Genomic DNA, 56,112 nt, shown 5'->3' with positions numbered 1-56,112 from the left:
GCTCGCGAAGCGCAAATAGGCCACCTCATCGAGCTCACGGAGCGGGCCCAGGATCGCCAGCCCCACGTCGTGCGTCCGATCTCGGCGCTGCCGGTGGCCCGTACCGAGTCCTCGACCCGCTGCGCCAACAGCGCCAACGCGTCGTCATCCACCGGCCGGCCCTGGCACGCCCGCCGGACCCCGTTGATGATCTTGTTCCGGCTGAACGGCTCGCTCGCGCCACTGCGCTTCACCACCGCCAGCACAGCCTCTTCGACCGTCGTGAACCGCCGACCGCACTCCTGGCACGAACGCCGGCGACGGATCGCCGCGCCCTCGTCGGCCTCCCGCGAGTCGACCACTCGCGACTCCGGATGCCGACAGTACGGACACCGCACGGCTACCTCCCCCACTCCTCTACCTACCCCGCTTCAGCGCCGCCCAACCCCGTCCTGTGGAGCAATGTGTGGACAGGTTGTGCAGAAGCTGTGCACGAGGTGTATGTAACCCTCCACTAGCTGTGGATGACTTACACGCATGTAACTACTAGATGTTGGGTTTGAAGGCTATGCCGAGACCGCCGCAACCGCAAGCAAGTGGTGACACGCGCAACACACCGGACATTCCAGACATCCACTTTTCCCGCCGCTCCCCCCCAGTCGCCCCGCCGCCCGCATGCCCCACAATCAGCGCTCCACATCCCCCGACCCGACCGCCCGCGACGCCGATGTACCGCTACATTTTGTTGATCTTGGTTAGTTGGCCCGCACGAATCGGACAAATCGACAAAATGTCCACTTCGTACGGGCTAACTAACCAAGATCAACATCGAGCGTCCCGGCAGGCGGGACTGGGACGCCTCGGTAGGCACATCAGCCCCACCGGCAACGGGTCCAGCGTCGAGCGCGGCACAAAACCTCACACTCGACGTCGACCGCAGGACAAAGTCCCGCATTCGACGAAAATCCAGCCGAGGGTGACGTTGTAGGCGGTGGAATGCCCTGGTTTGTCACCTCTACAACGTCACCCTCGCGAAGGGCCAACCATCCCAACGGAACAAACGGGGCACTGAACCAGCCCAACCCACCGCGCCCGTACGAAACGACACCCAACTCACCAAGTGAGCAGCGCGGGATCTACCTCTCCTCAGAGGCAACCGCCGCCCGTGACCTTCGAGCCAAACCAGCCAAAAACTAAGCAGAACGAGGCGGTAGGACCAGGCGATACCCAGCCCACACCGTCAACCCGGACAGCCCGTTGAGCCGCTGGATATCGCGAATCACCGACGACGGGTCGCGGCTCGGGTCATATCGCACGGCGATCGACCACAGGGACTGGCCGGGCTGGACCACAACGCTCGCCGGTGCGCTGGACGGGTTCTCCTGGGCGGCCATCGCGCGGGCCGACCAGAAGGCGGCGCCGGCGGCCAGCAGCACCAGGGCGATCACCAGCACGGCCCGGCCGCGCCGGGTCAGCCGCAGGCCCGGGTGCCGCCCAGTGCGTCGGCCGTGCTGCCCGACGATCACCCGGCGGCCCTTGCCGGCCGGGTGCCGCCACATCGCCTGCTCCCGCACCCGCGGGTCGAGCTCGGGCACGACCTGTTCCAGGGGCTGCGTCGAGAACCGCCCCGGAAACAGCTCGATCACCGGAGCCAACGCCTCGCTGGTCATCGTCATCGGATCCTCCGTCACCCTCGCGACGCTTCGGTGATCGAGCGCACGCAGGCCGGCTCGGATCGCCGTGAGCTCCGTTGTCGCCATCTCCGTCATGCCGTCTCACTCCACTCAGCCAGACCGTGAACCCGAACGCGCGTTCGATAGAACAGCTGTTCGGGTTTGTCTACCAGGAGGGTGCGACAAAATCGAGTGCCGCCCGGCGTGTCTTCGAACAGATGTTTGAAATTGTCGGTACGGGTGGCTAGCGTCGGGTCCGCCGGTAGCCATCGAGCCGGTGGCCCGCAGCTGTGGGCGCCGCCGCGGGCACCGCGGGTGAGCGCTCACCGGCGGCGGCGATGACCGGTCGATGGCGGTGAGTCGGCGTGAGTCGGCTATTGACGAGCGTGGGAGGACACGGTGTCGAACGAGACACGGGCCGCTGGTAAGACAGGACGCGCCAGCAAGGGGTCCAAGGGGCCGGCCAAGACCGCGAAGGTGTCCGACGACAGTGTCCAGCCGCAGGCGAAGGCCGCGAGCACCGAGAACAAGGTCAGCACCTTCCCGGACGGCCCGCCGGACCCGGCCGGCCTGACGCAGCGGCAGAACCGCATCCTCGCGGTGATCCGCGACTCGGTGGAGCGCCGCGGCTATCCGCCCAGCGTCCGGGAGATCGGTGACGCGGTCGGCCTGGCCTCACCGTCCAGCGTCGCGCACCAGCTGTCCGCGCTGCAGCGCAAGGGCTTCCTGCGCCGCGACCCGAACCGGCCGCGCGCGGTGGACGTGCGAAGCCCGCACCGGCTCGGCGCGGTGGCCAGCGCCGACGGCACCGCGGAGGTCACCGAGCGGCCCACCCCGACCTATGTGCCGGTGCTCGGCCGGATCGCGGCCGGCGGCCCGATCCTGGCCGAACAGGCCGTCGAGGACATCTTCCCGCTGCCCCGCGAGATCGTCGGCGACGGCGAACTGTTCCTGCTGAAGGTGGCCGGTGACTCGATGATCGAGGCGGCCATCTGCGACGGCGACTGGGTGGTGGTCCGGCAGCAGCCGGTGGCCGAGAACGGCGACGTGGTGGCCGCGATGATCGACGGCGAGGCCACCGTCAAGACGTTCCGCCGCCGCGAGGGCCACGTCTGGCTGATCCCGCACAACCCTGCGTATGAGCCGATCCCCGGCGACGACGCGACCATCCTCGGCCGAGTCGTCACGGTGCTGCGCCGGCTCTGACGCCGGTACGACCGACCCGCCGCCACCACCGGGGCGGGTCGGTTCTCACGAGGGCGCGGCCGGCAGCGACACGGTGACGTCCAGACCGCCGGTGGGACGCGGGCTGGCCTGGACGGTGCCGTCGTGCGCGTGTGCGATCGACTCCACAATGGACAGTCCAAGACCGCTGCCGGCCGCGATCGTCCGACCGTCGCCACGCTGGAACGGCTGGAAAAGCCTGCCCACCAGCTCGTCCGGCACATTCGGGCCGCTGTTGCTGACGACCAGGCCGTCGTCCTGGCTGGTACGAATGGCGACGTGCCCGCCGTCCACGTTGTGCCGGATCGCGTTCCCAACCAGGTTGTCCACGAGCTGATCCAACAGCGCCGGGTCGCCAGCCACCCAACAGTCGTCCAGGCTCGCTTCGATCTCGACCCCACGCGCCGCCGCGGCCGCCGTGTGTACGGAGATCCGGCGATCAACGGCCTTGGTCAGGTCGACCGGCTCGCGGTGGTCCAGCCCGCGGTCGCTGCGGGCCAGCACCAGCAGGCTGTCCAGCAGGTGCTCGATCCGCCGGTTCGCTTCCAGCAGGCTTTCCCTGGTCTTCACCAGCTGCCGTGGGGTCGGATCGGCCAGCCCGACCTGGATCGCCGTTCGCTGCACGGCCACCGGCGTACGCAACTCGTGTGAGGCGTTCGCGACGAACCTGCGCTGGCTCTCGAAGGACCGTTCCAGCCGTTCCCGCATCGCGTCGAAAGTGTCCGCCAACTCCGTCAGCTCGTCTTTCGGGCCACCCATCTCGATCCGCTCATGCAGGCTCTGCGACGACAGCCGGCGGGCCAACGCACTGATCTCGTGCACGGGCCGCAGAACCCGCCCAGACAACCACCAGATCATGACCAGCGACAGGATCGTCATGATCAGCAACGACAACCCGGAGGTCAGCAACAGCTTCGTCAGCACAGTCTGCCCGGACGCCTCCGCAACGTGGGCCAGCGCGATCCCGTGGGCGGCCGGCACTGCCGGGTAGGTCGGATAAGTCGGTTGATAGCCCGTGTAGTCTCCGGGCGTTGCCTTGACAGCCGCCACCATGATCGTGTCGCTCAGCTGGTGAACCAGGTTGGCTTGGACGAGGAAATAGATGGCGGCGATCAGTGCGATGCCGCCGGCGACATAAAGGGCCCCGAAGGCCAGGACCAGCCGAGCACGCGCGGTCATCGGCACTCTCCTTTTCGTGACTGCTCCGATGCTGTCATGTCCGATGTTTCACTAACGTTCCCATCTATCGAAACGTCGCTGTAACGCCATCGCGACTAGAAATCCCAACATGAAGATCATTCGGATTTCCACTCTCGTCGTCCTGTCCGTCGCGGTGGTCACACTCTCGGCCTGCGGCGGCGGATCCAAGACGCCGGTGGCCTCGGTCGGCACTCCCAGCGCGAACGCGACCGGTAACAGCGGCAACGACGTGCCCACCGACGCTTATCAGCGGGCCTTGAAGTTCTCCGGCTGCATGCGCGCGCATGGTGTCGATATGCCCGACCCGGACCCGAAAATGCCGGCCGGCGCGACCCAGGCGATCCCGGCCGGCGAGGACGGCGACAAGACCACCAAGGCCTACGAGGCGTGCCAGAAGTACGCGCCGCCGCCACCGCCGAGCGGGCCCGGCACGATGAGCGATCCGCAGGTGCGGTTGAAGTTCAACAAGTGCTTGCGTGCCCACGGCATCAAGGTCTCCGACGACCCACGTGAAGGCACCACCATCGACGAGAAGGACGCGCCAACTTTCCAGAAATGTGAGAAAGAAGCGACCGGCAAATGACGACGCGCAGAAATGTCATTTTCGCGGCCCTCGGAACGGTGGTCGCCGCCGGCGCTGGCGGTGCCGTGCTGATCGCCACCCGGGACCAAGGGGCCAGCGCGGCCAACAACCAGCCGCTGGCGGCGCCGACCACGGCGGTGACCAGGCAGGATCTCGTACGACAGGACAGCGTGGCCGGAACCTTGGGCTACGGCGGCGGATTCACCGTGTCCGCGGCCGGCGCTGGGATCATCACCTGGTTACCTTCGGTGGGCAAGGTGATTGGCCAGGGCGAAACGGTTTATCGGGTGAATAACCAGCCGGTCCCGTTGCTGCGCGGATCCACCCCCCGTTCTGGCGGCCCCTCGCGGCCGGCATGAGCGACGGCGTGGACGTGAAGGAGCTGGAACAGAACCTGTCCGACCTCGGATATTTCCACCGTACGTACGCCGAACAAGGAATTCACCGACGCCACCACGACCGCAGTCAAGAAGTGGCAGAAATCCTTGGCTGTCCCGGAAACCGGTCGGATCGATCCGGCGTCGGTGGTGTTGCAGTCCGGCGACCTGAGGGTGACCGGGGTCAGTGGCGTGTTGGGCCAGCCCGCGCAGGGAAAAATCCTCGACGCCTCCGGGACACAGCGGGTGGTGACCGTGAAAATGCCGGTGGACAAGCAAAGTGAGGCGCAGGCTGGCGGTGCGGTGACGGTGACCATGCCGGACGGCAGCAATGTCCCGGGAAAGATCTCCTCGGTCGGTGCGATCGCGACGACTCCGTCACCCAATGGTCCGGACTCCAACTCAGGGCCTACTGTCGCGGTGACGATCACCCTGGGCGCAGGTGGGACAGTGCTGGACCAAGCACCCGTACAGGTGCTGTTTGTCGCCGAACACAAGGAAAAGGTGCTGACCGTGCCGGTGTCTGCGTTGCTCGCGCTGGCCGAGGGCGGGTACGCCGTCCAGCAGGTGACGCCGGCTGGCCGGCGACTGGTCCCAGTCACCACCGGCATGTACGCCGGCGACCGGGTGGAGGTCTCCGGCGCCGGGGTGACCGAGGGCATGAAGATCACGGTGGCCGCCGAATGACACCGGTGATCGAGCTTTCCGGGGTCAGCAAAACATATCCCGGCGACGTACGCGCACTGCGTTCGGTTTCTTTGCGCATCCAGTCCGGAGAACTGCTCGCCGTGGTCGGACCATCGGGCTCCGGCAAGTCAACATTGCTGCAGATGATGGGCACGCTGGACCATCCGACCGAGGGTGTCGTACGCGTCAACGGCCACGATGTCGCGCACCTGCCGGACCGGCAGTTGTCGGCCGTACGAGCGCACTGGGTCGGTTTCGTGTTCCAGCGGTTCTTCCTCACGTCGTATTTGTCGGCGGTGGAAAACGTCGCCGCTGGCTTGCTGTATCAGGGAATCCGGCCCGCTGAGCGACGCAGAAGGGCGACCGAGGCGCTGCACCGGGTGGGCCTGGGCCACCGGCTCACGCACCGGCCGCGGGAACTGTCCGGCGGCGAGAACCAGCGGGTCGCGATCGCCCGCGCGCTCGCCGGCGAGCCGTCGATCCTGCTCGCGGACGAGCCGACCGGCGCGCTCGACTCCGCGTCCGGTCGCGGTGTCCTCGGACTTTTCCATGACCTGAACGCGGAAGGGGCCACCATCGCGGTCATCACCCATGACCACGCCATCGCGCAGGAGATGCCTCGTACAGTCGCGATCCTGGACGGCGAAGTGCGGCACGACAGCGGGAGGCGGCAGTGACCGACATGCCAGGCCGTGCCCTGCGGACGGCGACCAGCCACAGCGTGACCGAGATTCCGGGCAGGGCCCGGCAAGCACCCGTCGATCTCATCCGGGCCGGGCTCGCCGGCCTGGTCGGGCGGCCCACCCGCGCCATCCTTTCCGCGCTGGGCATCGGGATCGGGGTGGCCGCGATGGTCGCGGTGTGCTCGGCATCAGCACCGCGAGCCACGCCAAACTCAACGACCAGCTCAAACAACTCGGCACCAACCTGCTGACCGTCGGCCCCGGCAAGGACATTTTCGGTGGCAACGCCAAACTGCCCAAGGACGCGGTCGGCATGGTCCAGCGGATCGGTCCCGTCCAGACCGCCAGTGCGATTGGCAACGTGGAAAACGCGAATGTCTACCGCAACGACAAAATCAACCGGCTGGCGAGCGGGAACATCAAGGTCACCGCGGTCAAACTCAACCTGCTCGGCACTATTTCCGGTCATCTCGCCAAAGGCGTCTGGCTGAACCCGGCCACCGCGCATTTCCCGGCCGTCGTGCTGGGCGCTCAAGCGGCCCGTCAGCTCGGCATCGACGCTCCGGGTGTGCAGGTCTACCTCGGCGGCAAATGGTTCACCGTGGTGGGCATTCTCGCGCCGATCACGCTGGCGCCGGACCTGGACTGGGCCGCGATGGTCGGCTGGGACATCGCCGGCAGCGCGCTGGGGTTCGACGGCCACCCCACGACCGTGTACGAGCGCAGCGACAACGACTCGGTGGCGGACGTACGCAACGTCCTCGCGCAGAGCGTCAACCCGGAAAATCCCAGTCAGGTCACGGTGAGTAGGCCGTCGGACGCGCTCGCCGCCCAGTTGTCGGCGGACGCGACCTTCGTCCAGCTCTTCCTTGGGCTGGGTGCGATCGCGCTACTGGTGGGTGGTGTCGGGGTGGCCAACACGATGGTGATCTCGGTGCTGGAGAGAACCCCCCGGAAATCGGCCTGCGAAGGGCGCTGGGCGCGCGGCGAGGGCAGATCCGTACCCAATTCCTCACCGAGGCGATTCTGCTTTCCGGACTCGGCGGGGTGTTCGGCATCGTGCTTGGCCTCGGGGTCAGCACTTGCTACGCGCTGATCAGCCACTGGCCGCCGCAACTGCCGTGGCCGGCGCTGGGTCTCGGGCTGGGCGCGGCGGTGGCAGCAGCCGGGGCATCGCCGGGTGGTTTCCGGCGGCCCGGGCCGCCAAACTCGCGCCGAGCACGGTTTTGGCGGCCGGACAATAGTTGTCCCTTATTGGACTCTTAAAAATCCTTGCACACTGTTCGTCCTGGACAAAGGTGGCCGTAAAGTCGCCCGCAGTCGCCGACGACCAGTAGAGGATGGGCCCAGAGTGACTCAGCACCGTCGTACGACCAGCGCGCTGGCCGGGTTGGCCGCCACCGTGGTGGCCCTGAGCCTGGCCGGCGCGCCGGCCAGCGCCGCACCGCCGCCGAGCCCGGCCGCCACCCAAACGCAGCAAAAGGCGCATCTCAGTCAGCTCGCGCACCAGGTCGGCCAGGGCGCCACCCCGGCCGACCGCGCGAGGCTGATGAGCCAAGCGGCCAGTCAGCTGCCGCGGGAGGTCAAGGCGTACGGCGTGCAGGGCCTGTGGAACAAGGGCATCACCGGCCTGGGCACCAGCGTGGCGACGATCGTGTCCTTCGGCGATCCCGATATCAAGTCGGTGATCGACACCTTCGACGCCTCGCACGGGCTACCGCCAGCCGATGTCGAAACACTCACTCCGGCCGGGCCGTTGCCGACCTGCAACGACCAGACCGCACCGACCAACGGCTGCCGGGACTGGATCGGCGAGACCGACCTCGACGTCATGATGATTCACCTGATGGCGCCGCAGGCCAAAATCATCGTCGCGGCCACTCCGGTGAACGAGACGCAGGGCCTGGTCGGGCTGCCCGAGATGATGACCGCGATCGACTACCTGGTCAGGAAGAAGCTCGCCCAGGTGATCTCGATGAGCCTGTCCGCCACCGAGGACACCTTCACCCCGATCAACGCGATGAAGACGCTCGATCCGACCCTGCGGCGGGCCAAACTGGCCGGCGTGCCGGTGGTCGCCGCGACCGGTGACTGCGGCGCGACCAGCAACACGGTCAACTCGGCGTACCAGTGCCAGGATGTCTACCCGTTCCGTGCGGTCGGCTGGCCGGCCTCGGATCCGCTGGTGACCGCGATCGGCGGCACCGTGCTGCACCTGGATTCCACCGGCGCCCGTACGACGCCGGACACGGTCTGGCCGGAAACCGGCGGGGGTCTGTCCAAGGTCTTCCAGCGGCCCGCTTTCCAGGCCGGGGTGAAGAAAATCATCGGCGGCAACCAGCGGTCCATCCCGGACATCTCGATGGAGGGCATCAGCGGTACGTCCCAGGCGACGCCGCTTTTCGCCGGCGTACTGGCGCTGGCCACCCAGTCCAACCACGGCAAGCCCCTTGGGGACCTCAACCGCAAGCTCTACCAGCTCGGCCCGAAGGGCCTCAAGGCCGGCATTGTCGACGTGACGACCGGAAACAACAACTACGGTGACGTTCCCGGATTCGCGGCTACCCCAGGTTTCGACGTGGTGTCCGGATGGGGCACCATTGACGCAGCCATTTTCGTACCAGCGCTACTAAAACAGCACTGACCGTCGGGCGGCTGGCGGATCTCGCCAGCCGCCGGTCAGATCCGGTATCCGACTCCGGGGATGGTCTGGATCACCGCCGGCGTTCCCAGTTTCGTCCGCAGCCGGGACATCACCACCCGGACCGTGCCGGTGAACGGGTCGGCGTTCAGGTCCCAGACCTGCTCCAGCAAATCCTCCGCGCTCACCACGTTTCCCTGTGACCGCAACAGAACTTCGAGTACGCCGAATTCCCGCGGCGACAGCCGGATGTCCATTCCGGCGCGGCTGACCGTGTGCCGGGCCGGGTCCAGGACCACGTCACCGGCTGTCAGGACGGCGGGTACGGCCCGATGCGAACGCCGTCCCAGCGCCCGGATCCGCGCCACCAGCTCGGGAAACTCGAACGGTTTGGTCAGGTAGTCGTCGGCGCCCAGGTTGAGCCCGCTCACCCGCTCCCCGAGACTGGCCGCGGCGGTCAGCATCAACACCCTGGTGAAGCCGCCGGACGCGACAATGCCAGCGCACAGCTCGTCGCCGCCCCGGCCGGGCAGGTCGCGGTCCAGGACGGCCACGTCGTACGCGTTCACCGTGAGCAGCTCGTCAGCCGCTAAACCGTCATAGCAAACGTCCACCGCAAAAGACTCCCGGCGCAGCCCCTCCCCCACCAGATCGGCCAACACGGTTTGGTCTTCAGCGACAAGTACGCGCATCCAGTGATTCCTCCCGCGCCGCATCGTGCCACGTCCGGTGTTACGAAAATGTTCCAGACGAACAGGTTCAGCGCGAGCGGGGCGGCGGCTGCGGATCGCGGATCGCTGAGACCATGCGCGAAGGCGTAGGCGACGGCCTGCGCGCGGTCCCGCAGGCCAGCCTTCGCGAACAGGTTGTTGATGTGCGTTTTGACGGTAGCGGCGGAAATAAACAGCTCGGCGGCGATCTCCACATTGGACTTGCCGGCCGCGATCATGGCCAGCACCTGCACCTCGCGGGCGGTCAGGCCGTCCGGCGCGACCGGCTCGGCGGCCGCGAGCGCGTCCACCAGCCGGCGCTGCACGGCCGGATCGAACTGCGCGTCCCCGTCTCGTACGACCCAGATCGCGCGGGCGATCTCGTCCGGATGCGCGTCCTTGGTGAGGAAGCCGCGGGCGCCGGCCCGCAGCGCGGCCAACACCGACTCGTCGTCGGAGTAGGTGGTGAGCACCACCACCTGGGTGCCCGGATGGTGCGTACGGATCCGCCGAGTCGCCTCCACGCCGTCCATCCGCGGCATCCGCAGGTCCATAAGGGCGACATCAGGCTGCTTGTCGGCGACCAGCCGGACGGCCTGCTCGCCGTCCGCCGCGGTGCCGACCACCTCGACACCGGCCAGCAGCCCGAGGATCAGTACGAGCCCCTCGCGTACGACGGTCTGGTCGTCGACCACCACGACCCGGGCCGGGCCGGTCATCCGGGGTCTCCCAGCGGCACCCGCAGGCGTACCCGAAAGCCATCGCCGGACCGGTCGGCCAGCAGCGACCCGCCGATCAGCTCGGCGCGCTCTCGCATGCCGGTCAGCGAAGCCGGCACCGGTGTCCGCGAGGTCGCCGGGCCGGCCGCCGGAATCGGTGACCTCCAGCTCGCACCACGTGCCGACGCAGCGGAGCCGGACCGCGACGCTCGCGCCGGCCGCGTGCTTGCGTACGTTCGTCAGCGCCTCCTGGGCCGTCCGTACGATCGCCCACCGCCCCTCGGCGGCCAGCGACTCCGGTTCCAAGGCAATGTCCAGCGCCAACTGCCCATCGTTGACCGCACGGAACTCGCCCGCCAGCATTTCCAACCGGTCGGTCACCCGCAGATCATCGCCGCGCAGCGCCTCCAGCGCGCGTTTGGTCTCATCCAGCCCGTCGCGAGCCAGCCGGACCGCCCGGGTCACCTGCTGCAGAGCCTGTTCCTGCCGATCTCCGTGTTCCATAAGAAGCCGAGCGCCCTCCAGATGCACGATCTGCGCGGACAGCGTGTGCGCCAGCAGATCGTGCATCTCGCGGGCAAGGCGCTGCCGCTCGGCCAGCACCGCCTCGCCGGCCCGGGCCCGGGCCGCGATCTCGGTCTGCCGGCGAGCGGCCACCACTTGTTCGATGGCCACCGCGAAGGCACCGGTAAACAGTAGACCCATCGTGATGCCGAAATTCGTCGACTCCGGCACGCCACCGAGGAACAGCGTGACGCTGGTGACCGCGACGCCCACCAGCGACACCACCACGAGGCTCCACAGCCGGACCACCACCGCCGCCACCCATGGGAGGGTGAAAGCGAAGGCCAGTCCGGTGTACGGACTGATCACGTTCAGGCCGCTGGCCGCCACCGTCGCCACCAGCAACAAGACCGTCTTCCAGCGCGCCGGGCCGAGCACTCCACCGCCGTACCCGAGGGTCGCGATCGCGGTCAGCAGCACGACCGCGGCGGCTCCGCGCACACCTCGCACCTCGTACGGCGGGATCGCCGCGGCGGCCGCGCCGACCAACCCGTAGACCAGCCCAAGCGTCAGTAGGGCCGGACGCAGCCGCGGGACCTTGAATGCCACAACTCACAGTATGGCGGCGCGCCCGGGGCGCCCATCGGATCACGGGTGGAGACGGAGTCCACCCGGTCGCGTCGCGAAGTCCACTCGCGGGACCACGTGCTAAGCGGCCGGTTTCGCCATCGTCATTGCCATGACAGCAATCACCGTTTCGCACCTCGGCAAGACCTTCGGGCGGGTACGAGCCGTCGACGACCTCTCGTTCACCGTCCAGCCCGGCGCGGTCACCGGATTTCTGGGCCCCAACGGAGCCGGCAAGACCACGACGCTGCGGATGATCCTCGGGTTGGTACGACCGACCAGCGGCTCCGCGACGATCGCCGGGCGGCCGTACCGCGACCTGAAGGACCCGCTCAGGGCCGTCGGTGCGGTGCTGGAGGCCAGCGCCTTCCATCCCGGCCGGTCGGCCCGTACACACCTGCTGGCGCACTGTGCGGCCGGCGGGCTGCCGGCCAAGCGCGCCGAGGAGGCACTGGCCGAGGTGGACCTGACCTCGGTGGCGGACCGCCGGGTCGGCGGTTTCTCGCTGGGTATGCGGCAGCGGCTGGCCCTGGCCACTGCTCTGCTCGGCCGTCCTGACCTGCTCATTCTCGATGAGCCAGGCAACGGACTGGACCCGGACGGCATGCACTGGATGCGATCGTTCCTACGCGATCTCGCCGGCCAGGGCCGGACCGTACTGGTCTCCAGCCACGTCCTCACCGAGGTCGAGCAGGTAGCCGATCACGTGGTGATCGTCGCCGCCGGCCGGCTGCTGGCGACCGGCACGCTGGCCGAGCTGACCGCCGGCGGCAGCCTGGAGCAGGCGTTCCTGGACCTGACCCGGGCGGCGGTGGCCCGGTGAACGATCTCGTACGCGCCGAGTTTTTGAAGATCCGCTCGGTCCGCAGCAGCTGGATCCTCGCCGCGGGCGCGGTGATTTTCTGTGTCTTATGGACGATCCTTGATGTCTTCGTGCTGAAACCGAGCCCCGGCGAGACGGCGCACGACCGGATCGCCGGGATCTACCAGATGGCACAGCAGAGCTACTTGTTTCTGCTGATTTTCGGCATCCTCGGGACCACCGGGGAATACCGGCACCAGACCGTGACCTGGGCCTTCCTGGCGTCGCCCGTACGCGAGCGGGTGCTGGCCGCCAAGGCGGTCGCGTACGCGTTGACCGGTCTGCTGATCTCGGCCGTCGCGGCGGCGGCGACCGCGGTCACCGCGGCCGTGTCCCTGGCTTCCGCCGGCAAGCAGGTCTTCGAGGCGGACGTGCCGGCGATCCTGGTGGGATGCGTGGTGGGCAGCACGCTCTACACGCTGTTGGGGTTGGCCATCGGCGCGCTCGTACGCCAACAGATCGTCGCCGTGTCGCTGGCCTTCGGATGGTTCTACTACGCCGAGTTCCTGCTGGTCTTCTTCTTGCCAGCGGTCGGGAAATGGCTGCCTAGTGGGGCCGAGAAGGCTCTCCTGGGCTGGCACCTGCCGGGTGTGGACCTGCTCCCGATCCCGATGGGCCGGCGCCGCGCTCTTCCTGGCCTACGTCGCCGCACTCACCCTCGTCGCGACCCGTACCACGCTGCGCCGCGACATCACCTGAGTTTGGCTACCAGCCGCTTGTTTACCAGCTTGTTTACCAGCGGTCGTCGCGGGGCGCGCGAGGGTTGCCGCGGCGCTGGGGCGGTGGCGGCGGCTCGTCCTCGACGTAGCGCGGGATGACAGCGGTCTCGTCGTTCATCGGGTCGCCGCCACCAGGCACCCAGGTCCGGGTCACCGCGCCGGAGCGGTTGCGGCCGAAGGGTTCGTGCTGGTCGTCGTGCTCCGCGCCGCGGCGCTGCTCGTACCGGTCGCTCTCGTAGTCGTCGTACGCAGAGTGGTCGTGCCGGTTCGGCGCCCGGTTCGGGGTCGCCCGGTTCGGCGCGGCCCGGTTGTACGAACCGGCGGACTGCCGGGGCGCCGAACCGCCGGCCGACTGGACGCTCTGCCGGTGCCGGAAGATGCCGACGCCGCCGGCACCGCCATCCCGAGGCCGATGACGACCACCACCAGGACGATCCAGCCCAATCCGGTCAACGTCATTCCCACGGCCTCCAGTGCCTAGCGCGTCGCGATGCCTCCCCGCCAGTGTCGCATCCCGCCCCGGCCCACTCGAACGGCCAGGTCTCCCCTGTCTCTCAAGCCCGTGTCCGCAACGCCCCGCTGCCTACGCTTGTCCAGGGTCCACCGGAATACCCGGTACGGCGCGAAACGCCACTGGGCAACCCATGTCTCATCGAGTACAGCACAATGTCCCGCACTCGACATCGACTGCGGGACATTGTTCCGCACTCAACGACCAAGACCAGCTTCCAAGATCAACACCAGCGGGAACGAGCCACTCCAGCACGTACAGCCCCAACGGCCCCAGAAACCTCAAGAAACGCAAAAAAAAAATCGCCTACGCGCGTCCTCAAACCCACCCCCCACCCGATCTGGGTGGGGGCCAATTTATACAGGGGGGTACGACAGTTTCGCGCCGCCGTAACGGATATCCGCACGCATCGCGTCGATGCGGTGAAAAAGCTAGGCGGTGTAGGCGGCCAGCTCGTGGGCGAGCCAGCCGGCGACTCGGGCGTGGACCGCGGTGCCGGTGTCGGTGTGCTCGGTGGAGAGCACCTCGCCGTGCTCGTGCAGCCGGTGCATCAGGTCCCCGCGGTCGTACGGGACGACCGCCCGCACCTCGACCGCCGGGTGCGGCAGCCGCTCCTCGATGACCGCGAGCAGCTCGTCGATGCCCTCGCCCGTACGCGCCGAGCAGAACACCGCGTTCGGCAGCTCCGAGCGCAGCTTGAGCAGTGTCTCCGGCGCGGTCGCGTCGATCTTGTTGACGACCAGCAGCTCCGGCACGGTCAGCGCGTCGATGTCGGCGAGCACCTCCCGGACCGCGGAGATCTGCGACCCTGGGTCCGGATGCGAGCCGTCGACGACATGGACGAGCAGGTCGGCGTCCGCCACCTCGTCCAGCGTCGAGCGGAACGCCTCGATCAGCTGGTGCGGCAGATGGCGTACGAACCCGACGGTGTCCGACAGCGTGTACTCCCGGCCGTCGCTCATCCGGGACCGCCGGGTGGTCGCGTCCAGGGTCGCGAAGAGCGCGTCCTCGACCAGCACGCCGGCGCCGGTGATCCGGTTGAGCAGGCTGGACTTGCCGGCATTGGTGTAGCCGGCGATCGCCACGCCCGGGACCTCACTGCGCTTGCGGCTGGCGCGCTTGGTGGTACGGACCGTCTTGATCGCGGCGATCTCCTGCCGCAGCTTGGAAACCCGCTTGTGGATCCGCCGCCGGTCCAGCTCGATCTTGGTCTCACCGGGACCACGGCCGCCGATGCCGCCGCCGGCCGCACCGACCCGACCACCGGCCTGCCGGGACAGCGACTCACCCCAACCGCGCAGTCGCGGCAGCAGCAGTATTCCAGCTGAGCCAGCTCGACCTGCGCCTTGCCCTCCCGGCTCTTCGCGTGCTGCGCGAAAATGTCAGGATCAGCGCGGTCCGGTCAATGACCTTGACGCCAACGATGTCCTCCAGCTGGCGGCGCTGCGAAGGAGCCAGCTCGCCGTCACAGATGACGGTGTCAGCGCCGGTCGCGAGCACCACCTCGCGCACCTCGCGGGCCTTGCCCGAGCCCAGGTACGTCGCTGCGTCAGGCTTGCCGCGACGCTGCAGCAGCAGGCCCTCCAGGACCTGTGAGCCGGCCGTCTCGGCCAGTGCGGCGAGCTCGGTCATCGAGTTGTCGGCCTCTTCGGCCGTGCCGCTGGTCCAGATGCCGACCAGCACGACCCGCTCCAGCCGGAGCTGCCGATACTCGACCTCGGTGACGTCTTCGAGCTCGGTCGACAGACCGCTGACCCGGCGAAGCGCGTGGCGCTCGGCAAGGTCCAGCTGGTCGCCGTCGAAGCCGGACTCCTGGACGGGCTCCTCTTCGAGGGACCAGTCGTCCAGCTCGATCTCGGCCGTGCCAGTGTTTTTGAGATGTTCGTGTTCAAAGAAGGTTCTCCCATTTGCCGTCTATCTTGGCACGGGAACCGGTGAATCGGCATGTCAATTAGCGGCGCCGCCTTTTCGGCGTTGGATCGCCTGTCCCGCCGGAAAACCGGACGCCAGCTCCCTCAACAACTCCACTGTGCCGTCGATCGGCCGGTCGCCGATGAGGTTTTTCAGCAGCGCCTGGTGCAACCCGTCCTCGACCTCGGCCACCCGCTCGGCCAGCGCACGGCCCTGGTCGGTGAGCGACAGCAGGACTTGCCGCCGGTCCGCCGGCGTGCCCTCCCGTCGTACGAGACCGGCACTGACCAGCCGGTCGACGATCCGGCTCGGGCTCGTACCCGACTCGCAGACCAGCAGCTCACCGATGCCGTTGAGGGACAGCGGCGGCCGGGTCGCGAGGATGCCGACCACCTCGGCCTGGGCCGGCGTGAGGCCGAGCGGGCGCAGGCTCGCCGCCAGCAGCCGGTTGCCTTCGCGCTGCAGGGCCAGAACGAGATAGCGCAGCTCCTCGACGGCTTTCATGGCCCTCCCTCACCCGGTCACCAGCACGACTTTGCCAGTGACAGCGCGATCTTCCAGCGCCCGGTGCGCCTTTGCCGCCTCCGCCAAGCCAAATGTGGCACCGACCGTCGGTCGGAGGTCACCTTTGTCCGCGAGCGTGAGGAGCCGGCCCAGACTTTCCCTATACCAATCGGAATGGGATCGCGCCTGCTTGGGCAGCATACAAAGGCCGGTTCGTTTTCCCGGCAGGAGACCCATCAGCTGTACGCGCGCACCACCTCGCACGGTGTCACCGACCATGTGACCAGGCCGTCCGGCGAAGGCGTAACTCACCAACACCCCGCCGGGTTTGAGCAGCCGATATCCCTTACGCAGGTTGCCGCCACCAATGTGGTCGAACACCGCCTGGACGCCACCGGGCTCGAATTCCCTCATCCTCGCAACGAAATCGTCCCGGCGATAGTCGATGAACCGGACGCCGGTACGCGCCAGCCGTTGCGCGCTGCCCTCCGCCGAGGCCGTGCCGTACATCCGCAGGCCCTTCAGTTTTCCCAGCTGGCTGAGCGCCTGCCCGACCCCACCACCGGCGCCCTGGATCAGCACCGGATCACCCGCACCGACACGTGCATGTGTTTCCAGCACACTCAAAGCAGTCAGGTAGTCGAGTGGGATGGTGGCGGCGACGACGGTGTCGAGACCAGTTGGCACCGGCACGGCCAGCCACGCTGGCAGCGTGACGTACTCGGCGTACGCGCCCATTTCGGGGAGAGAGACGGCAACCCGGACACCTGGAGCCAGGTCTACATTGGACCCGGTGTCCACCACCTCACCGACCAGCTCGTAGCCGGGGCTGAAAGGAACCTTGCGCTGCAACAAATATTCGCCGCTTCGCGCCATCAGGTCGGTGAAGCCGACGCCGATCGCGAGGACTTTCAGCCGTACGTGCCCAGGAGGCGGCGCGGCCAGGGTCGTCTCGACCGTACGCAGGACCTCAGGCCCGCCGAACCGGTCGACGACCACTTTCCGGAAGTGAATCTCGGTCATCGCGACCTCCCCATCTCCATGTCACGTCACTATATGACACGACATCCATGTCGCGCGCGCCATATAGTGTCGCGCATCACGGGGTCTATGCCTCGGTAGGCAGCCAGTTTCCGTGGAATCCGTGCGGGACCCGGTCCGGCAGGTGGATCGCGGCGACCTCGTCGAGGCTGCCGGCGTCGAGCAGCAGCAGGTCGCTGCGATCCGTGCCGCCGTCGTACCGGAATCCCATCAGCACACCGTCGTCCTCAGCCGAGTCGTCCGCATTCGGGATGAAGACGAACTCGGACGCCTGAGTGTTCTTTCCCAGCGACCGCACCGAAGTAGTGCCGGCGACCAGGTCGTGCTTGAGAATCGAGTCGGCCGCGCCGCCATGGTGCCCCACCTGCATGGCATAGCCATAGCGGTGCCGCCGGCCAAGCAGCCGCTCGTCCGCCCGCGGGAACTCCTGCGGATGGTCGTCGAGGCGCTCCTCGCGGAGTTTTCCGCCGGCCAGGTCGATCGTCCAGCGGTCCAGCGTCGGTACGCCGTCGTTCGGGCCGTGAAAGTCGGTGGCGAACATCTTCGGGTGCCGCACCACGTCCAGGACGACCGAGTCGCCGTCGTCGTATGCGTTCAACGGGTGGAAAACGAAGCACGCGCCGACCTCGAACCAGCGCACCTGGCTGTTGTCGCCGTGCCGCGGCATCACGCCGACCCGCGCCGGGTATTTCGGGTTCCACCGGTACGGGAAACGGCCGTTAGACGCACCGCCGCGCTCGATGAGCATCGCTCGTACCGGATCGGGCACCCACATGCCGCCCAGCACCGCGGACAGGAAAAGTTGGGCGGGTGCTCGCAAAAACGGCGGAACCGCGCCGGCGACCGCCTGGCGCGCGTCGAAAGTCACCGGCAGGTCATAGAAAATCACGTACTTCTCAGTCAGCGAGAAGTCGTGCATCATCGGGCTGCTGGTGCCGGTGACCTCGACGTCGACCGTGCGCCGGGCGCGGCCATCCAGGCCGATCACCGAATACTGCACTTTGTTACCCCGACCGAAAAAGTACGACACCGCGTGCAGCTCGCCGGTGTCCGGATCGCGCTTGGGATGGGCCACATAGCCACCGGGCAGAGTGCCGTCGAAGTCACACGGCCCGACCGTGTCCAGTTCGTCGGTCAGTTCGTACGAGGCCACCCCGCCCTCGATCAGGGCCAGCGTCTTGCCCGCATGAGCGATCACATTGGTGTTCGCGCCGAAACCGCTGAGCCCGGCACCCGGCCGGACCGGGCCGGGCTTTTCGCCGAGGGCCTCGGAAATCTGGTGCGTACGCACCCATCGGTTGCGATACCACTCGGCGCGACCGTCGCGGATCCGGATGCCATGCACCATCCCGTCGCCCATGAACCAGTGGTAGGCCTGCTCGTCGATGTCGGCCAGCGGGTTCGGCCCGTTGCGCAGGTAGCGGCCGTCGTCGAGGTGGGCCGGCAGGTGCCCGGTCACCGGCAACTCGGTGAGGGTCTGCTCGGTCCGGATCGGGGCGTAGTTGTCCCGCGCGAAATGGTTCGTCATCAGCAAGCCCCCGACCAGCTATAACATTGTTATATCGAGATTTATAACAGTGTTATGGCAGGATGGCAAGGGTGAGCCAGGACCCGACTCCCCCCGACGCCGGCGCCGATCTGGTGCGGGCCGCCATCGACCTGCTGGCCGAGCGCGGCCCGCAGGCCCTGCAGGCGCGCCGGCTGGCGATCGCCGCCGGCACCTCGACGATGGCCGTCTACAGCCGGTTCGGTGGCATGCCCGAGCTCGTACGAGCCGTCGCCCGGGAGGGCTTCGCGCGGCTCTGCGCGCACCTGAAGGCCAGCCCGCAAACCGACGACTGCGTCGCCGACCTGCTGAAGATGGCCGGCGCCTATCGGCAGAATGCCTTGGAAAACCGGCACCTCTACCAGGTCATGTTCGGGCTCGACGAGTCCGGCGCGCAAAGCGACACGGCCGAGGGACGTACGGCGTTCGGCTACCTGCTGCGAGCCGCCACCCGGTGCATCGACGCCGGCCGACTGGATCAGGCGCCGCCGCTGACCGTCGCCGCCCAACTGTGGAGCGCCATGCACGGCTACGTTCTGTTGGAAATGGCCGGATATTTCGGTACGACCGGTGCCACCGACGTGCTGCCGTCACTGACCACGAACCTCGTCATCGGCCTCGGCGACCTGCCGGAGCGAGCTCGCGCATCAGCCGCCAAGTGAGGTTTCACCCACCGCGATTTCGGTCGGGAAGGCCGTTTGGGCGGTCCGTTTCGCCCATCCGCCGGTCGTTAGCACCCCTAGCACGAGAATGGCCGCGCCGGCGCCGGTCATGATCCACCAGCCGAGGTGGCTGGCCGCCGGGAAAGCGCTGGCCCCGACGCCGGCGACCACCGCGCCAAAGACCGCGACGCCGAGAGTGGCGCCCACCTGCCGGCTGGTGGAGGCGACCGCGGCGGCGACGCCGGCCTGCGCCCGCGGCATGCCGGACACCGCCGCGTTGGTGATCGGCGCGTTGATCATTCCGAAGCCCAGCCCGAAAAGCAGGTACGCGACCGCCAGGAAGACGACCGAGGTGCCGGCCGTCAACCCCGTCAACAGCAGGCCGGACGCGACGATCGCAGCCCCGCCGACGAGCAGCGGCAGCCGCGGCCCGCGGGCCCCGACCAGCCGGCCGGACAGCGGCGCGGCCACCGCCGAGGCGGCTGCCATCGGCAACGTCAGCAACCCGGCGTGCAGCGGGGTGAATCCCCTGACGTTCTGGAGATAAAGCGAGTTCAGGAACAGAAACCCGCCCATCGCCGCGAAACCGGAGACCGCGATCAGGGTGGCTCCGGAAAACGGGACGCTGGCGAAGAACTTCGGATCCAGCAACGGCTCCTCCCGGCGCAGCTCGTACCGGACGAGGACCAGCACGGCGACCACAGCGGCAGCGCAAAAACAGCCGATGATCACCGCCGAGCCCCAGCCCCGCCGTGGCCCCTCGATAATGCCGAAGGTCAAGCCTGCCAACAAAACGACGACCAGCACCTGGGCGACCGGGTCGAGCCGGCGGGGCCGCGGGGCATTGGACTCCGGCACGTACAACCGGGTGAGCACCAGCGCCAACACGCCGATCGGTACGTTGAGCCAGAAAATCGAGCGCCAGCCAACTGAGTCGACCAGCAAGCCGCCGACCAGCGGCCCCAATGCCATGCTCAGCCCGACCACGCCTCCCCAGACGCCGATCGCCCGAGCTCGCTCGTACGGCACGGTGAAGGTGTTCGTGATGATGGACATCGCGACCGGATTGAGCATCGAGCCGCCGACCGCCTGCACCATCCGGAAAGCCACCAGCAGCGAGTCGGTCGGCGCCACGCTGCACAGCAGCGATCCGACGCTGAAAACCACCAGCCCGACCTGGAAAATCCGCCGCCGACCGAGCCGGTCGGCGGTGGAACCGGCCAGCTCAGCAGCGCCGCCAGCACCAGGGTGTACGCGTCGACCACCCACTGCAGCGAGGAAACGCTGCTGCGTAGCTCGCGGCCGATCGCCGGCAGCGCGAGGTTCACGACCGTGCTGTCCAGACTGACTATGAACAGGCTCATGCAGCAGATCACGAGGATGAGGAGCTTGCGTTGGTGGTCTCGCATCGCTGTCCATCCTGGTACGAAAATCCGCGAGCGCCAGTGGCCCAGATCACTACCACCGTCCGTTTTCCGGTCGCCCGTTCTAGGCTCCAGGACAGCATGAGGCTGTGCCTAGGGTTCCGTCGTTCGCTCGTTGGCAGTGTCGAAAACGAGAGCGGTACGGGTCTGGACCGAGCGGCACCAGGGCGGATTTCCCGAGACACGCAAGGCCGTCCACACCTGACAGGATAAAAACCACGAGGGGTTCCTTTGCCATGCCATAAAAAGGAGCCTTCACATGTTGCCTCTGTCCGTGGTCATCGCGGTCTGTATAGCCGCCGTAGTGCACGCCTGCTGGAATGCCATCGCCCACGCGATTACCGATCGATGGGCCGCCATCGCCCTGGTCGCGGTCGGCGGCGCGGGCTGTGGCGTCATTCTCATCGCGGTCGCGCCACTGCCGGCCCGAGCCAGCTGGTTGCCGCTGGGCATCTCGGCGGCCATCCACGTCGCGTACATGATGCTGCTGATCCTTTCCTACCGGCTGGCCGACTTCGGCCAGGCGTACCCACTGGCCCGCGGCACGTCGCCGCTGCTCGTCGCGGTCGGCGCGACTGTCCTGGTCGGCGAGCACCTCAGCCCGCCGCAGGTCTGCGGAGTCGCCGTGGTGTCCGCCGGGCTCGTCTCGGTGGCGCTGCTGGGCGGCAAGGGCGGCCGGCCGCACCTGCCGGCGATCGGCGCGGCGGTGGCGACCGGCGTGGCGTGTCCATCGCGACTTACACCACTGTGGACGGCATCGGCGTGCGGCTGTCCGGAAGCGCACCCGGCTACACCGGCTGGCTGATGATGGTGACCGAAGGGATCGGCACGGTGGTTGTCGCGCTGGCGGTCCGGCGACGGGAACTGTGGCCGTCCGTACGACCGGTGTGGGTGCGGGGCCTGACCGGCGGCGCCTTGAGCGTTTTGGCGTACGGGCTGGTGCTCTGGGCCCAGACGCGCGGCGCGCTGGCGCCGATCGCGGCCCTGCGGGAGACCAGCATCGTGGTCGGCGCGATCATCGGGGCACTCTTCTTCCACGAGCGCTTCGGGCGGCCGCGGATCGTCGCGACGGCGGTGGTCGTGATCGGCATAGCGCTGCTCAATCTCGGGTAGCCAGCCACAGTTGTGAACGCCTGAACCGGGCGGTAGCGTCGATTTTCGATCCTGGAAACGACGTTCCGCCCGGTGGAACACAGAGTGACTAGTGAGGGCTTCCGGCATGACCCAAGATTCTTCGCTCGACCTGCCCGACGGCGTCGTCGTCACCGGCGAGATCCATGACCGGTACGACGAGATCCTCACCGCCGACGCGTTGGCGCTGGTCGCGAAGCTGCACCGGGAGTACGGCGATCGCCGGGACGCCTTGCTGCTGGCCCGGGCGGCGCGGGCGAAGGACCTGATCGACGGCGGCACACTGGACTTCGCCGCGGAGACCGCCGCCGTCCGGGCCGCCGACTGGTCCGTCGCCGAGCCGGCGCCCGGGCTGGTCGACCGACGGGTCGAGATGACCGGCCCGACGGACCGAAAGATGACCATCAACGCGCTGAACTCCGGCGCGAAGGTGTGGCTCGCCGACCTGGAGGACGCCAACACCCCGCTCTGGGAGAACATGATCGGCGGCCAGCTGAACCTGCTGGACGCGACCCGCCGGCAGATCGACTTCCGTACGGACGAAGGAAAGTCGTACGCGCTGAAACCGGCCGACGAGCTGGCCACCGTGGTCGTACGCCCGCGCGGCTGGCATCTGCCGGAAAAGCACATCACCGTCGACGGTGAGCCAGTCGCCGGCGCTCTCGTCGACTTCGCACTGTATTTCTTCCACTGCGCGAAACTTCAGATCGAGGCCGGCCGCGGCCCGTACTTCTACCTGCCGAAGATGGAAAGCCACCTGGAGGCCCGGCTCTGGAACGAGGTTTTCACCACTGCGCAGGACGTCCTGAGCCTCCCGGTCGGCACGATCCGGGCCACCGTGCTGATCGAGACCATCCCGGCCGCGTTCGAGATGGAGGAGATTCTCTACGAACTCCGCCAGCACTCGGCCGGCCTGAACGCCGGCCGCTGGGACTACTTGTTCAGCATCATCAAGAAGTTCCGGACCCGAGGCGAAGCTTTTGTGCTGCCGGACCGTAATGCGGTCACGATGGCCGCGCCTTTCATGCGCGCGTACGCGAACCTGCTGGTTCAGACCTGCCACCAGCGCGGCGCGCACGCGATTGGTGGGATGGCCGCCTTTATCCCGAGCCGCCGCGATCCGGAGATCAACACCACTGCCTTCGCCAAAGTGCGGGAGGACAAGCAACGCGAAGAAGCGGCAACGGCTTTGACGGCTCGTGGGTGGCACACCCAGACCTGGTGCCACTGTGCCGAGAAGTTTTCGATGACGTTCTGGGCGAAAAGCTCAACCAGCGCGACAATCTCCGCACGGACGTCAGTGTTTCGGCCGCGGACTTGCTCGATGTCGCCAGTACGCCCGGAAAGTGCACCCGCGATGGCCTCGCGAACGCGGTCAGCGTCGGCTTGCAGTATCTGGCGTCCTGGCTGGCCGGCTCGGGTGCGGTGAACATCTTCAACCTGATGGAGGACGCGGCCACCGCGGAGATCTCCCGCTCGCAGATCTGGCAGTGGATCCACAATGAGGTCAAGCTGGACACCGGCGAGACCGTCACCACCTCGCTGGTCGAGACGATCATCGATGAGGAGCTGGCAAAACTCGGCGACGCCTCCTACGCCGACGCCACGGCCCTGTTCAAAGAGGTAGCGCTGGCCGACGACTTCGCCGAGTTCCTGACCCTGCCCGCGTACGACCGCATGCCATGACTCCTCGACTGGCCGCCATTCGCGATCTTTTGCGGCCCAGCCTCGGAAGTTGGAAGGTGATCGACGATCCGACCGAGCTGGGTACGTACGCTTGCGATGGGCTGACCAATATGCGAGTCCAACCCGGTCTGGTGGTGCTGGCCGAAAACGCCGGCGACATCGCCGCCACCGTACGAGCATGTGCTGAGTCTGGGGTGCCTTTCGTGGCCCGCGGATCTGGCACCGGGCTGTCCGGCGGTGCGCTCCCGCACGCCGAGGGGGTCCTCATCGTCACCGCCCGGATGCGCAAGATCCTTGCGATCGCACCGGAAGACGGGTGCGCCGTCGTCGAGCCGGGGGTCATCAACCTCGACGTCACGCGGGCGGCTTCAGCGCAGGGATTCCACTACGCTCCCGACCCGTCCAGCCAGCAGATCTGTTCCATCGGTGGAAATCTCGCCGAGAACTCCGGGGGCGCGCACTGCTTGAAGTACGGTTTCACCGCCCACCACGTGACCGGCTGTCAGATCGTCACTCCCGACGGCGACCAGGTGCCATTGGGTGGCCGGGCGGTCGAATATCCCGGCTACGACCTGCTGGGCGCTTTCGTCGGCTCCGAGGGCACCCTCGGGGTGGCCACCGAGGTGACGGTGAAACTGACCCGAAACCCGGAGTCGGTACAAACTTTGTTGGCCGGCTTCGAAAGCACTGACCACGCGGGTGCTGCGGTGAGCGCGATCATCGGCGACGGGGTGGTGCCAGCGGCCATCGAACTGATGGACGCGCTCGCCATCGAGGCCGCCGAAGCCGCCGTCGGCTGCGGCTATCCGGCCGGCGCCGGTGCCGTCCTGGTCGTGGAAATCGACGGTCCAGCGGCCGAAGTCGAGCACACTTTCGCGGCCGTACAAGAACATTGCCGGGCCAGCGGAGCCTTCGAGGTGCGGGTGGCCGGCACCGACGAGGAACGGGCGCTGATCTGGCGCGGCCGCAAGTCCGCTTTCGCCGCGGTGGGCCGGATCAGCCCGAACTACATCGTGCAGGACGGTGTTATCCCGCGTACCGCCCTGCCGGAGGTGTTGCGAGCGATGGCCGAACTGTCGGCGGCCTCCGGCGTACGAGTGGCGAATGTTTTCCATGCTGGCGACGGAAATCTGCATCCGCTGGTGCTGTTCGACGGCCGGATCGAGGGCGCCGAGGAGGCCGCCGAGGAGGTTTCCGGCGCGATCTTGGACCTGTGCATCACCCATGGCGGCTCGATCACCGGCGAGCACGGTGTGGGCGCGGACAAGGCGAAACATATGCCGCGGATGTTCACCGATGACGACCTGGACACTATGCAGTTGGTCCGGTGCGCCTTCGATCCCAGCAATATCTGCAATCCTGGCAAGATCTTCCCGACACCCCGGATGTGCGGCGAGGTGCCGCGGGTGCACAGCGCTGGCGAGCGCACTCCCGCGGAGATTTTCTGATGGCCTCCACCGCGCAGGACGTGCTGGCCGACGCCACTGACGCGGATGTCGTCGACGGCGTGCCAGCCCGCTTCGTCGCCCGGCCCACGTCCACATCGGACACCGCCGCGCTGCTCCGGCTCGCCGCCGCCCGCGGGCTGACCGTCGTTCCGCGCGGCAGCGCCACAAAACTGAGCTGGGGGCAGCGGCCGGAGCGGGTCGACATCGTGCTGGACACCGGTGGCCTGACCGGGATCGTCGACCACGCGGCCGGCGACCTGGTGGTGCGCGTACGCGCCGGCACCCCGATGTCCACTGTGGCCGAAGCACTCGCGCCGGCCGGGCAGCGGCTCGCGCTGGCCACCCGGCTGGCCGGCCAGACTGGGGCGCTCGGCGGGACCGTCGGCGGCACGATCGCGGCCAACCCGTCCGGCCCGCTGCGGTACGGATACGGCACGGTCCGCGATGTGCTCATCGGCGTGACGATGGTCCGCGCGGACGGCGCGGTCGCGCATTCCGGTGGCGCGGTGGTGAAAAACGTCCGGCTACGACCTGGGAAAGCTGCTGACCGGCTCGCTGGGCACCCTCGGCGTCCTCACCGAGGCGGTCTTCCGGCTGCATCCGACGCCCGAGTCCTGCGCGCTCGTCACCAAAACGGTGGACAGCGGCGCCCAGGCTGGCGAACTTTCGTTGGCATTACGGCATTCCCAGGTCGTACCAACCGCCGTAGAAGTGAACCGCAGCGGCTCCGGGCCGGCTACTGTCGCTGTCCTGGTCGAAGGCGTGACCGCCGGCATCCAGGCGCGCGCTGGGGCGGTGGCTGATCTTTTTTTGGCGGCGGAACCGTCGAAACGTCGTTGCCCGGCTGGTGGTACGAGCCGTTGGCCGGGACCGTGCTGCGGTCCGCGGTGGCAGCTTCCGGCATCGGCGCATTGATGGACCACGCGGCCAGTCTGGATCTCGACATCGGGTGCCGCGGCTGCCTCGGGCTCGGCGTTGTCCATTTTGGACTTCCAGCGACCGCGGACCCGGCCGCGGTGGCCGAAACGGTCGTCGCTCTACGGCGTACGGCCGCCAACCACGACGGCACCGTACGAGTGGAGAGCGCGGCTTTCGGTGTCCACCAGGCATTGGCGGCGCTCGGCACCGATGCCTGGGGACCGGTGCCGGCGCTGGATGTGATGCGTCGGGTCAAAGCACGGTTCGATCCGGATCGCCGGCTCGCGCCAGGACGTTTCGTGGGAGGAATCTGATGGCCGCATTCGACGACCACCGGCCACCGTCGCGGGAGCTGGTGGACGACTGTGTCCACTGTGGATTCTGCCTGCCCACCTGCCCCACTTATGTGTTGTGGGGGCACGAATCCGACTCGCCGCGCGGCCGGATCGATCTGATCAACACCGGCCTGTCCGGTGGCCCGATGACCGACACGATGGTCACCCACGTCGACCGCTGCCTGGGCTGCATGGCGTGCGTGACGGCGTGCCCTTCCGGTGTTCAGTACGACAAAATCGTGACGAACACCCGCGCGCAGATCGAGCGGCGGCACCAGCGTACCCGGCGGCGAGAAACTGCTGCGCGGACTGATCTTCGCGACTTTTCCTTATCCCAGGCGGTTGCGTGCCCTGCGGCCGGGCCTGATGGCATACCAGCGGACCGGTCTGCGCCGGCTGGCCCAGCGCACCGGCCTGCTGGCGAAGCTGCCCACTGGGCTGCGCGCGATGGAATCCATCGCCCCGCCGCTGGGCCGCCGCCGCGCGCCTCCCGTCCCGCGTCCCGGCACGCGGCCAGAAACGCGCGGTCGTCGCGATGATCACCGGCTGCGTCCAGGATGCCTTCTTCTCGGAGGTGAACCGCGCCACCGCACGGATCCTCGCCAGCGAGGGCTGCGAGGTCATCATTCCGCCATCGCAAAGCTGTTGCGGTGCGCTTTCCCTGCACAACGGCCGAGAATCCGAGGCCGCTCGGTTCGCCCGCCGGACGATCGACACCTTCAGCCGAGCCGGCGTCGACACCGTCGTCATCAACTCGGCGGGCTGCGGTTCAGCCCTCAAGGAATATGCCGACGTACTCAAGGACGACCCCGCGTACGCACAGAAAGCCGTTGACTTCGCTGGGAAAGTCCGCGACCTGGCGGAATTCCTGGTCGAGTTGGGCCCGGTCGCCGAACGCCACCCGGTCCGGGTCCGGGCCGCCTACCACGACGCCTGCCATCTCTCGCACGCCCAGGGAATCCGGCAGCAGCCGCGCGAACTTCTGCGCGGAATTCCCGAACTGACCCTGGTCGAGCCCCCGGACGCGGCACTTTGTTGCGGCTCCGCCGGAATCTACAACCTCCTGCAGCCCGAGGCCGCCGGCGACCTCGGCGCCCGCAAGGCCGACGCCATCGCCGGCACCGGCGCCCAACTCCTGGTCACCGCGAACCCGGGCTGCCTGATGCAAATCACCGCCGCTCTCGACCGCCGCGGCACCCCGATCCCGGCCCTGCACACCGCCCAAATCCTCGACGCTTCCCTGCACCCCACTCCGCGAATGTAACGATACGGCTCACAAAACGGGGGGAAGAACCGAGTCGTATCGTTACATTCGCGGGTTAAGCGAGGCCGGCGCGGATGTGGCGGCCCAGATAGGTGACCGCTTCATCGGCTTCGGCAAGCACGCCGGCGAATTGCTGGAAATCGTGCCACAGCCCGGGAAAACGCCGGTATTCGGTGCTGACGCCGGCAGCTTTGGCTGCGTCGGCGAGCCGATCCGCGTCGCTGATGAGCACGTCTTCCGTACCAGCCTGGATAAGCAGCGGTGGCAGACCGGAAAGATCGGCGTAGAGCGGGGAAAGTTCCGGGTTGGCCGGGTCAGCGGACTCCGCGTACGCGAGGGCGCAGAATCGCAGCCATTCCTCGGTGAGCAGCGGATCGGCCTCGGCCTTGGTCAAATAGGACTCGCCGGTCAGGGTCAGGTCGACCCAGGGCGAGATCACCGCCAGCCCGGTCGGCAGCGGCTCGCCGGCGTCTCGGAGCCGAATGGCGGCCGCGATCGCCAACCCGCCGCCGGCCGAGTCGCCGACCAGCGCGAGCCGCGAATAGCCGCGCCGACGGACCGCCCGGATGACGGCCATGGTGTCCAGCAGGGCGGCCGGATACGGGTGCTCGGGCGCCAGCCGGTAGTCCGGGATGAACGCCACCGCACCGGCCGCGGCGGCGATCCCGGCCGCGAGCGTACGCAGGTTGAAGGACGAGCCGGTGACATAGCCACCGCCGTGCAAATACACGATCGCGGCACTCTCCAGCCGCTCGTTCGGCACCGCGACCCGGGCCGGCACGCCGTCGAGCCAGCCGCGGGCGAGCCGTACACCCCTGGGCATCGTCATGGTCGCGCAGCAGGCGTCCACCAACCGCCGCTGCCAGCGCGGCGGTACCCGCGGGCTGAGCACCGGCCGGAGCATCGTGGAGGCCACTGCCCTGGCCACCCCGGTGGGTACGTGCATCGCGGTCTCCGTTTCGTTGCCATCTCGTCGCCGGCCGGACGGCGAGATTGTCTCCTACTTCTGGTGTCCGCTGCTGGCCCTTCGCCGAACGGGCGCGCCGCCGGTGGCCCGCGTTACACTCTCCGCGCTCGTACGGTCGGACCTACCACGGTGGTGTTGCGATGTACCGTCAGGAGCTCGCTCCGGTCGCCGGTTCCCTGTTGGTGTCGGCCTTGTTGGCCGCCATCCCGCTGGTCGCACTGTTCCTGCTGTTGGGCGTGCTGCGCATGCGGGCCTGGATCGCCTCGCTGATTTCGCTGGCGATCGCCGCGGTCATCGCGATCGCGGCCTGGGGAATGCCGGTCGGCCAGACCGCGGACGCCGCCCTGCTGGGCGCCGCTTTTGGCTTCTTCCCGATTCTGTGGATCGTTATCAACGCGATCTGGCTCTACAACATGACCGTCAGCACCGGCCATTTCGACGTGCTACGGCGGTCCTTCAGCCGGATCAGCGGTGACCAGCGAATGCAAGCGGTCATTATCGCTTTCTGTTTCGGCGCACTGATGGAGGCGCTCGCCGGGTTCGGTACGCCGGTCGCGATCACCTCGGTGATGCTGATCGCGCTCGGTTTCAAGCCGATAAAAGCGGCCAGCGTCGCGCTGGTCGCGAACACCGCTCCGGTCGCTTTCGGCGCGCGCTGGCCGTGCCCATCACCACACTCAGCCAGGTCAGCGGCTTGACGGTCCAGCAGCTCGGATCGATGGTTGGCCGGCAGACTCCACTGCTGTCCGTGGTCGTTCCGCTGGTCCTGGTGTTCATGGTCGACGGCCGCCGCGGGGTGCGCCAGGGCTGGCTGCCGGCGCTGGCCTGCGGCCTGGTTTTCGGTCTGACGCAATGGCTTACGTCCAACTTCGTGTCGGTGCCGCTGGCCGACATCGTCGCCTCGCTGGTGTCCGCGCTCGCGGTCGTGCTGGTGCTCCGGCTGCGCCCGATCGAGCGGATCGACACCGAGCCGACCACCACCGAGTCAACTGGCACCGCTGAGTCCACAGTGGACGGCAAGATGGACGTTTTTCGTGCGTACGCGCCCTATCTGGTCATCATCGTGGTCTTCTGTGTCGCCCAACTGCCGCCGATCCTGAAGGTGCTGAACGCGGCCGGCGGCAGTTTTGGCTGGCCGGGCCTGGAAGTCGCGAACAGCGCGGGCAAGCCGCTCTCGCTCGTCCAGTTCAAGTTCAACTGGCTCAGCGCCGCCGGCACCCTGATGCTGCTTTCCGGGATCCTGTCGATCCCGTTGCTGGCTATCAAAATCGGCGAGTCGGTCCGGGCGTACGGGCGCACCCTGCGGCAGCTGGCCACCGCGATCGTCACGGTGATGGCGGTGCTGGGCCTCGCTTACGTGATGAACGCGTCCGGTCAGACGACCACGCTTGGCACCCAGATGGCCAGCGCTGGCGCGGCTTTCGCCGTGCTCTCCCCAGTGCTGGGCTGGCTGGGAGTCGCGGTGACCGGCTCCGACACCAGCTCCAACTCGCTTTTTGGTGCACTGCAAGTCGCGGCGGCCCACAAGGCCGGTCTCAACCCGCTCCTGATGGCCGCCGCGAACTCCTCCGGTGGCGTGCTCGGCAAGATGATTTCCCCGCAGAACCTCGCCATCGCGGCCGCCGCGGTCGGCCTGGCCGGCAAAGAGGGCGACCTCTTCCGGAAAGTCTTCGGCTGGAGCCTGCTGTTGCTCGCCATCATGTGCCTGATCGTCGTCCTGCAGTCCACACCCGTACTTTCCTGGATGATTCCCTGACTACCCTTAATAGTCACATCAGCCCCACCGGCAACAGGTCCAGCGTCGAGTGCCGGACAAAACCCCACACTCGACGTCGAGCGTGGGACAAAGTGCCGCACTCGACGAAAACCCAGCCCCCCACCCGACGCGAAGGTGGCACAGTGGGGGTGGATTGCCCTCGCCGGTGACGTGGTACGCGAACAGGGTTCCGTCAGCGGCGGTGAAGGTGGGCACGCCAACGATCTTGCCCGACTGTGCCAACGAATTTCGCTGTCCGAGATATCCGTGATCACCGCCGCCCCGCCCCCCCTACCGTCGCCACCATACCCTTCGCGGCGCAGTTCGCGGAGCAGTCAGGAGGAGGCGCGGTGGATGGTGAGCAAGAGTTGCGGGCAGCTGAGCGGCGGTTGCAGAGGGCGCAACTGGCCAGGGATGTCGAGGTTCTGGACCAGTTGTTGGATGAGCGGCTGATCTTCACGTACGGCGGCGAGTGTTTCGGCAAGCAGGATGACCTGGACCTCCAGAAGTCGGGCCAGCAGTTGCTGACCAAGGTGCAGGAAGAAGACCTGACCGTGCTGGTCGAAGGGCGAGCCGGCGTGACCTGGCTGCTCGCGTGGATGGAGGGCACGGTCGGCGGCGAGCCGTTCGCGGCCCAGCTGCGCTACACGCGTACGTGGTTCCGGGACGACCGACTGGGCTGGCGGGTGGTGGCGGCGCACTTCACCCAGGTCCCGGCGAAAACCGCGCCGTAAGAAAACCGTAAATGGCGGCGGGCATGGTCAACGCATCGAAGCAAGCAGGCGCTCACCCCAAGGAGAATTCGATGCGCAAGATCGTCGCCAACCTGTTCATTTCGCTCGACGGTGTGGTCGAGTCGCCGGAGAAGTGGTCGATGTCGTACTGGAGCGACGACCTGGAGGCCGTCGTCGTCGGCGGCATGGCCAACTCCGACGCGATGCTGGTCGGCCGGGTCACGTACGACGGCTTCGCGGCCCACTGGCCGAACGTGACCGCCGAGCAGGACCCGGCCGCGGACCACATGAACAACACCCGCAAGTACGTCGCGTCGACCACCCTGAAGGCGGCGGACTGGAACAACTCGGTGCTGCTGGAAGGCGATCTCGCCGACAGCATCGCCAAGATCAAGGCGCAGGACGGCGGCGACATCGCCACCGTTGGCAGCCCGACCCTGGTCCGCTCGCTGCTCGCGCTCGGCCTGGTCGACGAGCTGCACCTGCTGCACTACCCGGTGGTGGTCGGCCACGGTCAGCGTCTGTTCGCCGACGACTCGTACGCCGTCACCCTGAAGAAGGAAGCGACCACCTTCAGCAACGGCGTCCAGCACCTCGTCTACACCCCCTCCGCAGCCTGACGAGGGCTGGATTTTCGTCGAGTGTGGGATTTTGTCCCGCACTCGGCGTCAGACCTGTCGTCGGTGGGGCTTGTGTGACTGCCGAGGTGTCGCTGTCCGTGGCTCCGCCGCCGAGGGTCAGGACCAGCGGGAGGTAGCGGCGTTGAGGACGGAAAGGGGCGGCGACGCCGGCCGTGGAGGTGCGAAAGACAGTGGGGCCCAGGCGTACGGGCAGCGCGCCGGCGGCGGTGAAGGCGGCCAGTTCATCGGGCGAGATGCCGCCTTCGGGGCCGACGATGAGCATGACCGTGCCGTCCGATGGCGGCTGGGCCAGGGCCAGCGGCTCGGTGGCGTCCTCATGCAGGACGTACGCGGCGGACGCGGCTGAGATTCGCGCACAAACGGCCGCGGTAGTGGCCAGCGCCGAGACCACCGGCAGCCAGCAGCGGCGCGACTGCTTGGCCGACTCGCGGGCGGTGGAACGCCACTTGAGCAGCGCCTTCTCGCCCCGCTCGGCGCGCCACACGGTGACGCTGCGGGACGCCGACCACGGCGGCACGATCTCGTCCACCCCGGCCTCGGTCAGCACGGCCACCGCCAGCTCGCCGCGATCGCCTTTTGCGAGTGCCTGCACGACCACGGTCCGCGGTGCGGGCGCCGGCTCGTACGCCCGCGCAAGCACGGTCAGCTCCAGCGCGTCCCGCTCGACCGCGCAGACCTCGCAGGTCACCCACGCGCCGGCGCCGTCCGTGACGACCACCCGCTCGCTCGTACGGATGCGCCGTACGGTGGCCGCGTGCCGGCCCTCCGGGCCGTCGAGCGCGAACACCGCGGGTCTCCGGCACGGGGTCCAGCAGGAAGACGGGAAGCGACACTCAGCGCCCGTTGAAGAGCTTGGAAAAGAACCCGCCGCTGCTGCTCGGCCGGATCGGCTCCGGATGCTCCTCGTCCCGCAGTTTCGCCAGCTCCCGCATCAACCGCTCCTGCTCGGCGTCCAACCGGACCGGCGTCCGCACCTCCAGGTGGATGTGCAGATCACCACGTCCGGCGCTGCGCAGATGCGGCACCCCACGGGCGCGCAGCCGCACCACGGTGCCGGACTGGGTGCCGGGCTTGACCTCGACGGTCTCCTCGCCATCCAGCGTCTGCACGGTCATGTCGGTGCCCAGCGCCGCCGCGGTCATCGGCACCGCGACCCGGCAGTGCAGGTCGTCGCCGTCGCGGGTGAAGATGTCGTGCTGGCGCTCATGGATCTCGATGTAAAGATCGCCGGCCGGTCCGCCACCGGGGCCGACCTCGCCCTCGCCGGACAGCCGGATCCGCATCCCGTCCCCGACACCGGCCGGCCTTCCTTCGCGGTCAGCGACCGGCGGGTACGCACCCGGCCGTCGCCGCCGCACTCGCCACACGGATGCAGGATGACGGTGCCGTAGCCCTGGCAGTTCGCGCACGGGCGGGGTCATCATCATCTGCCCGAGGAACGACCGTTGGACCGTCTGCACCTCGCCCCGACCCGCGCAGCAGATGTCGCAGGTGCTGGGCAGCGTACCGACCGCGGTGCCGGCGCCCCGGCAGGTCGTGCAAGTGATCGCGGTGTCGATGGTGAGCTCCTGCTCGACCCCGAACGCGGTCTGCTCGATCCCCAGGTCCAGCCGGATGAGCGCGTCCGAACCCGGCCGCATCCGCGGTCGAGGGCCACGGGCCGTACGCTGCCCGAACACCGCTCCGAAGAGGTCCTCGAACCCCATCGTGAACGGCTGTCCGGCGGCGCCGCCCATGCCGGGCTGGGCCAGTGGGTCACCGCCGAGATCGACGATCTCCCGCTTGGCCGGGTCGGACAGCACCTCGTACGCCGCCTTGACCTCGGCGAACCGCTCCTTGGCATCGGGCTCCGGGTTGACGTCCGGATGCAGCTGCCTCGCGAGCTTTCGGTACGCGCGCTTGATTTCCTCACTGGTCGCGTCCGTCCGCACGCCCAGCACGGCGTAATAATCGGTCGCCACTGAACCTCTCACAGTTATGTCCTAGCCCATTAGTTCTCGTCCACCCAGCACGCGGAACGGCTGGAAACCCTGTTAAGCGCCGGCCAGATACTCGCCGACATACCGGGCAACGGCCCGCACCGCCCCGATCGTGCCCGGATAGTCCATCCGGGTCGGGCCAAGAACACCCAGTCCGGCCAGCGCGGTGCTGCCCCTGCCGTATCCAACACTAACCACCGACGTGGTCCGCAGGTCCTCGACCGGGTTCTCGTCCCCGATCCGGATCCGCAGCGTGCTCGGCGACTCGACCTCGCCGATCAGCTTGAGCAACACCATGTGCTCCTCCAGCGCCTCCAGCACCGGCCGGATCGAGCCCGGGAAGTCCATCGTGCTGCGGGTCAGGTTGGCTGTCCCGGCCAGTGCCAGCCGCTCCTCCGGACGCTCCACCAGCGTCTCCAGAAGCACCGCCGACAACGTCGTCAGAGCCGGTCGCAGCTGCGGGTCGACGCGGGCCAGCAGCCCCTCGATCTCCACCGGCGCGTCGACCAGGTAGTGCCCGACCAGGGCACTGTTGATCGCCTCGCGCAGCGAGGAGACGGACTCGATGGACAGCGCGGCTGGAAACTCGACGGCGCGCTGCTCGACCCGGCCGGTGTCGGTGATCAGCACCACCACAGCCGGCTCGCGGTCAGCGACACCAACTCCAGGTGCCGGACCGCACTGCGGGACAGGCTCGGATACTGCACGACCGCGACCTGCCGGGTCAGCTGGGCGAGCAGCCGGACCGTACGCCCGACCACGTCGTCCAGGTCGAGCGCGCCGTCCAGGAAGGTCTGGATGGCCCGCCGCTCGGCCGCGGACATCGGCTTGATGGTCGCCAGCCGGTCCACGAACAACCGGTAACCCTTGTCGGTCGGGATCCGGCCGGCGCTGGTGTGCGGTTGGGCGATGTAGCCCTCTTCCTCCAGCACCGCCATGTCGTTGCGGATGGTGGCCGGCGAAACGCCGAGCTGGTGGCGGTCGGCGAGCGACTTGCTGCCGACTGGCTCGTTGGTGCTGACGTAGTCCTCGACGATGGCCCGGAGGACTTCGAGCCTCCGGTCTTCGTACGGCACCGACGTCACCTCCGCTCACTAGGCCACTCGCCTGGCACTCCGCGATCCTGAGTGCCAATCATACGTGTCCGTGCGACCATCTGTCGGCTCGCGCGGACAGCGAGTCAGGGTGGGACCGGCCGGCTTCCCGCCCGGCTGCACAGTCGGGCATGGCAGTTGCACCATCGGCCCAGCCCGCGAGCCACCTCACAGTCAGATTTGGGCGACCGAACGGCCGAGCCTGACCACCGGTTTTACCGCATCCGGCCACTTTTTCGGTGGCCCTGGCAGGGCCAGTAGGGCAGTTGGGCGCGACTTCCGGCGTGGCGTAGGTCGCGCGCCGACCACAAAGTCTCTATCTTGGCCGCATGACTGACCCGGGTGGTTCTCAGCAGCCTGACTTCAACAAGCCCAACGACCCCAACGCCGGTGGCTACGGACAGCAGCCCCCCGCCGGCGGCTATGGACAGCCGCCCGCCGGTGGCTACGGCCAGCCCGGCGGTTACCCGCCGCCGGCCGGTGGCAGCGGCGACGACAAGACCTGGCTGATGGTCACCCACTTCGGTGGCGCCGGCGCCAACCTCATCTCCGGCGGATTCCTGGGCTGGGTGGCTCCGCTGGTCGCGATGCTCGTGCAGGGCCCGAAGAGCCCGCAGGTGCGGGTCCAGGCGGTGGACGCGCTCAACCACTTCATCCAGTGGGCCGCGGCCACCCTGGTCGTGTACATCCTGGCCAGCTGCATCGGCGCCTTCACCTTCGGCCTCGGTGGCCTGCTGATCTTCCTGGTCTTCGCCACCGCCGGCATCCCGATCGTCTGCGGCATCATCGGCGGCATCAAGGCCAACAACGGCGAGCCGTGGACGTATCCGCTGACCTTCATCAAGCTCGTCAAGTAGTAGCTGACAGACCGGGTTTCACTGCCCAAGACCCCGCCACCGCCCAATCGGTGACGGGGTCTTGGCCTTCCAGTTAACAGGTCGCCAACGCCGAGTTGGTTTCACATGACACGGTTTCGAGTGAGCGGATCGGCGTACGATCACCTCGTGGCTGTCGATCCTCTCCCCCCGCGTGCGACTGGTCGCTGGGAGACGACCTCGCCGTTCGCCCTGGGGTTGTTGCTCCGCCGGGCGCACTGGCATGCGGCCGAGGTGATGTTCGAGGCGCTGCGTCCGCTGGGCATCGAGTTGCGGCATTTCGCCGTACTCAACGTGCTGGTCGACCAGGGGCCCACGATGCAGAAGGATCTGGTGGCGGCGACCGGGTCGGACAAGGCCGGGATCATGCGGGTGGTGGACGACCTGGAGCACCGGCGGCTGGCCGTACGCAAGCTCATTCCCGGGGACCGGCGCGCCAGGTCGGTCGAGATCACGCCCACCGGGCTGGAGCTTTTTCCAGGCCGCCCATCGCGCCGCGGTGCCACTGGCCGAGCGCCTGGTGGGCGACCTCGGCCAGGACGATGCCCAGCGGCTGACGGACCTGCTGACCAGGTTCGTCTACCCCGAAGCCTGACCGTCACCTCCTTCGGATGTGACGACGCATACCCTCAATCAGTATCATTCGCGATAGTCGTGAATGATACTATCTTCTCGTGATCGAGGCTGCGACAACGAGCGAGGAGATACCTGTCGTGAACGTTTACGAGGCAGTGACGAGCCGGCGAGCGGTACGCGCGTTCACTGATCAGCCGGTCCCGGCCGAGACACTCAGGCGGGTGCTGGCCGCCGCGGTCTGGGCGCCGTCCGGTTCGAACCTGCAGCCGTGGCGTGCGTACGTGCTGACCGGGCAACCGCTGGCCGAGCTCAAGAAGCTCGCCAGCGAGCGGACCGCCGCGAACGACCCCTGGGACGACCCGCAATACCAGCAGTACCCGCCCGAGCTGAAGTCCCTGTACCCTGCAACGGAGACAGGCCTTCGGCGCACAGCGCTACGGCGGGCTTGGCATCGCGCGCGACAACTGGGAAGCCGCCCGACGGGCCGCGTCGGCGAACTGGGCATGCTTCGGCGCGCCCGCTGCTCTGTTCTGCTACATCGACCGTGACCTGGGCTCTCCCCAGTGGTCGGACCTCGGCATGTTTCTGCAGAACGTCATGCTGCTGCTCCGGGCCGAAGGACTGCACAGCTGCCCGCAGATGGCGTGGGCCAACTATCGCAAGACCGTCGCGGAAATCGTGTCACCCCCGGACGAGCTCATGCTCTTCTGCGGGATGTCGATCGGGTACGAGGACGTGACCGTTCAGGAAGCTCGCTACCCTCGAGCGCCGTTGGAGGATACGGTCACGTTTCTCGGGGACGCGGGTTAACAAATCGCGCTGGCTTGGCAGTGTCTGGTTATTCCGCCGGGCGATAGCCGAGCCCAGAAGCCGGCTGCAGGCACCGTGGGAAAGCCCCCATAGGCTGCTATGAAGGCTTCCCCACGGCACCAGCAGCCAACTTCTGGATCTCGACTCTCATCCCCCCGGAATAACCAGACACTGCCTAGTCGACGAGGTCGCGGACCACGGCGTCGGCCAGCAGGCGGCCTGGCAGGGTGAGGACGGCGGTGCCGGTCGCGTACGGGCCGGGCTCGAGCAGGCCTCTGCCGAGCGCGTCGGCGGCGGCATCCCGGCCACGGTCGGTCAGCACGCCCAGCGGCAGGCCGTCAGTCGTGCGTACCCGCAGCATGATGTCCTCGACCCGGCGGTCCTGCGCCGACAGCAGCTCACGCGCGTACGCGGGCGAGTTCTTCTCGGCGAGGCGGGAGCCGTAGGCGGCGGGGTGCTTGACGTTCCACCAGCGGGTGCCGCCAACGTGGCTGTGGGCGCCGGGGCCAAAACCCCACCAGTTCGCGCTACGCCAGTAGCCCTCGTTGTGCCGGCAGCGATCCGCGCTGGTCAGTGACCAGTTGCTCACCTCGTACCAGCCCAGGCCCGCGGCCGTCAGGGTCCGCTCGGCCTGCTCGTACCGCTCGGCGAGCGTGTCGTCGTCGGCGACCGCGACCTCGCCGCGGCTGACCCGGCGGTGCAGCCGAGTGCCCGGCTCGACGATCAGCGAGTACGCGGACACGTGGTCGACGCCGGTCGCCAACACCGCGTCCAGCGACGCCTGCCAGTCGTCCGCGGTCTCCCCCGGCGCGCCGTAGATCAGGTCCAGGCTGACGTGCTCGAAGCCGGTCCGCCGGGCCCATCGGGCGACCGCCTCGGCGCGGCCGGGCGTGTGGTGCCGGTCCAGGACCGCGAGGACGTGCTCCCGCGCGGACTGCATGCCGAGCGACAGCCGGGTGAAGCCGGCCTCCACCAGGGCCGCCAGCGACCGCTCGTCGACCGTCTCCGGGTTGCACTCGGTGGTCACCTCGACGCCGGCCGCGAACCCGAACGCGGCCCGCAGGTCGGCGAGCGTACGGCCCAGCTCGGCCGGCGGCAGCAACGTCGGGGTGCCGCCGCCGACGAACACCGTGTCGATCGCCGGCGTCCGGCCACCCAGCGCGGCCGCGGCGAGCTCGATCTCGGCCCGTACCGAGTCGAGGTAGTGCTCGCCCTGGTCACCGTCCAGCTCGGACGCCGTGTACGTGTTGAAGTCGCAGTAGCCGCACCTGGTGGTGCAATACGGCACGTGGACGTACGCCCCGAAGGCGCGTGAGGTCAGCTCGTCCAGGGCCGCCGGCGGCAGCGAACCGTCGGCCGGCACCGGCTCGCCTTCGGGCAAGGTGGAGGGCACAGCTGTCTATTGTGCCCCGGCCGCCACCGGCTCCGCCGTCGCGCGGGTCCTCAGCGCCCAGCTGACGACCGGCGGAGCCGCCGCCCCGGCCACCACGAACAGCGCGCCGAGCGCGAGCCAGCCGGGCAGTCCGCCGCCGAAGCCGTGCGGGCCGCCGGTACCGAGCACCAACACGGTGGTCAGCGCCGGGCCGACCAGGTTGCCCAACGACATGCTCATCCCGAAAACGCCCTGATACTGGCCCTGGGCGTGCGGCGGCGCCAGCCCGTACGCGACTCCCCAGGTGCCAGCGGACAGCACCAGCTCGCTGACCACGTGCACGACCGAGCCGGCCACCATGATCGCCACCGCCACCCAGATGCCCTGCCCCGCCGCGAAGGCGTAGATCGCACAGGCGACCGCGATGATCACCGACGACAACCGCAACGCCTTCGCCGCGGCCGTCGCCGTGGTCACGTCGCGGCTGGCACGCACCTGGAAGAGCACGATGCCAATGGTGTTTACGATCAGCAGCACCGAAACCAGCCAGGCCGGCGCGTGCGTACGCTGCACCGTCCACAGTGGAATGGCCACCTCCAGCAGCCCGTACTGCATCGTCAGCACTCCCACCAGGAGCATCACCAGCAGGAACGGCCGGTCGGCCAGCGCGACCAGCCGGCGACCGCCGGCCGGCGCCGGCACCGGAGCCAGCCGGGTGACGCCCAGCACCATCACGCCGGCGATCACGAAGGTCGTCGCGTCCGCCAGGATCGTCGTCTTGTACGCGACCGCCGTGTCCAGGTGCAGGGTCAGTGCCGCGGCCGCCGCGCCCACCGGTGATGCCCAGGTTCGTCATCGAGCGCAGGAATGCCTGCGTACGAACCCGCTGATCGGTCGGCAGCGCGCCGGCGATCAGCGCGCCGCGGGCACCGTTCGAGCCGGCGTCGAGAACGCCCTGCACCGCGAGCACCAGAGCCAGCCCGACCACCCCGTCCACCAGCACCACGGACGCGGTGACCAGGCCATTCAGACACGCACACACGACCAGCACCTCGCGCGGGCCGACCCGGTCGGCCAGATGGCCCATCGGCACGCTCGCGATCAGCCTGGCGGCGGCCGCCACCGCCAGCGCGGCGGCCAACTGGCCGGCCGGCAACCCCACCGAGCGGGTGAAGTAGATGGCGCTGACGGTCATGAAGAGGCCGTTGCCGAACGTGTTGATCAAGGTGGCGGCGGCCAGAACTCGGCCGGTACGGGACTGCGGGGGCGCGGGAGCGGGGGTCGCTGTCACCGCCACATCTTAACAGTACGCGCGTACGTACTGTTTCGAGTTGTTTTCCGTCCGCGGGTGACCGCCGACACAGGCCTTTGTAAGACGAGGTCAGCACCCACCCAGCCTAGGAGGCGACCGCGGTGGAACCGATGATGCGGAGGTGTCTCAAATTAGGACACCGGAGTGTCCCGTCATGCGGTCAGCTGAGTACTCAGCACGGGAGTCTCGGAAGGAGTGCCGATGTCGCAGCAGCCCCATGGAGCGGAGTCGAGTCACCAGCATGTGGCCGACCAGCCCGGCGAGGTCGCCGGTGCCGGAGAAGAGACGCTGACCGCGCGCCAACTGGGCGGCAAGGATGCGCTCGCGCTCGCCGATCTCGCGGCGATCTTCGACGACCTGCAGTTCGTGCTCGGCTGCTGTGAACGACTGCTCGGTGAGCTGGCGCGGGGTGAACAGCAGGACACCGTCGTGGTCGAGGCGCTGTGGATCGCAGCACTGTCGACGTACGCCCCCGGTGCTTTCGATCCCGGGAAAGCGGCGCCGCGCTGTCCCCGACCGATCTGTCGGCAACCGCCCTCAAAGGTGAGGTCGCGAAATGGCACGAGCTGCTCGGCAAACTGCGCGACTTCGCCGTCGACGGCGTGGCCAACACCCGCGAGGAGTTCTTCGTTGGCGCCTCGCGGACTTCCACGGGTGCACCGGCGGGCATCGTGGTCACCTCGATCAGCCGTCCCCGGGTCGACGAGGCCACGGTGCGCCAGACCGGCCGACTCGCCTTCGAACTCAGCTCGGTGGTGGACGGGCGGGTCAAGGAAAGAACCCAGAAGGTGTTCTCCTTGGCGCGGCGGCTCTCGACCACCGACTTCGACAAGCTCGACCCCATCGAGATCGACTGGTCCCCGGCCACCAGCTCGGAGTCGTCGTGATGGCGAGCTGAGCTGCAATCGAGCGACGCCGGCTCCTTCCCGAACCTGTCGGGAACGGCGAGTTCGCGGCGATGTACGTCGGTTGTATGTTCCACCCCCCCATACTTCGCCCCATGGATGCTGATTCCGGATCACTCAACCGCCGTGTTTTCCTGCTCGGCGCCGGTGCTGTCGTAGGAGCCGGCTTCGCCGGCCTGGCATTGCCGTCCGGCGCGCAAGCCGCCACCGCCCCGCGTATTTACAGCTGCGCCGAGTGGAGCGCGCGGCCGCCGGCCGATCCGCTGGTGACACTCAACCATCCGGCGAACCGGATTCTGGTCCATCACACCGCGAGCGCGAACAGCACGGACTATTCGCAAGCACACGCCTTCCAGTTGGCCCGCGGTATTCAGAACGACCACATCGACACCAACGGCTGGTCCGACACCGGCCAGCATTTCACCATCAGCCGTGGCGGCTATGACATGGAAGGCAGGCACGGCAGCCTGACCGCTTTACGGGGCGGCAGCACACGATGATGATTCGCGGCGCGCACTGCCCGGGACAGAACGACAACGCCATCGGGATCGAGAACGAAGGCACGTACATGACCGTGGAACCGCCCACGGCACAATGGAACGCGCTGGTCAAAATGTGTGCCTACATCTGCGCGCAGTACGGGATCTCGCCAGCGGAGATCAAAGGACACCGGGACTACTACAACACCCTGTGTCCCGGCGACAAACTCTACGCGAAACTCCCTGCCTTACGCGCCGCCGTACGTACGGCCATCGGCTGAGGCACGGATCTTGGCCTTCACTGGGACACCGCGAGGCCGGTGGAATTTCTCGATGGCGGCTGGGGTGACCGGAGTGAAGAAGTTGACGAGGTTGCCGTCGGGGTCGCGGAACAGCAGAGCGCGGTTGCCCCAGGGCATGGTGGTGGGTTCGTTGACGAAGTCCTCGACGAAGCCGGTCAGGTTCTCGTACACAACGTCCACGTCGTCGACGAGGAACTCGATGATCACGCTGCGGTTGTCGGCCGGGCTCGCGGAGGTGGGCCCGAACAGCGGGACGGCGCGGGTGCTGGCGCATTCGGCCCGGCGAACCTCGCCCCGCGCAGAACCAGAACTCGGCGGCTAACGGCTCGGCGAGAGTCTTCGTGGAATTCCGGTAGTGGCCAGGTTCATCCTTGGCATTGCTGACAAAGGTAACTGGACACGCATCCAGCGCCTGTCTAGCCTTTTGCCATCAATCCCAAGGAGATGCCATGAACACGGCCGAGAACCGCTGGATCCTTGCTTTTGATGCTTCCTGCGGGACATGTCGGGAGATTTCCCAAACGGTCGAAGCGGCCTGTGGCGGACGTCTGGAAGTGTTGCCACTGGGCCGAACCGACGTGGTGGAATGGCGGAAGGCCGTGTTCGGCGCCGACGCTGCCTGGGCACCAACGCTGATCAGTGTCGGCCAGAAAGTACGCGCGTGGACTGGCGCGCGGATGAGCGCACCGCTGGCCCGCCGGCTCGGTCCACGTTCGACCGTTCGCGTACTGAGCGCACTCGGCCAGCTAAAACAGAATGGCGCCGCGCCGTGTCAGCATACGGCCGCCGGGCCGGCATTGAGCCGCGGCAGTCTTCTTCGCCTCGGGGCGGGAATCGGCATCGCGTCCACGGTCATCCTGCTCGGTCGTACGCCCGCGTTCGCCCAGCGTGTTTCGTTCGGTGAGGCGAGCAGGTGGGTGGCCACCAATGCCGGAGATCTGCCTCGGACCTACGACGAGATCGTTGCCCATTCACAGATCTATCGCAAAGCCATCTACCGCGCGCTCGGCGCGGCGGACCGCGCGGGTCTGTGGACCGAACAGCTGACCCGCTACCGTACGGCCCACCACACCGAACTTTCGGTGGCTCAGAAGGCTCTTCTCGACCAGGCTCTGGCCACCTTCACCGACGCTTCGATCTTCGAAGACGACGCGATGTCCCGGCCGGAGGTCCTGCAGAAGCTGAAAAGCCTGGAAGGCTCGGCGAGATCTCTGTTCGGTGACCGTCTCGCGTTCGCCATTTTCGCCTCGCTCGGGCCAGGCGCGTCGACCGCTCGGCCCGGCACCGGCGGCCAACAATCCGCCGTCCAGCTACCTGGCACCGAAAACGTCGCCGAGCCGCCCGAATGCGACACCCTGTGCGAATGCAGCGTCGAGGACGACTGGTGTACGCATCCCGCCCGCTACTGCCGCCTACTGGACTGCGCTCACTGCAAAGACATCAAATGCACATGCTTCCAGGGCTGCGGATTTGCCTACCAGTACCAATGCGACGGCTATTGCAACCAGACGACCTAACCCAGCTCAGTCAAGGTAACTCAGCTCGGGCTTCTCCCCGATACCGAGAAGGAAATATCCGAGGAACGTGGCCCCGTCGCTTCCCGCGTCAAACCGGCTGATGGACACACCTTCGGGCTCAAAGAACACGTCACCTGGCCGCAGCACGACCTCCGGCTCACCCTTGACCTGAAAAGTCACCGAGCCTTCGACAATGCTGCCCCCACCGGGCAGTTGTGTATGTGCTCCCCCGCCACGCAGTCCGACGGCATCTGGATCCGGCGAATCTCGACACTCGCGGTGCGCTTCGCCGGGTCCAACTGGGCCTCAAGCACAGTGGTCCGGATCATCCCTCGTACCCACTTTCCGTGACGTGTGTGTCGAACTCGGCCGTACTGCCGTCCGCCGCAGCCTCCTGAACAGCCAGGTGCCGCATAGACGACTGAGGGCCGGCGCCGTGCCAGTGCCACTCGTCGGGCGCGATCCGAACCGTGTCGCCGGGACGGATCTCCTCGACCGGGCCACCCCTGCGGCCCACTCTCCCGAACCCGTCCGTGACGTAGAGAATCTGCCCGTGAGGATGCTTGTGCCACGCGGTACGCGCGCCGGCGTCGAACCGTACGTCAAAAATGCGCAGCAGCGAGAGCGGATCCGGCGCGGCGATGGGCGTCATCCGTACGACGCCGGTGAACCACTCGCTTGGGCCGTCAATTGTTGGGCTGCTGTTTCTCTCTATTTCCACGTCGCTACTGTACCTACTAGTACGTTTGTTAGTCAAACAGGCACGGACCTGTCGGCGCATGTCAGTCAGATGGCCGCCGAGCATGCATCGCGGTACGCCAGAAGGCTTATGACGCGACCTCAGATGGCTGAGTCGGACGCCTTAGGCTGACACGTACGCTCGGGGCCGAACCGCTCCTGTACCGCCAGATCAAAGGAGATCCGTGCGCCGCCTGCTGATTGCCGGGGTCGTCACCGCCTGCGTGGCGGTCTTGGTGGTGATCGCGCTGGTGATCGCCGCCGTGGTCCGCGGCGGGCAGGTCGCGATCCCGGCGCTGCCGGCCCCCCTCAAACCCGAGGAATGCAACATCAAGATCGGGTCGGACACCGCCGAACTGACCCTGGAGCAGGGCCAGCACTCGTCCACGATCGCCGCGATCGGGTTCCTGCGCGGCGACGGCGTACGCGGGGTCACGGTCGCGCTGGCCACCGCACTGCAGGAGTCCAAGCTGGAGAACACTCCCGGCGGCGACCGTGACTCGGTGGGCCTGTTCCAGCAACGGCCGTCGCAGGGCTGGGGCACGCCCGCGCAGCTCGCGCGATCCGCGGTACGCGGCGAACGCGTTCTACCGGCGGCTGGAAACCGTCGACAACTGGCAGAGCAAGCCGGTCGCGCAGGCCGCCCAGGCGGTCCAGCGCTCCGCCGACGGCAGCGCTTACGCCGGCTGGGAACCCGAAGCCACCACGCTCGCCACCGCGTACTCCGGGCAGACCGCCGGCGCGGTCACCTGCCTCACCCGCAACTCCCACTCCACCTCCGCGCTCGGCGAGGACCTCCGCCGCGACCTCAGAGCCGACCTGGGCAGCGCGGCGTCTTTCGCGCTGGGTCCCGGAAACGCCGCCGGTGTCCCCTCCTTGCGCGTCTCCGCCAAACCCGCCGGCGCCGACCTGCAGACCTACCGCCGGATCGAGTTCTGGCTCGTCGCCCACGCCCCCAGGAATACCGCGTCGCCACCGTGGCCTACCGAGACGTGAAATGGACCGCCACCGACGGCACCTGGAAAGCCCTGCCCACCGCCGACCCCACCGGCCACATCGTGGTCACCTTCACCTAGCCCCCCACCCCCGCGCGGCCCCCCCCGCCGCAACTCCCGCCCCCAAAGTCGCCCAACTTCAATAAAACCCAACCCCGCGCCCCGCACCTCCACAAACCCAACCCCGCGCAGCACCGCAACTCCCGCCCCCAAAGTCAGCCACCTTCGCTAAACCCAACCCCGCGCCCCGCACCTCCGCAAACCCAGCCCCGCGCGGCACCTCAACTCCCCCCAAAGTCAGCCACCTTCGGTAAAACCCAACCCCGCGCCCGGCGCCATCGGCCGCCAGGCCGATAGTCGCCCCTGCGGCAGGGGCGTCGCCTTTTGTGTAGACCCCGCGCTTTTTGCGGGGTCTACACAAAAGGCGACTCTCGTAGCCGTAGTCGACCGCGCCCGCGCCGAAGGCGCCAGCCAGAGACACAGAGTTACGGGATCAGCGGCAGTAGTGACGTGGAAAGCCCTGCCCGCCACCGCTTTTTGGTGGCGGGCAGGGCTTTCCACGTCACTGGTAGCCGAGGATTCCGCCCCCTAATGTCCACCGCCCCTAACCACCGCGGCCCCCGCGCCACAGACAGCCAACAATTCCGCACCCAAAAACCCACCGCCCTTATCCAGCGAGTCAGATCATCGAGGCGGCGTGTTCGGCGATGGCGATGGCGTCGAGCGCGGTGGGACTGCGCAGGGGCACCGGAACGATGGACAGGTCGATGACGCGTAGCGCCTCGACGCCGTGGACACGGCACTGTTCGTCCACCACGGCGTCGGGGTCATCACCGGGGCCCATCGCGGCGCCGCCGGCCAAGGCGAGCCGGCTGAAGGTCATGGCGCGCAGCACCGCGTCGAGCTGTTGATCGTCGCCGATGACCTGGTCATTGAGCATCGGGAACCCGGCGATGTGGCGAGCCAGCGAGGGGGATTGTGGCGACTGTCCAGGCGTACCGGTAGGCGTCGCGCATCCGGGTGAGATCGCCAGCGGCGGTGTAGAAGCCGAGGTCGATGATAGGCCGCTGACCGGTGGCAGGGCCGGCGAGACTGATGGTGCCGCGGGAGACTGGCGCGAAGTCGCCCACCATCAACGCGATCATCGGGTCCGTTCCACCCGGTGCTGGTCCGGTGAACAAGGTGAGGTAAAACGCCTGGTCAGGTACGTGCCCAGGGAAGCTGTCGAGGCGTCCGATCACTTCGGTCATCGGGGCGCCCGACGGAACGGATCCGGGCTGCGGGATCGCCGGAATCACCGCACCGGGCTGGTCGTAGAGGTTGCGGCCAACACCCGGGAGGTCCTGCTGGGAGGTGATGCCGATGGCGCGCAGGTCCTCGATGGGCCCGATCCCAGAGCGCAGGAGGAGCACGGGGCTCAACGGTGCACCCGCGGCGAGGATCACCTCACCGGCGCGCCGACGACTCACCACCGATTTCCACCCCGATCGCGCGTCCATGGTGGACAACAATCCGGTCGACCTGGGTGTCACCTCGGACGACGAGATTCTCTCGCCCTCGGGCTGGGGCAAGGTAGGTCAGCGCGGTGGAGGCACGAGTGCCGTCGGCGTACTGGTTGTGCGGATAGGGACCGATGCCGACCGCGGTCGGAGCGTTCATGTCAGGTTGGTAGTCGTGCCCGTGGTCCAGCATCGACTCCAGAAAAGCCGCCATCGGCGCCGTTAGCCGATCTCGGTCCGGCCGTACGATCGGCACCGGTCCCTCGGGGCCGTGATGGGGTGCGTCGGGGAAGTCACGGTCGGCTTCACAGCGCCGGTACGCCGGCAGCATCTGCTCTGCTCCCATGACCAGCGTGGCATCCCGCGGGCAGCCCACGCGTCGTAGTCGCGGGGCATGGCCCGGACCGCGCCCCGGCCGTTGACCTGTGCGCAGCCGCCGACGACTCTGCCCCGCGCCAGCGGTCCGGTCCGGTCCCGCCCCAGCCGTGACGGTGGCGGACAACCCCCCCGAGTCGAATCCGACGCCATCGCCGGTGGTCAACGCCGGCGGCATGGCGGCGCGGTCGGCGAAGTCCTGGCCCGCCTCGACCAGCAGCACGCTGCGGGTCGGTTCAGCTGACAACCGGGCGGCCAACACGCACCCCGCGGTGCCCGCTCCGATGATGAGCACGTCGACCATCACAGCGCACGAAGCTGTTCATCCATGTGGTCAAGGTACCCAGCCGCGCGGACCCCGGCTTGGACAAATCTGACCGGTCCGAAAGGGCTTGGTCAACGGTGGGAGCCCTTGATGCGCCACCCCGCAGCACTCACTGTCGACCAAGCTCTAACTCAAGTACCAACGAGCGTCAACCGCTGGTCGATCGCTCGTACCCACCGGGCCTATTTCTTCGGAGCGTCCGAAGTGGACAGCGCGGCGATGAAGGCCTCCTGCGGCACCTCGACCCGGCCAACCATCTTCATCCGCTTCTTGCCCTCTTTCTGCTTCTCTCCAGCAGTTTGCGCTTACGGGTGATGTCACCGCCATAGCACTTGCTGAGGACATCCTTGCGAATAGCGCGGATGTTTTCCCGGGCGATCACCCGAGAACCCACGGCGGCCTGGATCGGCACCTCGAACTGCTGCCGCGGAATGAGTTCGCGGAGCCGCTGGGTCATCGAGACGCCGTACGCATACGCCTTGTCTTTGTGAACAATCGCGCTGAAAGCGTCCACGGTTTCGCCCTGCAACAGGATATCCACCTTGACCAGCGCGGCTTCCTGCTCGCCGATGGGCTCGTAGTCCAGGCTCGCGTAGCCCTTGGTACGCGACTTCAGCTGATCGAAGAAATCGAAGATGATTTCCGCAAGCGGCATCGTGTAGCGCAGTTCCACCCGGTCGGCGGACAGGTAGTCCATCCCGCCGAGAATTCCCCGGCGGGACTGGCAAAGCTCCATGATCGCGCCGATGTAGTCGCTGGGCGCGAGGACCGTGGCTCTTACGATGGGCTCTCGTACACACCGCCGATTTTTGCCGGCGGGGAACTCGCTCGGGTTGGTGACGATGTGCTCGGCACCGTCCTCCATCTCGACCCGGTAGACCACGTTCGGCGCGGTCGCGATCAGCTCCAGGTCGAATTCGCGTTCCAACCGTTCCCGGATGATCTCCAGGTGCAGCAGCCCGAGGAACCCACATCGGAACCCGAAGCCAAGCGCGACCGAGGTTTCCGGCTCATACACCAAAGCGGCGTCGTTGAGCTGGAGTTTCTCCAGCGCCTCCCGCAGATCCGGGTAGTCCGAGCCGTCGATCGGATAGAGACCGGAGAAAACCATCGGCTTGGGGTCGGAATAGCCACCGAGCGCTTCGGTCGCCGACTTGATCTGGGTGGTGATGGTGTCACCGACCCGGGACTGCCGCACGTCCTTCACGCCGGTGATCAGATAGCCGACCTCGCCGGCCGCGATCGCGCCGGTGGCGACCGGCTCCGGCGAGATGACGCCCAGCTCCAGCAGCTCGTGGGTGACTCCGTTGGACATCATCTTGATGCGTTCGCGCGCTGACAGCTTGCCGTCGACGACTCGTACGTACGTGACGACACCGCGATAAATGTCATAGACGGAGTCGAAAATCATCGCCCGCGCCGGCCCGGCCGAGTTGCCGACGGGAGCCGGCACCTGCTTGACGATCTCGTGCAGCAGCGCCTCGACGCCGTCGCCGGTCTTGCCCGAGACCCGCAGGCAGTCGCTCGGGTCGCAGCCGATCAGGTGCGCGAGTTCCTCGGCGTACCGCTCCGGCTGCGCCGCCGGCAGGTCGATCTTGTTCAGCACCGGGATGACGTGCAGGTCCGCTTCCAGCGCCAGATACAGGTTCGCCAGCGTCTGCGCCTCGATGCCCTGCGCCGCGTCCACCAGCAGCACCGCGCCTTCGCAGGCGGCCAGGCTGCGGGACACCTCGTACGTGAAGTCGACGTGTCCGGGCGTGTCGATCATGTTCAGCACATACTCGGTGCCACTGGGCTGAGCCACCCAGGGCATCCGCACGGCCTGGCTCTTGATCGTGATGCCACGCTCACGCTCGATGTCCATCCGGTCGAGGTACTGCGCGCGCATGGCACGGTCGGACACCACGCCGGTCTTCTGGAGCATGCGGTCGGCGAGGGTGGACTTGCCGTGGTCGATGTGAGCGATGATGCAGAAGTTGCGGATCAGCTCGGGATCTGTCGATCCGGGCACATGGGTCAACGGGCGTCCTTGGAGTCATTCTCTGCGGCCATGCCTCAGCGACTAGCCGGCTCGGGCGTACCCGTCCATCCTCCCATGCCCACCAGGTACCGTTAGGAGGCGGATTGGAGCGCGCCTCGCGCGTGGTCTATTCTGGCTAATCGCGTGCGTTGAATCGCACCGACCGAGAACCCCGACTGACAAACCGAGGCTTACGCGTGGCGAACATCAAGTCCCAGATCAAGCGGATCAAGACCAACGAGAAGGCGCACCAGCGCAACAAGGCGGTGAAGTCGTCGCTGAAGACCGCGATCCGCCGCTTCCGTGAGGCCGCCGCCTCCGGCAACAAGGAAACCGCTGCCACCCAGCTGCGGGTCGCCTCTCGCGCTCTGGACAAGGCCGCCAGCAAGGGCGTCATCCACCAGAACCAGGCCGCGAACAAGAAGTCCGCGATGGCGAAGGCAGCCGGCCAGCTCTAAGCCCTGGCCGCACGGCCCGCGCTTGGATATTGCTCAGTCGACAGGAGCCACCCGAACCACCGGGTGGCTCCTCTTCGTGTCTGCGTAGCGACACTCGATGGCGACGCTTGGTCGGTAGCCCCGTACATAACGGACATCGCTCTGGGATGTGTCCGTTATGTACGGGCCAACTGCTAGTGGCGCTTGCGGCCGGACCCAGTCGGCTTCTCGGGCGGAGCGCCGGCCGGATCCCACGGCGGCGGGCGGTCGCCGCGGATCTCGGTCATGAAGTCGTCCAGCTCGTCTGGCACGACCGGCAGTTGCTGGGTGGCGTCCGGAACCCGGCGCGTGGCGCTGGTTCGGCGCGCTGGCCGGCAGCACCGGCAGCGTCTGGGTCCGGCCGGCGAAGTCCGGATCCGTCGGCGGCGCCAGCGTCGGGATGATCGCCGTGTCGTTGTTCAGCTGGCCCCGGCGACCACTCTTCTGCTCCTCGCGCGCCACCCGCTTCTGCTCGCGGCTGCGCTCACGTACCGCCTTGCGATGCTCCCGCGAGGCCGACATGCCGCTGGCCGGCTCGGGCTCAGGCTGGGGTTCCGGCTCGGGGGCTGGTTCGGGTTCCGGCTCGTACTCCCGCTCGGCGGCGACCGCCGAGCGCTGCGTCGCACCGGCGATGATGTCGTTGACTTTCACCATCGCCGCGACCGCGACGGGCAGCACCAGCACACCCCACCAGGACACGAAGCCCAGCAGGGCCAGCACAATCGCCACCGTGATGGCGATCTCGAAGAACACGAACGAGATCACCGGGCCGGGGTCGATCGTCTTCAGCCGCAGCACCCGGCCGTACACGGTCCGCCGGTCGTTCTTCTTGCGCTTGCCGCCACTCTTGGCCATCAGCGAGCTCCCTTGGCAGCCGCGATGGCCAACACGGCCCGCTCCAGTGCGTACTGCTCGTCGGAGGCCACGCCTTTGACGTCAGCGTTGAGCGCCGCGGCCACCTGCATCGCGGTGGCGAGCCCGTCATCGGTCCAGCCGCGGCCCTGCCGCTGCGCCCGCTCCACCTTCCACGGCGGCATGCCCAGCTGGCTGGCCAGCTGATATGCGTTGCCGCGTCGGCCGCTGACACGGGCGATCGTTCTGACGCCGTCGGCCAGCGCGTCCGCGATCAACACCGGGGGCCACGCCGAGCGACTCCGCCCAGCGCAGCGCCTGCAGCGCCTCCACGGTGTTCCCGGCGACGGCCGCGTCGGCGACCGTGAAACCGGTGACCTCGGCGCGGCCGCGGTGATAGCGCTGCACGGCGGCCGCGTCAACAGTCCCGCCGGAGTCGGCGACCAGCTGCGCGCAGGCGGTGGCCAGCTCGCGCATGTCGTTGCCGACGCTCTCCAGGATCAGGGTGGCCACGTCCCGGGACGCCCGGCCGCCGGCCCGGGAGATCTCGGCCCGTACGAACGAGGCGCGGTCAGCGGGTTTGGTCAGCTTCGCGCACGGCACCACCACGGCGCCGGCGCCGCGCAGGCCCTCCACCAGCGCCTTCTGCTTGGCGCCGCCGGAGTGTTCGATGACCAGCACAGTGCCGTCGACCGGGTCCTTGGCATAGCTGAGCAGCCCAGCGGTCAGGTCCTTCGTACCGTCCTGGCCAGCGTGCACGACCACCACCCGCTCGCCGCCGAACAGCGACGGACCGAGTAATTCGTCAAGCTGGACGGGCGCGAGCTCGCCAGCCTGGACGTGCTGCACGTCGGCGGACGCCTCGCGGCCCTTCGCCGCCGCCACCACGTCCGCGACCGCGCGCGCGAAAGCAGCAGCTCCTCGTCGCCGAGCAGCAGCCCGGACCGGCGTCAACAGGTCGCCGCTGTCTGTCAAGTCTCCGTCCGGAGATGTGGTCGGGGGCACGGCTGCATCGTCCCATGCCGACTGCGGCGATGCTGGGGACAGGGGAGAATAACGGTACTTTCGGCTGTCTGCCGGTCAGCTGGCACGGCATGCTGAACCCATGCCCCGCTGGACGTGTCCACACTGCGACCGCGAGTTCGGGCGAACTCGCCAGTCGCACGTCTGCGTCCCGGGCGGCACGGTCGAGGACACCTTCGCACCCTGGCCAGCCCGCTATCTCGACATCTACCGAGCCCTGGAGTCCCACCTCACGTCCTTGGGACCGCTGCACGCGGACGCCGTCAAGGTCGGCGTCTTCCTCAAAACCGACCGCACCATCGCCGAGGTCCGGCCGCGCGCCCGCGCCCTGTCCCTGGACCTCGTGCTCCTGCGCACAGTCGACCACCCGCGCATCTCCCGGCACCTGCGGACCGGCGACCGCACGATCCACATCATCAAACTCACCAGCCTCGACGACGTTGACAACGAACTCCTCGAGTGGCTCACCGAGGCGTACCTGACCGCCACCGACTGATCCTTCTCGCCTGTTTTGTATCGCCCGCGAATTTCTCCCCCCGAGATTTGGCCTGTGCGGCGCGAAATTGTCGTACGTGTCTGTTTTTCTTTCCCCCTCCCTTTGAACGGGCGGGGGGTGGCTTGAGAGGTGGACCTTGATTTTTAGTTGAACATCGGTCCTCAAACCCCCCCCCACCCGTTCACTGGGTGGGGGCAAATTTGCCGGAGGGGTACGACAGTTTCGCGCCGCACCCTACGTAGCCAGGTGCTCCATCACTGGGTGGGGAACGGGGGTTGGAGCCACCAAGGGGTGTCGACGAGTTCGACTCGAGTGACCCATTTGACCCACCAGAAGCCGCGGCGGTCCGGAGCGACGAGCCGCAGCGGTGCGCCGTGGCCGGCGGACAGCGGCTGGCCGCCGGCGTCGGTCGCCAGCCACAGCTTCGACGCCTCCGATGCTGGCAGGAGCCGGTGGTAGCCGGTCACGGACGTGATCTTGAGGCTGCCGTACGCCCGCGCGCGGGACCAGCCGGTCGAGCCGCACCCCTGACCAGTTCTGGGTGGCATACCACCCGCCGGTGCAGTCGAGAGTGGCCCGCACGGAGTCGCCGTACGCGCTCAGGTCGGCGACCTCCCAGAAGCTGCTCCGGCCAGCGGCCACCACCTCCAGGTGCCAGGTGTTCTGACCAGCCGGCACCCCGTCGAGCAGCCAGGTCACCACCGGCATCTGGTCCGGCACGTCAGTGCCGGCCTCGGTCGATCCAGTGCTGGTGGTCGGTCCCAGTGGCAACCGGAGGGCACGCCCAACGCCCTCAAGAGCGACATACGCGGCCAGTGAACCGACCGCGAGGCTGGCGGTTCGCAGCGCGACGCGGCGGGACAAGTCCGCCCGGCGCGGACGCGGTCGGTGTCTGATCAGGTGTGCCAACAACAGCGGTACTCCCACCAGCGCCAGCCCGACGTGCACCTGGTTGTCCGTCACGCCGAAGTAGTCGCGATAGCCGCCCCAGGCTTCCCCAACGCCACTGAGCACCGCGCCGAGAACCACCACGGTCAGCGAGATCCCCAGCACTCGCCGACCCCAGACGTGGGCCGTCCGGCGCCGCCAGCCGCGCCGCGCGATCACCGTTTTCCACGGGATCAGGAGCGGCAGCCCCAAACCGGCCGCACCATGCGCGTACGCGACCAGAGCCGACTGCACGGGCGTACCAAACGCGAACGCCAGCACCCCGGTGACCATCGCGAGCACCAACAGCCCAAGAAGCGCCAGGTTGGTCCTTCGCCCAGCCCGCTGCCACATCCTCCCAGTGTCGCTTCGCCCAGCAACGTTGTCTGAGGATCCCTCAGCAGAAAGTTCTGAGCTGCCGGGGATGACCGTGCGTGTCCCAAGCGGTCCCTCAGCCAATGACCGCCGTCAGTTGATGTCGAACTCGTTGCCCCTCCGGGTCCATCATCCCGACGGCGTAGTGGTCGAGCCCCTCCTCAACCAGGGCGCCAGTGATGGTGGCGCCGAGGGCGGCCAGCCGGGTGGCCTCGGCGTCGACGCGCTGCCGGCGGATCTGAATAGGGTCGGTCCGCATGCCGCTGGCATTGATATCGAGGTGCAGGCGGTTCTTGACCAGTTTGGGATCGCGGACTTGCTGGAACCAGATGCTCGGGCCGTTGCCCTCGGGCTCGCTGATCCAGTCCGCACCGTCAACCAGGTCCTCTTCGGGCACCCCAATGTCACGGTAGTAGTCGTTCCAGGTGGCGAAATCCGCCGGCGGGGGCGCGAGCTGATAGCCCAGCGCGGCGACCCAGAAGCAGGCGAGGCGGTCCGGATCGGCGCAGTCGATCACCAACTGGAAGCGGACGGCCATCAGAGATCCTTTCGCGGTCACGCAGGGTCATCGACGACGCTGCCAGCGGCTCGCACAGCGGTGCCATGCGAGCGCGGACAGACACCTCTCTTTTTAAGAGCCCTTACCCGCGGAGGCGATCGCCCGGCAGGAGCGCCAGGACAGGATCGACGCGATGGACAGCGCGGACAGGGCGCCGCCGACGCACCCGAACGAACCGATCGACAGCACCGAGGCCGCGGACCCCAGCGAGCCGACCGACAGCACCGAACCGCTCGACCCAATCGACAACACCGATCCGCTTGACCCGATCGACAGCAGCGACCGGGTCGAGCCGATCGACAGCACCGCAGCGATCGATCGGATCGGATCGACAGATAGGACGCCCGCTTCTCCACCATCCCTTCATCCTGCCCGAACTCGACGTTTTCGCTGCCAGCCACGGCGTGTCGCGAGCGAAAACGTCGAGTTCGCAAGGGGCTATGGAGGTTGTGCGATCTGGTCGACGCCACGGGTGACGGTGGTCAAGTGACCGTCTTGACGGAAGACGGCGACGTCACCGTCCAGGTCGGTGCGCAGAACCCGGACGCCCATCCGGGTGAGGTGCAGGATCACGCCGGGACTCGGATGTCCGTAGTCATTGCCCCCAGTCCCACCTCGACGACCGCGACCGTCGGCGCTGCCGCGTCCAGGAACGCGGGGTCGCTGTACATCGAGCCGTGGTGCGGCACCTTCAGAACATCCACATGCAGCGGCACTCGCGCTGACAGGACCGAGTCTTCCTCCTCTCGTTCGGCGTCTCCTGGCAAAAGAACCGTCGTGCCGGCCAGGTTCGCCATCACGATCAACGAGTTGTTGTTCGGATCCGACCGGGTGCCGCGAAAGGTCGCGGCCGGCCCGATCACGGTCAGCTGGACCGGACCGACCCGGTAGCTGTCGCCCGGCTGAACCGTCACCACATCCAGGTGGTGCCGCCGCACGGCCGCCATCAGAGTCTGCTCCCCGGTGTCTGGCAGCTTGTACGTCCCGACCAGGACAGCGCCGACGGACCGGCCGCTTACCGCTCCCTCGATGCCTCCCACGTGGTCGGCGTGCAGGTGGCTGAGCAGCAACAACGGAATCACCTGGATGTCCAGCCGGCGCAGGCAGCCATCCACCGCGGACGGCTCCGGGCCGGTATCGATCACGATCGCCGTCAGCGGTGCCACCCGCAGGACCAGCGCGTCGCCCTGACCAACCGCGCAGCCGACCAGTTGCCAACCTGGCGGCGGCCAGCCAGGGGCCACCACTTGGATGGGCAGCACCACGACGACGATCGCCACCACGACCACCGCGAGGAGTCGCCGCACCCATCGGCTTCGGCCAGCCGCCAGCAGCGCAAGCAGCACGACCGCGAGCAGCAAGCCACCACCGAGACCCGCCGGCCACGGCAGGACACCGCCAGGCACCTGGGCACCGACTCGCGCCACTGTGACCAGCCACCAGGCCGGCCACGATCCGCACCAGGCCAGCGCGGCCGCGGCGGCGGGCCAGAACGGTGACACCAGCGCGGCGAGCACACCAAGCACAGTGGCCGGCGCGACCGCCGGCACGGCCAGCAGCAGGTTGGCTGGGACGGCCACCAGGCCGACTGTCCCGGACATGCCGGCGATCACCGGTGCGCAGGCCAGCTGCGCGGCGGCCGGCACGGCAAGAGCCTCGGCGAGCCCGGCCGGCACTCGGCAACGACGCAGCGCCTCCCGCCAGCCCGGTGCGACCAGGAGAAGGCCCGCGGTGGCCAGTACGGACAAGGTGAACCCCGCGGAGATCGCCTGGCTGGCGTCGAGCAGGATCAGCAGCCCGACCGTGGCGCACAGGGCCGGCAAGGCCGCGCGCGGCCGTCCGGAGGCGAGCGCGATCAGCGCCAAACCGCCCATCACCGCCGCTCGCAGCACGCTGGGCGACGGCCTCGCCAGCACCACGAAGCCGGCCAGCGCGGCCGCGGCGCAGATCGCCGCGACCGCCGGCCGGGCCCGCAGTCGCAAGCACAACAGCAGCACGGCGCCGGACACGATCGCGCAGTTCGACCCGGACACCGCCGTCAGGTGGGTCATGCCGGTGAGCCGGATGTCTCGGCGACTTGCGGGTCGAGCGTACTGACATCTCCCAGGACCAGGCCGGGCAGCAAACCACCCTGTGGTTGTGGGAGCGGCGCGCAGGCTTGTCTGAGGCCAGCCCGCAATCCGCCGGCGGTCCGCTGGATCAGCGGCGGCTCGCCGAGCAGCCGCGGATCGCCAGTGACGGTCAGGGCGGCGGCGGTCACGTCACCGCCGGTCGGCGGCGACAGCCGGCCGGAGACCTTCAGCTGCTGGCCCGGCAGCAGCTTCGCCCAGGCCGGGCCGGTCCCGAACACCACCAGGCCGCCACCGATGGCGAATCGGCCGGCTGGGGTGGACAGGTCCGAGAGACCGACCGGCACGGCGTACCAAGGACGTCCCGCCACCGTGGCCTGCAGCGCCCGCGGATCGTACTGTGACGGTCACGGTAGACGTCACGTCGACGCGTTGGTCTGCCCAGGCGACGCAGAGGTCCTCGGTATACCTGGGCAGCAAACTGGAGCGCGGTCG

General features: G+C 67.9%; 55 protein-coding genes and 12 pseudogenes (1 of these 67 only partly in view). 35 read left to right on the top strand and 32 right to left on the bottom strand.

Features of this window, described 5'->3' with window-relative positions; all coding sequences use genetic code 11:
- Positions 1–377: pseudogene (nrdR, locus tag GNX96_RS13355) on the bottom strand (transcriptional regulator NrdR); it reaches 147 nt to the left of the window's first position.
- 795 nt (positions 378–1,172) lie between these two features.
- Complete coding sequence (locus tag GNX96_RS13350; protein ID WP_279580237.1) at positions 1,173–1,670, bottom strand: LysM peptidoglycan-binding domain-containing protein; 498 nt, start codon at positions 1,668–1,670, stop codon at positions 1,173–1,175.
- Positions 1,671–2,129: 459 nt separating this feature from the next.
- Between GNX96_RS13350 and lexA the strand changes: the two genes are divergently transcribed.
- On the top strand, positions 2,130–2,858 hold the full coding sequence (gene lexA / locus GNX96_RS13345; RefSeq protein ID WP_163568395.1) for a transcriptional repressor LexA: 729 nt from the start codon (positions 2,130–2,132) through the stop codon (positions 2,856–2,858).
- 45 nt (positions 2,859–2,903) lie between these two features.
- Here lexA and GNX96_RS13340 read toward each other — a convergent pair whose 3' ends face one another.
- On the bottom strand, positions 2,904–4,055 hold the full coding sequence (locus tag GNX96_RS13340; protein ID WP_163568332.1) for a sensor histidine kinase: 1,152 nt from the start codon (positions 4,053–4,055) through the stop codon (positions 2,904–2,906).
- A 109-nt stretch (positions 4,056–4,164) separates the two neighbouring features.
- On the opposite strand from GNX96_RS13340, the gene GNX96_RS13335 reads away from it, so the two are divergent.
- The 8 genes from GNX96_RS13335 (at position 4,165) to GNX96_RS13310 (ending at position 9,050) form a co-directional block, all read left to right on the top strand.
- Positions 4,165–4,659 (top strand): hypothetical protein, encoded by a 495-nt coding sequence (locus tag GNX96_RS13335; RefSeq protein WP_163568331.1) that lies wholly within the window; start codon positions 4,165–4,167, stop codon positions 4,657–4,659.
- Complete coding sequence (locus tag GNX96_RS13330; protein ID WP_163568330.1) at positions 4,656–5,018, top strand: hypothetical protein; 363 nt, start codon at positions 4,656–4,658, stop codon at positions 5,016–5,018. Before GNX96_RS13335 ends, GNX96_RS13330 begins: the two co-directional genes overlap by 4 nt.
- A 126-nt stretch (positions 5,019–5,144) precedes the next feature.
- Positions 5,145–5,723, top strand: a complete 579-nt coding sequence (locus GNX96_RS13325; RefSeq protein ID WP_163568329.1) for an efflux RND transporter periplasmic adaptor subunit — start codon at positions 5,145–5,147, stop codon at positions 5,721–5,723.
- Positions 5,720–6,400 (top strand): ABC transporter ATP-binding protein, encoded by a 681-nt coding sequence (locus GNX96_RS13320; RefSeq protein WP_163568328.1) that lies wholly within the window; start codon positions 5,720–5,722, stop codon positions 6,398–6,400. The genes GNX96_RS13325 and GNX96_RS13320 overlap by 4 nt, the downstream gene beginning before the upstream one ends.
- Entirely contained in the window at positions 6,397–6,657 is a 261-nt protein-coding gene (locus GNX96_RS51465; RefSeq protein WP_279580236.1) for a hypothetical protein, read from the top strand. Before GNX96_RS13320 ends, GNX96_RS51465 begins: the two co-directional genes overlap by 4 nt.
- A complete protein-coding gene (locus GNX96_RS13315) occupies positions 6,585–7,502 on the top strand; it encodes an ABC transporter permease (RefSeq protein ID WP_279580235.1) in 918 nt (305 codons plus the stop codon). The genes GNX96_RS51465 and GNX96_RS13315 overlap by 73 nt, the downstream gene beginning before the upstream one ends.
- Positions 7,403–7,672, top strand: coding sequence for an ABC transporter permease (locus GNX96_RS51460; RefSeq protein WP_279580281.1), 270 nt, complete (start codon positions 7,403–7,405; stop codon positions 7,670–7,672). The genes GNX96_RS13315 and GNX96_RS51460 overlap by 100 nt, the downstream gene beginning before the upstream one ends.
- A gap of 85 nt (positions 7,673–7,757) precedes the next feature.
- Positions 7,758–9,050, top strand: coding sequence for a S53 family peptidase (locus GNX96_RS13310; RefSeq protein ID WP_163568327.1), 1,293 nt, complete (start codon positions 7,758–7,760; stop codon positions 9,048–9,050).
- A 35-nt stretch (positions 9,051–9,085) separates the two neighbouring features.
- Here GNX96_RS13310 and GNX96_RS13305 read toward each other — a convergent pair whose 3' ends face one another.
- Both GNX96_RS13305 and GNX96_RS61090 read right to left on the bottom strand, forming a co-directional pair.
- Positions 9,086–9,739, bottom strand: coding sequence for a response regulator transcription factor (locus GNX96_RS13305; RefSeq protein ID WP_163568326.1), 654 nt, complete (start codon positions 9,737–9,739; stop codon positions 9,086–9,088).
- Positions 9,637–11,589 (bottom strand): helix-turn-helix transcriptional regulator, encoded by a 1,953-nt coding sequence (locus GNX96_RS61090; RefSeq protein ID WP_163568325.1) that lies wholly within the window; start codon positions 11,587–11,589, stop codon positions 9,637–9,639. The genes GNX96_RS13305 and GNX96_RS61090 overlap by 103 nt, the downstream gene beginning before the upstream one ends.
- Positions 11,590–11,719: 130 nt before the next feature.
- Between GNX96_RS61090 and GNX96_RS13295 the strand changes: the two genes are divergently transcribed.
- From GNX96_RS13295 to GNX96_RS13285, 3 genes are all read left to right on the top strand, one after another.
- Positions 11,720–12,430 (top strand): ABC transporter ATP-binding protein, encoded by a 711-nt coding sequence (locus GNX96_RS13295; RefSeq protein ID WP_163568324.1) that lies wholly within the window; start codon positions 11,720–11,722, stop codon positions 12,428–12,430.
- On the top strand, positions 12,427–13,287 hold the full coding sequence (locus GNX96_RS13290; RefSeq protein ID WP_163568323.1) for an ABC transporter permease: 861 nt from the start codon (positions 12,427–12,429) through the stop codon (positions 13,285–13,287). Before GNX96_RS13295 ends, GNX96_RS13290 begins: the two co-directional genes overlap by 4 nt.
- A gap of 85 nt (positions 13,288–13,372) precedes the next feature.
- Positions 13,373–13,669 carry a hypothetical protein gene (locus GNX96_RS13285; RefSeq protein ID WP_163568322.1) on the top strand — a complete coding sequence of 99 codons (297 nt, stop codon included), beginning with the start codon at positions 13,373–13,375 and terminating at the stop codon, positions 13,667–13,669.
- Positions 13,670–14,130: 461 nt separating this feature from the next.
- Here the strand turns inward: GNX96_RS13285 and hflX are convergent.
- The 4 genes and pseudogenes from hflX to GNX96_RS13265 all read right to left on the bottom strand — a co-directional run bounded on the left by hflX (position 14,131) and on the right by GNX96_RS13265 (position 18,683).
- Positions 14,131–15,547 (bottom strand): annotated as a pseudogene (gene hflX, locus GNX96_RS13280) (GTPase HflX).
- A 99-nt stretch (positions 15,548–15,646) separates the two neighbouring features.
- Entirely contained in the window at positions 15,647–16,114 is a 468-nt protein-coding gene (locus GNX96_RS13275; RefSeq protein ID WP_163568321.1) for a MarR family winged helix-turn-helix transcriptional regulator, read from the bottom strand.
- Between the two features lie 9 nt (positions 16,115–16,123).
- Positions 16,124–17,137, bottom strand: coding sequence for a quinone oxidoreductase family protein (locus tag GNX96_RS13270; RefSeq protein ID WP_163568320.1), 1,014 nt, complete (start codon positions 17,135–17,137; stop codon positions 16,124–16,126).
- An 85-nt stretch (positions 17,138–17,222) separates the two neighbouring features.
- Entirely contained in the window at positions 17,223–18,683 is a 1,461-nt protein-coding gene (locus GNX96_RS13265) for a carotenoid oxygenase family protein (RefSeq protein ID WP_163568319.1), read from the bottom strand.
- 71 nt (positions 18,684–18,754) lie between these two features.
- On the opposite strand from GNX96_RS13265, the gene GNX96_RS13260 reads away from it, so the two are divergent.
- Positions 18,755–19,363 (top strand): TetR/AcrR family transcriptional regulator, encoded by a 609-nt coding sequence (locus GNX96_RS13260; protein ID WP_279580234.1) that lies wholly within the window; start codon positions 18,755–18,757, stop codon positions 19,361–19,363.
- Here the strand turns inward: GNX96_RS13260 and GNX96_RS13255 are convergent.
- Positions 19,349–20,772: pseudogene (locus GNX96_RS13255) on the bottom strand (MFS transporter). The gene GNX96_RS13260 and the pseudogene GNX96_RS13255 sit on opposite strands and share 15 nt — an antisense overlap.
- 274 nt (positions 20,773–21,046) lie before the next feature.
- Here GNX96_RS13255 and GNX96_RS51445 point away from each other — a divergent pair.
- The 9 genes and pseudogenes from GNX96_RS51445 (at position 21,047) to GNX96_RS51420 (ending at position 27,569) form a co-directional block, all read left to right on the top strand.
- A complete protein-coding gene (locus GNX96_RS51445) occupies positions 21,047–21,592 on the top strand; it encodes a hypothetical protein (RefSeq protein WP_279580233.1) in 546 nt (181 codons plus the stop codon).
- Entirely contained in the window at positions 21,550–21,900 is a 351-nt protein-coding gene (locus GNX96_RS51440) for an EamA family transporter (protein WP_279580232.1), read from the top strand. The genes GNX96_RS51445 and GNX96_RS51440 overlap by 43 nt, the downstream gene beginning before the upstream one ends.
- Before the next feature lie 106 nt (positions 21,901–22,006).
- Positions 22,007–23,104 (top strand): annotated as a pseudogene (locus GNX96_RS13245) (malate synthase); the annotation flags it as partial.
- A 17-nt stretch (positions 23,105–23,121) separates the two neighbouring features.
- Positions 23,122–23,604 (top strand): hypothetical protein, encoded by a 483-nt coding sequence (locus tag GNX96_RS51435; RefSeq protein ID WP_313885656.1) that lies wholly within the window; start codon positions 23,122–23,124, stop codon positions 23,602–23,604.
- Positions 23,601–25,052 (top strand): FAD-linked oxidase C-terminal domain-containing protein, encoded by a 1,452-nt coding sequence (locus tag GNX96_RS13240; RefSeq protein WP_163568317.1) that lies wholly within the window; start codon positions 23,601–23,603, stop codon positions 25,050–25,052. The genes GNX96_RS51435 and GNX96_RS13240 overlap by 4 nt, the downstream gene beginning before the upstream one ends.
- Positions 25,052–25,855 (top strand): FAD-binding oxidoreductase, encoded by an 804-nt coding sequence (locus tag GNX96_RS13235; RefSeq protein ID WP_279580230.1) that lies wholly within the window; start codon positions 25,052–25,054, stop codon positions 25,853–25,855. Before GNX96_RS13240 ends, GNX96_RS13235 begins: the two co-directional genes overlap by 1 nt.
- 33 nt (positions 25,856–25,888) lie before the next feature.
- Positions 25,889–26,284: an FAD-linked oxidase C-terminal domain-containing protein gene (locus GNX96_RS51430; protein WP_279580229.1), complete on the top strand. Its 396-nt coding sequence runs from the start codon at positions 25,889–25,891 to the stop codon at positions 26,282–26,284.
- Positions 26,284–26,844 (top strand): 4Fe-4S dicluster domain-containing protein, encoded by a 561-nt coding sequence (locus GNX96_RS51425; RefSeq protein WP_279580228.1) that lies wholly within the window; start codon positions 26,284–26,286, stop codon positions 26,842–26,844. The genes GNX96_RS51430 and GNX96_RS51425 overlap by 1 nt, the downstream gene beginning before the upstream one ends.
- Complete coding sequence (locus tag GNX96_RS51420; protein ID WP_279580227.1) at positions 26,841–27,569, top strand: (Fe-S)-binding protein; 729 nt, start codon at positions 26,841–26,843, stop codon at positions 27,567–27,569. Before GNX96_RS51425 ends, GNX96_RS51420 begins: the two co-directional genes overlap by 4 nt.
- A 55-nt stretch (positions 27,570–27,624) precedes the next feature.
- Here the strand turns inward: GNX96_RS51420 and GNX96_RS13225 are convergent, their stop codons facing one another.
- A complete protein-coding gene (locus GNX96_RS13225) occupies positions 27,625–28,515 on the bottom strand; it encodes an alpha/beta hydrolase (RefSeq protein WP_163568316.1) in 891 nt (296 codons plus the stop codon).
- Positions 28,516–28,676: 161 nt separating this feature from the next.
- Here GNX96_RS13225 and GNX96_RS13220 point away from each other — a divergent pair.
- The 3 genes and pseudogenes from GNX96_RS13220 (at position 28,677) to GNX96_RS13210 (ending at position 31,646) form a co-directional block, all read left to right on the top strand.
- A pseudogene (locus GNX96_RS13220) lies at positions 28,677–30,292 on the top strand (L-lactate permease).
- Positions 30,293–30,642: 350 nt separating this feature from the next.
- Complete coding sequence (locus tag GNX96_RS13215) at positions 30,643–31,026, top strand: nuclear transport factor 2 family protein (RefSeq protein WP_279580226.1); 384 nt, start codon at positions 30,643–30,645, stop codon at positions 31,024–31,026.
- A gap of 71 nt (positions 31,027–31,097) precedes the next feature.
- Positions 31,098–31,646 (top strand): dihydrofolate reductase family protein, encoded by a 549-nt coding sequence (locus GNX96_RS13210; RefSeq protein ID WP_163568315.1) that lies wholly within the window; start codon positions 31,098–31,100, stop codon positions 31,644–31,646.
- On the opposite strand, the gene GNX96_RS13205 is transcribed toward GNX96_RS13210, so the two are convergent.
- From GNX96_RS13205 to hrcA, 3 genes and pseudogenes are all read right to left on the bottom strand, one after another.
- Complete coding sequence (locus GNX96_RS13205; protein ID WP_279580225.1) at positions 31,600–32,454, bottom strand: 16S rRNA (uracil(1498)-N(3))-methyltransferase; 855 nt, start codon at positions 32,452–32,454, stop codon at positions 31,600–31,602. The two genes, GNX96_RS13210 and GNX96_RS13205, sit on opposite strands and share 47 nt — an antisense overlap.
- A 46-nt stretch (positions 32,455–32,500) precedes the next feature.
- The gene (locus tag GNX96_RS13200) at positions 32,501–33,640 is read right to left on the bottom strand and encodes a DnaJ C-terminal domain-containing protein (RefSeq protein WP_279580224.1); all 1,140 of its coding nucleotides are present in this window, start codon (positions 33,638–33,640) and stop codon (positions 32,501–32,503) included.
- 60 nt (positions 33,641–33,700) lie between these two features.
- Positions 33,701–34,722, bottom strand: a pseudogene (hrcA, locus tag GNX96_RS13195) (heat-inducible transcriptional repressor HrcA).
- A 347-nt stretch (positions 34,723–35,069) separates the two neighbouring features.
- On the opposite strand from hrcA, the gene GNX96_RS13190 reads away from it, so the two are divergent.
- The 3 genes and pseudogenes from GNX96_RS13190 (at position 35,070) to GNX96_RS13180 (ending at position 37,001) form a co-directional block, all read left to right on the top strand.
- Complete coding sequence (locus GNX96_RS13190; protein ID WP_163568314.1) at positions 35,070–35,597, top strand: DUF4870 domain-containing protein; 528 nt, start codon at positions 35,070–35,072, stop codon at positions 35,595–35,597.
- A gap of 147 nt (positions 35,598–35,744) precedes the next feature.
- Positions 35,745–36,293 (top strand): MarR family winged helix-turn-helix transcriptional regulator, encoded by a 549-nt coding sequence (locus GNX96_RS13185; RefSeq protein ID WP_279580223.1) that lies wholly within the window; start codon positions 35,745–35,747, stop codon positions 36,291–36,293.
- A gap of 35 nt (positions 36,294–36,328) precedes the next feature.
- Positions 36,329–37,001, top strand: a pseudogene (locus GNX96_RS13180) (nitroreductase).
- Between the two features lie 175 nt (positions 37,002–37,176).
- Here GNX96_RS13180 and hemW read toward each other — a convergent pair.
- The 3 genes and pseudogenes from hemW to GNX96_RS63390 form a co-directional block, all read right to left on the bottom strand.
- The gene (gene hemW, locus GNX96_RS13175; RefSeq protein ID WP_279580222.1) at positions 37,177–38,364 is read right to left on the bottom strand and encodes a radical SAM family heme chaperone HemW; all 1,188 of its coding nucleotides are present in this window, start codon (positions 38,362–38,364) and stop codon (positions 37,177–37,179) included.
- A gap of 36 nt (positions 38,365–38,400) precedes the next feature.
- Positions 38,401–39,207: an MFS transporter gene (locus GNX96_RS13170; RefSeq protein ID WP_279580221.1), complete on the bottom strand. Its 807-nt coding sequence runs from the start codon at positions 39,205–39,207 to the stop codon at positions 38,401–38,403.
- Positions 39,208–39,268: 61 nt separating this feature from the next.
- Positions 39,269–39,568 (bottom strand): annotated as a pseudogene (locus GNX96_RS63390) (MFS transporter); the annotation flags it as partial.
- Between the two features lie 560 nt (positions 39,569–40,128).
- On the opposite strand from GNX96_RS63390, the gene GNX96_RS13165 reads away from it, so the two are divergent.
- The 3 genes from GNX96_RS13165 (at position 40,129) to GNX96_RS51405 (ending at position 41,350) form a co-directional block, all read left to right on the top strand.
- Positions 40,129–40,572 carry a hypothetical protein gene (locus GNX96_RS13165; protein WP_163568312.1) on the top strand — a complete coding sequence of 148 codons (444 nt, stop codon included), beginning with the start codon at positions 40,129–40,131 and terminating at the stop codon, positions 40,570–40,572.
- Between the two features lie 113 nt (positions 40,573–40,685).
- Complete coding sequence (locus GNX96_RS51410) at positions 40,686–41,090, top strand: peptidoglycan recognition protein family protein (RefSeq protein WP_279580219.1); 405 nt, start codon at positions 40,686–40,688, stop codon at positions 41,088–41,090.
- The gene (locus GNX96_RS51405) at positions 41,087–41,350 is read left to right on the top strand and encodes a peptidoglycan recognition protein family protein (protein ID WP_279580218.1); all 264 of its coding nucleotides are present in this window, start codon (positions 41,087–41,089) and stop codon (positions 41,348–41,350) included. Before GNX96_RS51410 ends, GNX96_RS51405 begins: the two co-directional genes overlap by 4 nt.
- A gap of 42 nt (positions 41,351–41,392) precedes the next feature.
- Here the strand turns inward: GNX96_RS51405 and GNX96_RS13155 are convergent.
- Positions 41,393–41,638 (bottom strand): annotated as a pseudogene (locus GNX96_RS13155) (VOC family protein); the annotation flags it as partial.
- 182 nt (positions 41,639–41,820) lie between these two features.
- Between GNX96_RS13155 and GNX96_RS13150 the strand changes: the two are divergent.
- Positions 41,821–42,888 (top strand): bacteriocin fulvocin C-related protein, encoded by a 1,068-nt coding sequence (locus GNX96_RS13150; RefSeq protein WP_163568311.1) that lies wholly within the window; start codon positions 41,821–41,823, stop codon positions 42,886–42,888.
- A gap of 6 nt (positions 42,889–42,894) precedes the next feature.
- Here GNX96_RS13150 and GNX96_RS13145 read toward each other — a convergent pair whose 3' ends face one another.
- The 3 genes from GNX96_RS13145 to GNX96_RS13135 form a co-directional block, all read right to left on the bottom strand.
- Positions 42,895–43,068, bottom strand: coding sequence for a cupin domain-containing protein (locus GNX96_RS13145; RefSeq protein ID WP_163568310.1), 174 nt, complete (start codon positions 43,066–43,068; stop codon positions 42,895–42,897).
- A gap of 145 nt (positions 43,069–43,213) precedes the next feature.
- Positions 43,214–43,540 carry a cupin domain-containing protein gene (locus GNX96_RS13140; RefSeq protein WP_279580217.1) on the bottom strand — a complete coding sequence of 109 codons (327 nt, stop codon included), beginning with the start codon at positions 43,538–43,540 and terminating at the stop codon, positions 43,214–43,216.
- 258 nt (positions 43,541–43,798) lie between these two features.
- Positions 43,799–44,095: a hypothetical protein gene (locus GNX96_RS13135; RefSeq protein WP_279580216.1), complete on the bottom strand. Its 297-nt coding sequence runs from the start codon at positions 44,093–44,095 to the stop codon at positions 43,799–43,801.
- Between the two features lie 26 nt (positions 44,096–44,121).
- Between GNX96_RS13135 and GNX96_RS13130 the strand changes: the two genes are divergently transcribed.
- Positions 44,122–44,622, top strand: coding sequence for a hypothetical protein (locus GNX96_RS13130; RefSeq protein WP_163568308.1), 501 nt, complete (start codon positions 44,122–44,124; stop codon positions 44,620–44,622).
- 678 nt (positions 44,623–45,300) lie between these two features.
- Here GNX96_RS13130 and GNX96_RS13125 read toward each other — a convergent pair.
- From GNX96_RS13125 to lepA, 3 genes and pseudogenes are all read right to left on the bottom strand, one after another.
- Complete coding sequence (locus tag GNX96_RS13125; RefSeq protein ID WP_163568307.1) at positions 45,301–45,561, bottom strand: GMC oxidoreductase; 261 nt, start codon at positions 45,559–45,561, stop codon at positions 45,301–45,303.
- Positions 45,551–46,799 (bottom strand): annotated as a pseudogene (locus GNX96_RS51400) (GMC family oxidoreductase N-terminal domain-containing protein). The gene GNX96_RS13125 and the pseudogene GNX96_RS51400 overlap by 11 nt, the downstream one beginning before the upstream one ends.
- A gap of 203 nt (positions 46,800–47,002) precedes the next feature.
- Positions 47,003–48,840 (bottom strand): annotated as a pseudogene (gene lepA, locus GNX96_RS13110) (translation elongation factor 4).
- Positions 48,841–49,037: 197 nt separating this feature from the next.
- Here lepA and rpsT point away from each other — a divergent pair.
- The gene (gene rpsT, locus GNX96_RS13105; RefSeq protein WP_163568304.1) at positions 49,038–49,298 is read left to right on the top strand and encodes a 30S ribosomal protein S20; all 261 of its coding nucleotides are present in this window, start codon (positions 49,038–49,040) and stop codon (positions 49,296–49,298) included.
- A gap of 33 nt (positions 49,299–49,331) precedes the next feature.
- Here rpsT and GNX96_RS13100 read toward each other — a convergent pair whose 3' ends face one another.
- Together GNX96_RS13100 and holA are read right to left on the bottom strand one after the other, a co-directional pair.
- A complete protein-coding gene (locus GNX96_RS13100) occupies positions 49,332–50,171 on the bottom strand; it encodes a hypothetical protein (RefSeq protein WP_163568299.1) in 840 nt (279 codons plus the stop codon).
- Positions 50,171–51,106: pseudogene (gene holA, locus GNX96_RS13095) on the bottom strand (DNA polymerase III subunit delta). Before holA ends, GNX96_RS13100 begins: the two are co-directional and overlap by 1 nt.
- A 167-nt stretch (positions 51,107–51,273) precedes the next feature.
- Here holA and GNX96_RS13090 point away from each other — a divergent pair.
- Positions 51,274–51,687 carry a DUF5655 domain-containing protein gene (locus GNX96_RS13090; RefSeq protein ID WP_163568303.1) on the top strand — a complete coding sequence of 138 codons (414 nt, stop codon included), beginning with the start codon at positions 51,274–51,276 and terminating at the stop codon, positions 51,685–51,687.
- A 234-nt stretch (positions 51,688–51,921) separates the two neighbouring features.
- On the opposite strand, the gene GNX96_RS67175 is transcribed toward GNX96_RS13090, so the two are convergent.
- From GNX96_RS67175 to GNX96_RS51385, 6 genes are all read right to left on the bottom strand, one after another.
- Positions 51,922–52,968: a hypothetical protein gene (locus GNX96_RS67175; protein WP_279580215.1), complete on the bottom strand. Its 1,047-nt coding sequence runs from the start codon at positions 52,966–52,968 to the stop codon at positions 51,922–51,924.
- Positions 52,969–53,065: 97 nt separating this feature from the next.
- Positions 53,066–53,527, bottom strand: a complete 462-nt coding sequence (locus GNX96_RS13075) for a VOC family protein (RefSeq protein ID WP_163568300.1) — start codon at positions 53,525–53,527, stop codon at positions 53,066–53,068.
- A gap of 93 nt (positions 53,528–53,620) precedes the next feature.
- Positions 53,621–53,854, bottom strand: coding sequence for a hypothetical protein (locus GNX96_RS13070; RefSeq protein ID WP_313885655.1), 234 nt, complete (start codon positions 53,852–53,854; stop codon positions 53,621–53,623).
- Positions 53,855–53,986: 132 nt separating this feature from the next.
- Positions 53,987–54,121: a hypothetical protein gene (locus GNX96_RS51390; RefSeq protein ID WP_279580214.1), complete on the bottom strand. Its 135-nt coding sequence runs from the start codon at positions 54,119–54,121 to the stop codon at positions 53,987–53,989.
- Entirely contained in the window at positions 54,118–55,599 is a 1,482-nt protein-coding gene (locus GNX96_RS13065) for a ComEC/Rec2 family competence protein (protein WP_279580213.1), read from the bottom strand. The genes GNX96_RS51390 and GNX96_RS13065 overlap by 4 nt, the downstream gene beginning before the upstream one ends.
- Positions 55,596–55,988, bottom strand: coding sequence for a hypothetical protein (locus tag GNX96_RS51385; protein ID WP_279580212.1), 393 nt, complete (start codon positions 55,986–55,988; stop codon positions 55,596–55,598). The genes GNX96_RS13065 and GNX96_RS51385 overlap by 4 nt, the downstream gene beginning before the upstream one ends.
- Positions 55,989–56,112: the final 124 nt, after the last annotated feature.

The organism is Fodinicola feengrottensis (assembly GCF_010993775.1).
GTDB lineage: Bacteria > Actinomycetota > Actinomycetes > Mycobacteriales > HKI-0501 > Fodinicola > Fodinicola feengrottensis.
This window is presented reverse-complemented; position numbering and strand designations above follow the sequence as displayed.

Coding starts and splice junctions, on each gene's coding strand:
- GNX96_RS13225 (WP_163568316.1), bottom strand. CDS start 28,515: ATGCACGTACCCACCGGGGTGGCCAGGGCAGTGGCCTCCACGATGCTC.
- GNX96_RS51405 (WP_279580218.1), top strand. CDS start 41,087: ATGATGATTCGCGGCGCGCACTGCCCGGGACAGAACGACAACGCCATC.
- GNX96_RS13270 (WP_163568320.1), bottom strand. CDS start 17,137: ATGACCGAGATTCACTTCCGGAAAGTGGTCGTCGACCGGTTCGGCGGG.
- GNX96_RS51445 (WP_279580233.1), top strand. CDS start 21,047: ATGTTGCCTCTGTCCGTGGTCATCGCGGTCTGTATAGCCGCCGTAGTG.
- GNX96_RS13335 (WP_163568331.1), top strand. CDS start 4,165: ATGAAGATCATTCGGATTTCCACTCTCGTCGTCCTGTCCGTCGCGGTG.
- GNX96_RS51425 (WP_279580228.1), top strand. CDS start 26,284: ATGGCCGCATTCGACGACCACCGGCCACCGTCGCGGGAGCTGGTGGAC.
- GNX96_RS13100 (WP_163568299.1), bottom strand. CDS start 50,171: ATGGCCAAGAGTGGCGGCAAGCGCAAGAAGAACGACCGGCGGACCGTG.
- GNX96_RS13235 (WP_279580230.1), top strand. CDS start 25,052: ATGGCCTCCACCGCGCAGGACGTGCTGGCCGACGCCACTGACGCGGAT.
- GNX96_RS51420 (WP_279580227.1), top strand. CDS start 26,841: ATGATCACCGGCTGCGTCCAGGATGCCTTCTTCTCGGAGGTGAACCGC.
- GNX96_RS13210 (WP_163568315.1), top strand. CDS start 31,098: ATGCGCAAGATCGTCGCCAACCTGTTCATTTCGCTCGACGGTGTGGTC.
- GNX96_RS13330 (WP_163568330.1), top strand. CDS start 4,656: ATGACGACGCGCAGAAATGTCATTTTCGCGGCCCTCGGAACGGTGGTC.
- GNX96_RS13340 (WP_163568332.1), bottom strand. CDS start 4,055: ATGACCGCGCGTGCTCGGCTGGTCCTGGCCTTCGGGGCCCTTTATGTC.
- GNX96_RS51410 (WP_279580219.1), top strand. CDS start 40,686: ATGGATGCTGATTCCGGATCACTCAACCGCCGTGTTTTCCTGCTCGGC.
- GNX96_RS13305 (WP_163568326.1), bottom strand. CDS start 9,739: ATGCGCGTACTTGTCGCTGAAGACCAAACCGTGTTGGCCGATCTGGTG.
- GNX96_RS13190 (WP_163568314.1), top strand. CDS start 35,070: ATGACTGACCCGGGTGGTTCTCAGCAGCCTGACTTCAACAAGCCCAAC.
- GNX96_RS13295 (WP_163568324.1), top strand. CDS start 11,720: ATGACAGCAATCACCGTTTCGCACCTCGGCAAGACCTTCGGGCGGGTA.
- GNX96_RS13150 (WP_163568311.1), top strand. CDS start 41,821: ATGAACACGGCCGAGAACCGCTGGATCCTTGCTTTTGATGCTTCCTGC.
- GNX96_RS13075 (WP_163568300.1), bottom strand. CDS start 53,527: ATGGCCGTCCGCTTCCAGTTGGTGATCGACTGCGCCGATCCGGACCGC.
- GNX96_RS13090 (WP_163568303.1), top strand. CDS start 51,274: ATGCCCCGCTGGACGTGTCCACACTGCGACCGCGAGTTCGGGCGAACT.
- GNX96_RS13240 (WP_163568317.1), top strand. CDS start 23,601: ATGACTCCTCGACTGGCCGCCATTCGCGATCTTTTGCGGCCCAGCCTC.
- GNX96_RS67175 (WP_279580215.1), bottom strand. CDS start 52,968: ATGTGGCAGCGGGCTGGGCGAAGGACCAACCTGGCGCTTCTTGGGCTG.
- GNX96_RS13140 (WP_279580217.1), bottom strand. CDS start 43,540: ATGACGCCCATCGCCGCGCCGGATCCGCTCTCGCTGCTGCGCATTTTT.
- GNX96_RS13275 (WP_163568321.1), bottom strand. CDS start 16,114: ATGAAAGCCGTCGAGGAGCTGCGCTATCTCGTTCTGGCCCTGCAGCGC.
- GNX96_RS13065 (WP_279580213.1), bottom strand. CDS start 55,599: ATGACCCACCTGACGGCGGTGTCCGGGTCGAACTGCGCGATCGTGTCC.
- GNX96_RS13125 (WP_163568307.1), bottom strand. CDS start 45,561: ATGCTCAATGACCAGGTCATCGGCGACGATCAACAGCTCGACGCGGTG.
- GNX96_RS13320 (WP_163568328.1), top strand. CDS start 5,720: ATGACACCGGTGATCGAGCTTTCCGGGGTCAGCAAAACATATCCCGGC.
- GNX96_RS13265 (WP_163568319.1), bottom strand. CDS start 18,683: ATGACGAACCATTTCGCGCGGGACAACTACGCCCCGATCCGGACCGAG.